This is a genomic window from Gammaproteobacteria bacterium (assembly GCA_009845905.1).
Classification (GTDB): domain Bacteria; phylum Pseudomonadota; class Gammaproteobacteria; order Steroidobacterales; family Foliamicaceae; genus Foliamicus.
On record VXYS01000004.1, the window covers coordinates 634,387 to 690,777 of the forward strand.

The following is a 56,391-nucleotide window of genomic DNA, read 5'->3' on the forward strand; positions in this document are numbered from 1 at the left end:
GCCTATGCCGAGGCCGGTGCCGGCGAACATCTGGGTGATGTCCTTGCGCCGGCAGCGGGAATTGTTCAGAAAGTACTCGGAAATGCCGTCGCGCCGCACCGTACGCCGCACGGTGATTTCGCCGTAGTCCGCAAACCTCGAATTCGCAACGGGATCGGTGTTGTCGAACAGCAGCTCGACGGTCGCCGCTCCGAGCGCCGTGCGCCTTGACGAACCGTTGAAGATGACTTCGGCCATCGCCCCGCTGCGAAGCTGGCGGGCGGAGATTTCGCCCAGCACCCAGCGGACCGCGTCGATGATGTTTGATTTTCCGCAGCCGTTGGGGCCGACTACGGCGAGCGATTTGGTGGGAACCTCGATATTGACCGGGTCCGGGAAGGACTTGAAACCGGCCAGGCGGATCCTCTTAAGGCGCATTGACTGCGGTTCTCAAGGGCGGGTCGAGTGGTGTAAATTCCCCTGCCATGAACCCCATCCTTGAGACTTTTCCGAACCCGCGCACGGGCCGCAATTATACCATCAGGGTGCGCGCGCCCGAGTTCACCTGCCTGTGCCCGAAGACCGGCCAGCCGGACTTCGCGGAGCTGGTGATCGACTACGTGCCGGATGCCCATTGCGTGGAACTCAAGTCGCTGAAACTGTATCTGAACTCGTTCCGCGACCGCGGCGCGTTTCACGAGGCGGTCACGAACGAAATCCTCGATGAACTGGTGTCGCTGACCCGGCCGCGCCATATGCAAATCAGCGCCCGATTCAATGTCCGGGGCGGACTCTACACCACGGTCACGGCAGAGCACCGCTCGCCGGGCTGGGACCCCGATTCGCCGATTGATGAGAACCGCGCCGAAGACACCGCATAACGCTATAATGCCGCGCGCTTGCAAGACCATGAAAGACCAACTCATACACGGCATTGCTCCTTATCGCCCCAAGAAGGGTGAGAAGTACATGAACGACGCCCAATTGGAGCACTTCCGCAAGATCCTGCTTGCCTGGAAGGCGGAATTGATGGGCGAGGTGGAGCGCACGGTGCATCACATGCGCGACGATGCCAGCAACTTCCCCGACCCCAGCGACCGCGCGACGCAGGAATCGGAATTCGGCCTGGAGCTCAGGACGCGCGACCGCGAGCGCAAGCTGCTCAAGAAAATCAATGCGGCCCTGGAGCGGATCAACGACGGCAGCTACGGCTATTGCGAGGAAACCGGCGAGGAAATCGGCCTGGAGCGGCTGCAGGCCCGCCCGGTGGCGACGCTGTCGGTGGAGGCCCAGCAGCACCGCGAAATGGCCGAGCGGCAGTACCGGGACCGCACTACCCGGTGATCGCGCGACTCAGGCGCTAGCGCGGCGCAAAGCGCTCCCGGGGGCATCAATCAGGAGATTGGCGTATTGGCGGGGCCTGGCCGCGCCGGCGGCCGCGCTTGCGATGCTCGTGTCCCTTGCGGCATCGGCGCAACAGCCATGGGCCGGCGACCCGGACGCAATGCTTGCGGAGCCGATTCCCTACATGCCAGAGGCGCTCGGCCCCTTTTCGCACCGGATCTCTTCGGACAATCCCCAAGCGCAGGCCTTCTTTGATCAGGGCTTTCAGTTCATGTACGCATTCGCCAAGTACGAAGCCGTGCGCTCGTTTCGCGAAGCGCAGAAAGCCGACCCGGGGTGCGCGATCTGCTATTGGGGTGAAGCATGGGCCTGGGGTTCGTATCTGAACTTTCACATGCGGGAGCGCGAAGCGCCGTATGCGTATGCGGCAATCGGCAGGGCCCGCGAGCTGCGCGGCACGGCCAGTCCGCGCGAGCAGGCCTATATCGATGCGCTTTCGGTCCGCTATGTGGCCGATTACGATTACGAGACCCGCCGTGTCCAGGACCGGGCCTACGCCGATGCGGCGCGGGCTCTGTCCGAGCAGTATCCGGACGATCCCGATGCGGCGACGCTGTACGCCGAGGCGCTGTTTCTGCTCGAGCCCAGATTCGGCTACCGCGATCTCGAAGACCCGGCCGTGAAGCGGATTCACGCCGTGCTCGAAAGCGTGCTGGCGCGCGACATCCGCCATCCGGGCGCCTGCCACCTCTACATACACGCCACCGAATCGACGGTCCGTCCGGAACTTGCGGAACCCTGCGCCGAGCACCTCGGCAATTCGGTTCCCGGAGCGAGCCACATCAACCACATGCCGTCGCACACCTTCAACGAAGTGGGGCGCTGGGGGGACAGCGTGCGCGCCAGCATCCAGGCCTGGCACACGGACCTCAAGGCAAAAACGTCCCGGGCAGTATCGAGCTACCCCTCGCACAACCTGCACATGCTGTCATTCGCGGCCTCTTACGACGGCCAGGGCGCTGTCGCGATGCGCGCCGCCAAGGACTACGAAAAGCTGATGGGCGACAAGTCCGTGCAACTCCTGACGCTCGTGCGGTTCGGCCGTTTCGACGAGATTCCCGAAGCGGGCGGCCGTCCAGGGGGCGACTACGCCGCCGGGGCGTGGGAGTTCGCGCGGGGTTACGCCGGCGTAAGACTCGGCGAGACGAATATCGGACGCGCGCACCTTGCGCGGCTCCTGGAACTTGCCGAATCCACCGACGCCAGGGTTCGCTTCCAGCCGGCGTCGTTGGTGCTTGGCGTGCTTGCGGAAATCCTGGCCGGCGAGATTCGGCGGGAAGACGGCGACCTGGCCGCGGCCATCGAGACATTCGAGCGCGCCGCCGAACATGAAGATGAATTTGACTTCGCCGAGCCGGAGCCGTTGCCGTTTGCGGCGCGCCACTGGCTGGGCGCTGCGCTGCTCGAGGCCGGCCGCCCTGCCGATGCGGAGCGCGTGTACCGCGACGATCTGGCGGACCATCCCCGTAACGGCTGGTCACTGTTCGGGCTGCGCGAAGCGCTCGCCGCGCAAGGCAAACCGGACGCAGCCGTTCAGCGGGACTTTGAGCGCGCCTGGGCCCGGTCCGACACCTGGATCACCGCATCGCGGTTCTGAAACGCGCACGCACCGGCGGCGCAGGCGCGGCTTGCGGCAGTGTCAGCCCTGGGCGCGGCGGCGGCGGCGTGGCCGGCGGCGGCCGGCGTCATCGCCGGAAGCGGCGCCTCCCTCCTGGAGGCCGCGCATGGTCAGGCGGATGCGCCCGCGTCCGTCCACTTCCATGACCCGCACGCTTACGCTGTCGCCCACCTTCACCACGTCGCTGGTGCGCTCGATGCGCCGGTCGGACATCTGGGATATATGCACCAGACCGTCGGTGCCCGGCAGCACCGTAACGAAGGCGCCGTAATCCATGACGCTGGACACGGTGCCCTCGTAAACCTTGCCGACCTCGATCTCCTGGACCCGGCTGCGCGGAGGGGGCGACGAGGCCGTGTCGTCCGACTCTCCGTCCAGGTTGCGCATGCTCAGGCGTATCCGGCCCTGGCGGTCCACTTCCAGCACCTTCACCCGCACCGCGTCGCCCTCGGAAAGGCGGTCGCTGACCCGGTCCACGCGTTCGTCGGAAATCTGCGAAATGTGCACCAGGCCGTCCTTGCCCGGAACGATCGTGACGAATGCGCCGAAGTCCATCAGCCGCGCCACCTTGCCGTCATAGATCTGGCCAACCTCGACGTCGGAAACGATCATTTCGACTCGTCTGCGCGCTTCCCTGCCGGACTCGCCATCGACCGAGGCGATCTTCACAGTGCCGTCGTCCTCGATATTGATTTCCGCCCCGGTCTCCTCGGTAATCGAGCGTATAACGGCGCCGCCCTTGCCGATCACGTCGCCGATCTTCTCCCTGTCGATCTGCATCGTGAAGATGGACGGCGCCCAGTCGGAAATCTCCTCCCTGGACGTTGCGATCACCTTGTTCATCTCGGACAGTATGTGCAACCGCGCCGTGCGGGCCTGTTCCAGGGCCTCGGCCATGATGTCCCTGGTGATTCCGTCGATCTTGATGTCCATCTGCAAGGCGCTGATTCCCTCTTCGGCGCCGGCCACCTTGAAGTCCATGTCGCCCAGGTGATCCTCGTCGCCCAGAATGTCCGTCAGGACCGCGTAATCGTCACCGTCCTTCACCAGGCCCATCGCAATGCCCGCAACCGGGGCCTTCAATTTCACGCCGGCGTCCATCAGCGCGAGGCTTGAACCGCACACGCTGGCCATGGAACTGGAGCCGTTCGACTCCGTGATCTCCGAGACCACGCGGAGCACGTACGGAAACTCCTCCATGTTGGGAAGCACCGCCGCTATGCCGCGCCGGGCCAGCCGCCCGTGGCCGATTTCGCGCCGCTTGGGGCCGGTCATGAAGCCCGTTTCTCCCACCGAGTAGGGCGGGAAGTTGTAGTGCAGCATGAACCTGTCGCGGCCGGTCCCCTCCAGGCCCTCGACGATCTGCGCGTCGCGGTCGGTTCCAAGCGTTGCGGTGACCAGGGCCTGCGTTTCGCCACGCGTGAACAATGCCGAACCGTGGGTACGGGGCAGTACGCCCACCTCGATGTCCAGACCGCGAACCGTGAAATTGTCGCGGCCGTCGATACGCGGCTCGCCCGAGAGCACCCGCTTGCGCACGATGTCTTTCTCCAGGCTCTTGAGCGCAGCCGAAATCTCCCGCAACTCCGAAGACGCTGCGTCGTCGTCGGCCAGTTCCTCGATTGCCCGCGCACGGACTTCGCGAAGACTCTCATTGCGCTCGGTCTTCTCCGTGACCGTGTACGCCGCGGAAAGATCCTTCCCGGCGATGCGGTCCACGTCTGCGGCCAGATCCTCGTTCTCCGCCTTCGGCTGCCAGTCCCAGGCGGGTTTGCCGGCCTCGGCAGCAAACTCCCCGATCGCCCGGATCGCCGCCTGCATCTGCTCGTGCCCGAACAGCACGGCATTCAGCATGGTTTCCTCCGACAACAGGTCCGCTTCCGATTCCACCATCAGCACGGCGTTCTCGGTGCCGGCCACCACGAGGTTGAGCCTCGAGGTCTCCAGTTCGGTGGCGGTGGGGTTGATGACGAATTCTTCGTCAACCCAGCCCACCCTGGCCGCTCCGATAGGCCCGGCGCAGGGCAGGCCCGACAGGGCCATGGCCGCGAACGCGCCCAGCATGGAGGGGATGTCCGGATCGACTTCCTGGTTGGTGGACAGCACCGTGGCGATAACCTGGACGTCGTGATGAAAGCCCTTGGGGAACATGGGCCTCAGGGGCCGGTCGATGAGCCGGCAGGTCAGGGTTTCCTTTTCCGTCGGCCGTCCTTCGCGGCGGAAAAAACTGCCGGGAATCCGGCCCGCGGAGTAGGTCTTTTCCTGGTAGTTCACCGTCAGAGGCAGGAAGTCCCGGCTGGGATCGGCCTCCCTGGCGCCTACAACGGTCACGAGCACGACGGTTTCCGACATGCTCACCACGACGGCGCCATCGGCCTGGCGCGCGATTTTTCCTGTTTCCAGCGTTACCGTGTGGCTGCCGTACTGGAATTCTTTCGTTACGATTGACACTGCTTCCTCTCTTGCAATGGTTTCGACGCGCCCCTTGTGCGCACGCCATCCTTACTCCATGGGCGGAGTGGTTCGGGCAAACATTCCCCGGTCGCTCAGCGTCGCAGGCCGAGGCGGGAAATCAGCTTGGCATAACGCTCCTGATCCTTGTTCCGCAGATACTTGAGTAGCCGGCGGCGGCGATTGACCATGCGCAGCAGGCCGCTGCGCGAATGATGATCCTGCTTGTGCGTCCGGAAATGGCCGGACAACGCATTGATGCGCGCCGACAGCAGCGCAACCTGCACTTCGGGGGACCCTGTGTCCGCCGAACCGCGCTGATATTCCTGCACGGTCGCGCTGATCTCACTTGTCGTAAGTGGCATGCCTGTATTCTTCAGCCCTTGGTCGAGCGGCGTATTGTACTCCGGTTCGCGTGCAAGGAACGCCCTATTCGCTACCGGGGAGATGTTCCGACCGGGGTTTCAGAAGGCGGCGCGGAGCCACCTGTCCGTCGATTGTGGCTTCCCCGATGCCGATGAAGCCCTGAGCGTTCGCGTACAGGCGTACCGGCCCCGGGCGCGTCCCGCGGGCCGCGGCTACGGGGTTGCCCCGCTGCAGATGGAAACTCTCGCTCGCGGAAAGCCGTACGGCGGGCAAAGACGGAACGGCGGCATCGGCGGGCAGGAGCAGCGCATCCAGCCCGGAAAAGCCCTCCGCCGCAACGGCCTCGACCCGGTCCATGGTCACCATGCCCGATTCTTCGAACGGCGCCACACCCAGCCTCCTCAGCGCGCTCACGTGGGCCAGCGAGCCGGCCGCTTCGGCGACGTCTTCAACCAGGGTGCGGACATACACCCCTCCTCCACAGGCCACCAGGAACACGGCCTCCACCGGCGAATATTCCTCCAGTTCGAACAGGCGAATGCGGATGCGCCGGGGCGCGCGTTCCACGGTCTGTCCGGCGCGCGCCAGCTCGTAAAGCCGCCTGCCCTTGTGCTTGAGCGCCGAATACATGGGCGGAACCTGTTCGGTTTCGCCGACGAACCGGCCCAGGACGGCTTCGAGTTGCGACCGGTCTCGCGGCCGTTGCGCGGTTTCGGCAATGGCCTTTCCGGCGGCGTCTCCGGTGTCGGTCCTGGTCCCGAACCGGGCGGTGACGCGGTACGTCTTTTCCGCCTTGAGGAGAAATGCGGACAACTTCGTGGCCTCGCCCAGGCACAGCGGCAACATTCCGGTGGCGATCGGATCGAGGCTGCCCGTGTGCCCCGCCTTGCGGGCGGCGAACAGGCGCCTGACCCGCTGCAAGGCCGCGTTGGATGTCATTCCGGGCGGCTTGTCGAGCAACAGCAGCCCGCTTACGTCACGCTTCCCGCGGCCGGCCGGCGTCACTTTCGGGCCGCCCGGTCCCTGCGCACGGCATCCTCGATCAGACCCTCCAGCGCCTCGCCCCTGGCGACGCTTTCGTCGAGTACGAACCGCAGTTCCGGCTGCCGGCGAAGGCGAAAGGACTCCCCGAGGCGCTTGCGCATGTAGCCGCTCGCGGCCTTCAGGGAAGCCGCGGTCGTTTCCCCGTCGGCGGACCCGGGCAGGTACCAGACGCGGCAAACGCTCAAGTCCGGCGAAAACGCCACGTGCGTGAACTGGACGCCGCTCAGCCGCGGGTCGCGCAGTTCGGAGTAGGTCATGGTGGCGAAAACGCGCAGAGCCCGCGCGGAAAGTCTTTGCGCGCGTGTAAATTCGCGGGGCACGTCCGTCAGCGGCTGCTGCGCCCGGGGGGGCCGGTCAGGTCCTGGCCTCCTCCACGCTCTCGAAGCACTCGATGATGTCCCCTGCGCGCACGTCCTTGTAGTTGCGCACGCCGATACCACACTCGGTTCCCGCACGCACCTGTTCGACATCGTCCTTGAACCGCCGCAGGGATTCGAGTTCGCCCTCGAAAATCACCACGGCATCCCGAAGGACGCGTATGGGATTGTTGCGCTTGACCAGGCCGTCGGTAACCAGACAGCCCGCAATGTCGCCGAATTTCGGCGAATGGAACACCTCGCGGACTTCGGCGTTGCCCACGATGGACTCGCGCAGCACCGGCGCCAGGCGGCCCTTGATGACCTCCTGCACGTCGTCGAGGACTTCATAGATCACGCTGTAGTAGCGCACCTCCACGCCGGTGGCCTTGCGCGCCTGCTGTCCGCCCGGATCCAGCCTTACGTTGAAGCCGATCACGGAAGCCTCCGACGTGGCCGCCAGGTTGATGTCGGACTCGGTGATGCCGCCGACCCCGGATGACACGAGATCCACCTCCACTTCGTCGCGGCTCAGGCGCGCCAGCGCGTCGCAAAGCGCCTCGACGCTGCCGCGCACGTCGGCTTTCACCAGCAGCCGCACGGTCTGGGTCTCTTCCTCGCCGGGGAATGCGCCGGAGAAAGCCGGCTGACCCTTGCGCTGGGCAAGCTGCCGCTCGCGGGCGGCGCGCGCGCGCCATTCGGCCAGTTCCCTTGCATAGCGCTCCGCCGGGAACACGACCGCGTCCTGGCCCGCTTCCGGGGCGCCGGAGAGACCCTGCACGACGACCGGCACGGAAGGCGTGGCATGGTCGATCTGCTTGCCGCTCTCGTTGCGCAGGGACTGGACCCGTCCGAACTCCGCTCCGGCCAGCAGAATGTTGCCCTTGCGCAGACGGCCCTCCGTCACCAGCAACGTAGTCACCGGCCCACGGCCGGTCTCGATGGTCGACTCGATCACCACGCCGCGGGCGCCGCCCTTGCGCTTCGCCTTGAGCTCCAGCAAATCCGCCTGCAGCAGAACTTTCTCCAGCAGATCGTCGATGCCTTCGCCGGTGACGGCCGAAATCTCGGCGACCTGCGTATCGCCGCCGTACTCCTCCGGCGCCAGGCCCAGCACGTTGAGCTGGTTGCGCACCTGGGTGGGGTCGGCGTCTTCCAGGTCGATCTTGTTGATCGCAACCACAATGGGCACTTCGGCCGCCTGTGCGTGTTTGATCGCCTCCTCGGTCTGCGGCTTGACGCCGTCGTCGGCGGCGATGACCAGGATAACGATGTCGGTCAGGCTGGCGCCACGCGCGCGCATGGCGGTAAAGGCCGCATGGCCGGGCGTGTCCAGGAAGGTGATCGCGCCGTCGCCCGTCCGCACCCGGTAAGCGCCGATGTGCTGGGTGATGCCGCCCGCTTCCGAGGCGGCAACGCTGCTGCTGCGCATGTAATCCAGTAGCGAAGTCTTGCCGTGATCGACGTGGCCCATGATGGTCACGACCGGGTCGCGCGGCTCCTCCTCGCCTGAAACCGTCACTGCCTGCTCGAGCAGGACCGCCTCTTCGTTGGCTTCGGCCTGGGCGACGACCTCGTGGCCCATGGACTCGACGATGATCATCGCTGTCGTCTGGTCCAGGGTGTCGTTGATGCCCGCCATCACGCCTTCCTGCATGAGTTTGGCGATGACCTTCTCCGCGCCGACCGCCATCTGGCGCGCCAACTCCGACACGGTAATGGACTCGGGCACTTCCACCGTATGCACGATCGGCGCGGCGGGCCGCACGAAGGCGTTGACGTTCTCCACCTTGGCCGTCGCGTGCCGGCGCGCCTTGCGGCGCCGGGTGCGGCGCGGGCGCACGTGGGCGGCCACGTGCAACTCTTCTCTCGGCGGCGCTTTCCGCGATCGCGCGGCCTTGGGGGCCCTCGCCGGCTTGCGTGCGGTATCCTCGCGGGCCCGGGCGGCCTGGGCCGCCTCCGCCCTGCGCTTCTCCTCCGCCTGTCGCTCCGCCTGCTCCCGCTCCAGGCGAGCCTGTTCCTGCGCCTTCTCGAGCTCGGCCTCATCCTCCGCCTGCTTCTTGGCGTCTTCCTCGGCCTGCGCCTTCAACGCCTCCTCGCGTTCGGCCTCCTCCTTCTCCTTGCGGGCCTCCTCCTCGGCGAGCTGCCTCTCCTTCTCTTCAGCTTCCTTCGCGGCCTGGCTTTCCTGTTCCAGCCTGCGCGCTTCCTCCTCCTGGCGCCGCGCGAGGGCTTCGCGCTCCAGCGCCGCGCGGTTCACGAATTTCCGCTTGCGCCGAAAATCGACCTGGACGGCCCGGCGGCGCCCCTGGTCAACCTGCACCACCTCCACCGATTCACGGCGGGTAATGCTGATTTCCCGCGGCATCGCGGAGCCCCTGGACACGGACTCGCCGTGCCCGTGACGGCTGCGCAGAAAGGCCAGCAACTCTTCGCGGGCCACGTCCGGCACAGTCTGGCTGGCGTCCTCGAAGCTGTGCCCGGCGCGCTCAAGCTGGTCCATCAGGTGCTCCACCGGCACCTTGAGATTCTCGGCAAGTTTGGCGACAGTCAGGTCAGTCATTTTCCGCCTGCGCCTCCTCCTGCTGCTCCTCCTCGGCAAACCATGGCGCCCGCGCCGCCATGATCAGTTGGCCGGCAAGCTCTTCAGTCAGGTCTTCGATATGCTCTGCCAGGTAGTCGGCTTCCTCCCAGGCCAGGTCCTCGCGGGTGGATACGCCCTGGCCGGCCAGCGAGTACGCCAGCGCGCGGGTCATGCCTTCCACTTCGAACAGATCGTCGGCCGGGGTGGCCTGCTCCATTTCCTCTTCGCGGCTCAGGGCGTCCATCAGCAGCACGTCGCGCGCGCGCCCTCGCAACTGGTCCACCAGCTGTTCGTCGAATTCCTCTATCGCATAAAGCTCGGCGACCGGCGAATAGGCAATGCCCTCAAGATCGGTGATTCCCTCGTCCACCAGCACCTGGGCGACGTCTTCGCCCACCGACAGCTGCTCGCGGAACATTTCGATAAGCTGGCGGTTCTCCCCTTCGATCTTCGACTCGATCTCGGTGGGCGTCATGGCGTTCAGCTCCCAGCCGGTCAGGCGGCTGGCCAGGCGTATGTTCTGTCCGCCGCGGCCGATCGCCTGGGAAACCATGGATTCGGAAACGGCGATGTCCATGCGGCGGTGGTCCTCATCCACCATGATCTGCACGACGTCGGCCGGCGACATCGCGTTGACCACGAACTGCGCCGGGTTCTCGTCCCACAGGATGATGTCCACCCGCTCGCCCGCAATCTCGTTGGTGACCGCCTGCACACGCGATCCGCGCATGCCGACGCAGGCCCCAACCGGGTCGATCCTGGGCTCCCTGGAACGCACGGCGATCTTGGCCCGCGCGCCCGGATCGCGGGCCGCGCCCAGTATCTCGATCAGGTCCTGCCCGACTTCCGGAACCTCCACCCTGAAAAGGGCCATCAGGAATTCCGGGCTGGTGCGGGTAAGCTTCAACTGCGGTCCGCGGGTTTCGGTCGCCACTTCGTAGAGCAGGCCCTTGACGCGGTCCTGGGGGCGAATCGGCTCCCTCGGGATCATGTGCTCGCGCGGAACAAAGCCTTCGACGCCGCCGCCCAGGTCCACGTAAACGCCGTTTCGGTCCACGCGCTTGACCACGCCGCTCAGCAACTCGCCGATCCGGCCCTGGTAGCGTTCCCGGATCAGCGCGCGCTCGGCTTCGCGCACTTTCTGGTTGATGACGTGCTTGGCCGTATAGGCGCCGATATGGCCCAGGTCCATGCCGTCCATGGGCTTCTCCACGACGCCGCCGGGTTCCGCCCCGGGATCGATCTGGCGGGCCTCGGCGAGGCGCAACTGGCGGGTGGGCGCCTCGATTTCCTCGGCCTCGTCCTCCATGACCTCCCATTGCCGGAAGTATTCCTGCTCGCCGGTATGCCGATCGATGGCCACCCGGATCTCGACGTCCTCGGCGAGCAGCCGCCGCCGTGCGGCCGCCAGGCCCGCTTCCACGGCGGAAAAGACCACGTCCTTGCCGATGGCCTTCTCGTTGGACAGAAGCTCCACGGCTTCCAGTATTTCCTTGCTGCCAAACACCCGTCAGTCCTCGAAGTGAATTTCCGGAGCCAGTCTCGCCACCACGACGTCCTGGAGGTCCAGCTCTACCCGCCCGGTGCCGTCGGGAACGTCCAGCACGATGACCTCGCCTTCGCGCGCCAGCAGCGTGCCGCCGAAATTCCTGCGGCCGAGATGCGGGCCGCGCATTCTCACCTGCACCCGGCGCCCCGCAAAGCGGTCAAAATGCTCGGGTTTCGCCAGCTTTCGGTCGAGACCGGGCGATGACACCTCCAGGTTGTAGTGCCCCGGAATCGGATCCTCGACGTCGAGCAGTGCGCTGACCTGGCCGCTCACCCGCTCGCAGTCTTCAAGACCGATGCCCGAATCCTGGTCGATGAACAGGCGCAGCACCTGGCCGCGCCGCTCGCGCTTCAGTTCCAGGTCCGCCAGCTCGTACCCCATCGCTTCGACGCAGGGCTCCAGCAGTCCGTTCAGCCTGTCCAGAATCAAGTCCGCCATGCACAAAAAAGCCCCTCGCGGGGCCATCGCAAAACCAATATTGGTAGCGGGGACAGGATTTGAACCTGTGACCTTCGGGTTATGAGCCCGACGAGCTGCCTGACTGCTCCACCCCGCAACCGCGAGTCGGACGATTATACAGGAAAACGCCGCTGAAATCGCCAATCGGGGGAAGCGGCGGGCCTCCGGATACTGTAAACTCCCGCCCCCCAACTACCTGCAACCCCATTGAGGAATATCCAGCATGGGCACCGACACATTCGCCGACTTCTGCGTCGAAAACAACAGGCGCTACGCCGAGAGCTTTGACAAGGCCGAAGTACCGCTCCCGCCGGGGCGCAAGGCCGCCGTCGTGGCCTGTATGGATGCCCGCATCGAGACCGGGAGGCTGCTCGGCCTTTCCGAGGGCGACGCGCACGTGATCCGCAACGCGGGAGGCGTCGTGACCGACGACGTGCTCCGCTCGTTGATGATCTCGCAACGCCTGCTCGGCACCGTGGAGATCATCCTGGTCCAGCACACCGACTGCGGCATGCTTACTTTCCGCGATGACGACGTGAAGGACCAGATCGAAGCGGACACCGGTCTTCGGCCCTCGTTCGCGCTGGAGTCGTTTCCGCACCTCGAGGAGAACGTGCGCCAGTCGATTCGCCGTATCGAGGCCTGCCCGTTCATCCCCGTAAAGGACAAGATCCGCGGCTTCGTCTATAACGTCAGGACCGGCCTGCTGGACGAAGTTGTCTGACGGGGACCGGACAGCCCTTCAACCCGCCACCCGCCAAGCCGCGCGCGCGTGGCGGGTGATACCATTCGGCTCTGCCGCGGCAGCCGGGCCCAATGCGACGCCAGAGAGTTCGGCGCCAAGGCAAACGGGAAACGATTTGCAAGCTGCCAAACGAAGGGGAAAGCATCATGGCGCAAGCTGCCGATAAAAACTACGCGGGCGTCTGGGACAATCGTCTCGGCTTCGGCAAGACACCGGTCGTCATCGTCATCGACCTGCTCAAGGGCTATACGACCGAAGGTTCGCCGCTGTATGCACCGGGCGTCGTAGCCTGCTTGAAGGAGGTGCCGGACGTCATCGAGGCGGCCCGCGCCGGCGGCGTGCCGGTGATCCACACCCGGGTGCTCTACAACCCGACCAATTACGAAGACGGCGGCGTGTGGACGCTCAAGGCGCCGGTGCTCAAGGACCTGGTGCCCGGCAACCTGTATGCCGAGTTCTGCGACGAGGTCGCCCCGCCCGACGGAGAAACGGTTCTGACCAAGAACTACGCAAGCTGTTTCTTCGGCACCAGCCTCTCGTCCATCCTGGCCGCCAGGGGCGCGGACACGCTCATCATTCTGGGCTGCACCACCTCGGGCTGCATCCGCGCCTCCGCGGTTGACGCCGTGCAGCACGGTTACCGGCCGATCGTGGTCCGCGAATGCGTCGGCGACCGGCACGACGGGCCGCACGAAGCCAACCTTTTCGACATCCACGCCAAGTACGGCGACGTGGTGTCCAAGGCGGAAGCCCTCGAATACCTCCAGAGTCTGTAGCGCACGCAGTCGCTCAAGGCCGCAATCCAAAAAAGGAGACCTCCATGTCGAATCTGACTCAATCCAGGCATTACGACTTCGTGCCCATCATCGACCGCGAGCCGTTCACGCTGCCCGACGGCGCCCGCGTAGCGGTCATGCCGTATCTGAACATCGAGCATTTCCCGGCCGACATCCCCGGCACCGCGCTGGTCCCGGGCACCCAGCAATTCAATCCCGATCCGCTGAACTACGGCTGGCGGGACTACGGCAACCGCGTCGGACTCTGGCGCATGGCCGACCTGCTCGACGAGTGCAATTCCCGCGCGACCGTGTGCCTGAATTCCGAAATCATCCGCGAGTATCCGCGCATCCTCGAAGAAGGCATGGCGCGCAACTGGGCCTGGATCGGGCACGGCGTCAACAACGCGCCAGCCAACTTCATCAGCAATATCGACGAGGACCGCGAGCGCGAGATCCTGAGTTCGGTGCTGACGTCGATGGAGGAAACGATCGGGCGGCCCACCAAGGGCTGGCTGAGCCCGTTCCTGACCCACACGGACAACACGCCGCGCCTGCTGGAGGAATTCGGAGTGGAGTACCTGTGCGACTACACCGCCGACGACCACCCGTTCCGCTTCAACACGCCGAAGAACAACCTGATCGCCGTGCCCTACACGGTGGAACTGAACGATATTCCGGCGTTCGGCAACGTGGGCGTGTCTTCCGAGGCGTTCGGCGACATGATCATCGACCAGTTCGACGTTCTCTACGAGGAAGGCGCGACCAACGCCCGATGCATGCCCATCTGCCTGCACACCTTCTGGGTGGGCCAGCCGAACAAGTTCAAGCACCTGGCGCGCGCGTTCCGCTACATGGCGAAGCACGAAGGCGTGTGGTTCACGACCGGCGACGACGTCAACGACTGGTACCGCGCGAACTTCATGTAGGGAGGGTGGGCTTCCACCCGGAAGCAGCCCGGGCGCCTCGACAATGAAATCCCGCCGGCTGATCCCTGCACTGGCCGCACTGGCCCTTGCAGGCTGCATGCAGCCTGGCGAGGACGCCGGACAAGCGGGCGACCCGAATCGCTATACGATCGCCGGCGACCTGTCGGCGGTCTGCGAAAGCGGCGAGTTCGCCTTGTGGACGGCGGACGGACGGAACATCGTCGAAGGGGCGCGGATCGTCGACGGCAGGATCTTTCTTGAAGGCGTCGTGGACGCGCCCGCCAACGCGTTTCTCGAAATACTGAATGCCACGAGCAGGGAAGGATATCGACTGGCATCGATCAAAGGGCATGCATTCGTGCTGGAGCCGGGTGAATTGACGCTGACCATGGACAGCCGGACGGAATTTGTCGTGCAGGGCGGACGCTACAACGACATCGTGGTCAATTCGTGGCGTCTGTCGCCGGAGTATCTGCGCGTGCGGGACGACTATCTCCGCGCGGACCGGCCGGTGGACGGCGAGACCAGCGCGGACCGCCTGGCGCGGGAAACCGCGGCGGCGGAATTGTTCGATGAAATGCTGAGGCTCGAGAGCCAGGGTCGCCGCCGGGTGGCTTTGGGGCACGCGGACCCCCTCGCGCGCAAGCTCACGATCCAGTCCACCTGGCTGCGGAGTCCGTGGATCACGGATGCGCTTCGGCAACTGGCGGAAATGATCCCGCACGATCCGTGGGTGGCGGAGAGCCTTGCCCTTGAGGAGGCGTATGCCGCCGAGCAGGCGCGGGCCGCAAGTTTCGGCGTAGGCTCCGAGATCAGGGAATTCGAGGCCGAGACGCTGGACGGGGAAATCGTGAGCGTGTCCGGCGCCCGTGAAGGCAAGGACGTCGTTCTCCTGGAGTTCTGGGCGTCCTGGTGCGGCCCCTGCCGCGTGGAAATCCCGCACATGAAGGAGGCCTATGCGCGCTACGGGCCCCTGGGATTCGAGATCCTCTCGTTCACGGTCGACGACCTGCGCGAGGATTGGGTGGAGGCGTCCGAGGAAGAGGACCTGCCCTGGATCAATGCCGGGATGGGCATCGACCATCCGGCAACCGAAGCCTACGGCGTTACCGGTGTGCCGGCCAATTTCCTGGTGGAAGCCGCCTCCGGCCGTATCCTGGCGAGGAACCTGAGGGGCCGCAAACTGGACGAGGCGCTTGCGGAGCGCTTCGACACGCCGGAGGGCGAGAGCTAGGTCCGACTCCGTCGAACGCCCTTGAGATCAGGCGTTTTCGATCGCGTCGATCACCAGGTCCGGCGTGAGGATCTGCGGCAGGACCAACGCTTCGGCGGAACCGGGCTTGAAATAGAGATACAGCGGCACGCCCGCTCGGCCATGGCGCTGCAGGACCTCGGTAATCTCGGGATCCTCGTTGGTCCAGTCGCCCACCAGCACCTGCACGCCTTCGCGCAAAAGGAACTGCCGGACCGCATCGCTCTTCAACGCCACGCGCTCGTTCACCTTGCAGGTAATGCACCAGTCGGCGGTGAAGTAGGCGAACACCGGCTCCCGCTGTGCGCGAAGCTCTTCCAGGACGGTTTCCGAATAGGCGATCTCGTCCGACGTCCCCGGTGGGCCGTCGGCCTCCACGACGGCCCGCGGGAGCGTCCAGAGGCTGAGCAGCACGACCGCCAGTCCCGCCATGCTGGCCGCTCGCCAGGGGCGCGAATAGCCGGCGCCGGCACCGCGACGCCACCCGAAGGCGCCCAGCGCCAGGGCGAGGGCGGAAATCAGGGCCAGCGTGAGCGCATCGACGCCGGCCTGGTTGCCCAGCACCCAGTAGAGCCAGATCGCCGTCGCCAGCATCGGAAACGCCAGCGCCTGGCGGAAACTGACCATCCAGGCCCCGGGCCGCGGCAGCAGCCGCTGAGCGCCGGGTAGAAAAGCGACCACGAAATACGGCAGCGCAAAGCCCAGTCCCAGCGCAAGGAACACGCTGACCGTGACCGTGGCCGGCTGCAGGATTGCATAACCCAGCGCCGGCGCCATGAAGGGCGCGGTGCAGGGCGTGGCCACCAGCACCGCCAGGACCCCGGTGAAGAACTCGCCGGCCTTGCCCTGCGTGGCCTTGCCGCCCAATGCCCCCGCCCCCACGTTGACTTCGAACACACCGAGCAGGTTCAGGCCCACCGCCACCATGACCAGCGCGAGAATCGCCACGATCAGCGGGTTTTGCATGTGAAACGCCCAGCCAACCGCTTCGCCGCCCGCGCGCAATCCGATGATCAGCGCCGCAAGGATCAGGAAACTCACCAGCACCCCGGCGAGAAACTGCAGGCCCGCGCCGCGGGCCACGGCCGGGTCCTCCCCGGCCATCCGCGCCACTCCCAGCGCCTTGAGGCTCAGTATCGGCAGCACGCAGGGCATCAGGTTGAGGATCAGGCCGCCGAGGATGGCAAAAACGATCGCCTGCAGCAGGCCCGCGCCGAACGTTGCGCCGCCGCCGGACCCGGCCGCTCCGCCGGATTCCATCGGAGCATCGCCTGCGACGGCATGCCCGCCGCCGTCCCAGGGACTTGAGCTGAATCCCACCGGCGCCGCATCCATGCTCCCGTCGCCCCCGACGGCACGCCTTGCCGTCAGGCTGAACGCCTGGCGCGGCGCGTTCTCCATGTCCACCGACAGCACCAGGCCGGTCGTTTCATAGCGCGCCACGCGTGGACCCGTGGGCACGGCTATCCGGACGCGGTCGCTCCACAGACCCACCTGCTGCTCCGCGGTATGGTCAATCATTCCCTCCGCTTCGGGGAACAGGTACAGGCCGGACGCCTGTTGAAGCGATAGCGGCGTGGAAATATCGAATACCAGTTCCTCGCCGCGCTGGACGAATGCCGCCGGCCAGTCCATCGCCTGCGGCAGCAGCGCCCGGGCCTGAGCAAATTCGGCAACCCGCCAGTCTTCCTGGTCAGCGTCCGCGGCATCGCCGCCGGCAATGGGAATCTCCAGTTCCAGGTCCGCCCGCTCCGGTATGCAAAGCTTGTCGTCGCAAACCAGCCACGACGCCCGGGCCCTGAGCGACAGCCGGTCGCCGGAAAGTGGCTCTTTCTGGGCGACCTCCAGCAGCAGCAGGGTAGGCTCGTTGTAGCCGTAGCTCATCAGGTCCATGAAGGGCACGAATCCCGGCGCCGGGAATCCGAGTTCGCCGAATTCAAGTCCTTCCGGCGCGTCCCAGCGGAGGCTGGCCGCCTTGCCGGCGTCACCCGGATTGATCCAGTACGTGTGCCAGCCCGGGTCGGGAGTGAGCTTCAGACCCAGGGTAAAGGTCTCGCCGGATCGGATGCTGGACGTTTCCGCCAGCAGTTCAACCTGCGTATGGTCGGTCTTTACCGGGACTGCCTGGGCAAGCGGGAGGCACAGAACGGCGCCCAGGACCGGGAGCCACTTTCTGCGCTGCCGGATTTTCCCTGTCCGCGAGTTCGCGCCGCGCATGATCATTGGCCGTAAGGATAACGCAGCGGGCGCTGGTTCGAACCCCGGCGCAACGGGCCCCGGGCAGAAGGTTCAGGCGCCTTGCGCCGGCAATTCCCCGCTTTTCGTGTCGGCCTGCGTTGCGATGACCTCGAGAAACGCACTGCCGTAGCGCTCAAGCTTGGCCTGCCCCACGCCATGCAATTCAAGCATGGCCTCGCGGCTGCGCGGGCGGGTGCGCACGAACTCCCGGAGCGTGGCGTCGTGAAAGATCACGTACGGCGGCACGCGCGCCTCGTCGGCCAGCGCCATCCGGCAGGCCTTGAGCGCCTGCCACAGCGGCTCGTCTTCGGCCGGGATTTCCCAGGCCGCCGGACGTTCCTTGCGGGCCCGCGCGGGCCGCGCCAGGCGCACTTCTTCGCGCAACTCGATGGATTGCTCGCCGCGCAACAGCGGCCGCGCCCGGGGAGTGAGCACCAGCGCGCCGTGGCGTTCGGCGTCCACTCGCGCGAAGCCCAGCGCAACCACCTGCCGGACCACGGCGTGCCACTGGCGCGCCGACAGATCGCTGCCGATGCCGAAGGTGGAGAGGTTCTGGTGGCGATGCCTGAGGACCTTGTCGGTTTCCTTGCCGCGCAGCACGTCAATCAGGTGGGCGGCCCCGAAACGTTGCCGGGCGCGCACCGCGCAGGAGAGGAACTTCTGCGCTTCTTCGGTGCCGTCGAAGGTTTTGGGCGGATGCAGGCAGTTGTCGCAGTTGCCGCAGGGACCCGGGTAGTCCTCTCCGAAGTAGGCCAGCAGGGCCGTGCGCCGGCAGCGGGTGATCTCGCACCAGGCGACCAGCGACTGCAGGCGGGTTCGCTGCACCCTTTTGTGGTCCTCGGAGGCTTCCGACTCGTCGACCATCCGGCGCAGCCGAACGACGTCCTGCAGGCCGTAGGTCATCCAGGCCTCCGCGGGCTCGCCGTCGCGTCCGGCCCGCCCGGTTTCCTGGTAATAGGCCTCGATGCTCTTGGGCAGGTCGCAATGAGCGACGAAGCGCACGTCGGGCTTGTCGATTCCCATTCCGAAGGCGATGGTGGCCACGACGATCACGCCGTCGGTTCGCTGAAACCGCTCCTGGCAACGCCGCCGCGCCCGGGCGGACAGTCCGGCATGGTACGGCAGGGCGTCGAACCCCGCCTGCCTGAGCCGCTCGGCCGTGGCCTCGACCTTGCGCCGCGACAGGCAATAGACGATGCCCGCCTGGCCCTCGCGTTCACGCAAAAAGGCCAATAAGTCCGCCCCGGGGCCGTTCTTCATGCGCACCGTGTAGCGGATATTCGGCCGGTCGAAACCGCTGATGAACCGCTCGGCGCCGTTCAGCTTCAACCGCGCGACGATCTCCTCGCGAGTGGCCTCGTCCGCCGTCGCGGTCAGCGCCAGGCGCGGCGTCCCCGGAAAGTGTTCCTTGAGTACGTCCAGCCCCAGGTAGTCCTGGCGGAAGTCATGTCCCCACTGCGATACGCAATGCGCCTCGTCGATGGCGATCAACGCGATCTCGATCCCGCGCAACAGGGCCAGCGTTCCGCCCTCTTCGCTGAGCAGCCTTTCCGGCGCCAGGTACAGCAAGTCCAGCTCGCCTCTGCACAGCGCCGCCATGATGCGCTGCTGCTCTTCATAGGGAAGACTGGAGTTCAGGAAGGCGGCGGCAACGCCATGCTGGCGCAGGGCGGACACCTGGTCCTGCATCAGTGCGATCAGCGGCGAAATCACGACGCCGGTCCCGGGGCGCAGGATCGCCGGAATCTGGTAGCAGAGCGACTTGCCCCCGCCGGTGGGCATCAGCACCAGCGCATCGCGGCCGCGCAGGACCGCGCGGATGATCTCTTCCTGGTCCGGCCGAAAGGCCGGATACCCGAATACCGTGCGGAGAAGGTTTTGGGCTGGGTCCAGTGCCGTGTCCGACGGGTTCACCACGGCACCGGCACGCCCGTCAGCCGATGGCGATGGGCCGCACGGGCGAACCCGACGCGCCCACGGAGCGCAGCGGCAGGATGATCGTGCAGGACTCCCAGACCTGGTCCGCAGCGAGTTCCGCCAGGTTCGCGTTCTGGATGTTGTGCACGCCCGACTGCGTGAGGTTGTGGTGGTGGATCGCGAAGGGCAGGCCCTCGGGCGTCCCCTCGGGCGGGCCCGCCTGGCCCATCAGCTGGCCGTCGTTGGCCGGGTCGGTGAACGGATTGTCCAGCGCCACCAGCACCACGCCCTTTTCGCCCAGCATCTGTGCCGCGTCGTAACCCAGGCCCGGCCCCATCGCGTAGTACGGCGGCTGGTTCCAGTTGTCGCTCCACCCGGTGTAGATATAGACCACGTCGCCGGGAAGAATGCCGCGTTCGGCAAGGCCCTGGGCCGCCAGCATCGCGTCGATATCCGCCGCCGTGATCGTCTGCCCCGGCTGCAGGGGCTCGCCGCCGCCCATCTGGCTGCGGGCGTCCAGCAGGACGGCGCTGGTCACCAGCGGCGGCGCATGCTCGATGCCCAGCTTAAGCAGGGGAGAATCGGGCGTCGGCTTTACGTCGCCCTGCGTATAGCCGCCGTAATACACAGCCGTGTCCGCGGGCAGATCGCTCTCGCCCAGCCAGGGCTCGGGAAGATAAGCGAAGTGTCCCAGCGCATCCATCTGGGTGCCCTGCGCCCCCGGCTCGCCGCCGGTCAGGTGCTCGCCGTTGAAGGCGTGGGCGGTGTAGGGAATGCCTACGGTGGGCCGGTAAACGTATTCGAGCGGAGGCGAGAACGGAGACTGCGGCATGGACATCGAGCGCGGGTGCGACAGCTCATAGACCTTCGCGCCGGGTTTGCCCATGTGAAAGGCGCAGCGCATCCAGGTGCCCGGGCCCTGGGTATTGCCGTTGCCGCGCTGATCACCGTCCGCCCAGGGAGCGGCCGGCGTCAACTCGACGGACTGCGCCCAGACAGCCGCCCGCGGATCGGCCGCCTCCTCCACTTCACCCTGCGGCGCTTCGCAAGCCCAGATCAGCGTAAGCAGCGCAACACAGGCGCCCGTCGTGCGATAAATCGAAGTCATTTGCTATCTCCCTTGGCGCGGTCATCGCCGCGTCCCCTGCCCCGGTAGCTTGCCACAAACATCGCCGCAATCACGATCGCCGGCAGCACGATTTGCACCACGAAACTCTCCAACGGAAGTCCGAGAATCATGGTCCGCGCTCCTCCCGGCCGGCCGCCGCGACTCCGCCGATGGCGACGGCCGGCGGCGTAAAGGTATTGACCAGCGCCATCGTTACGCCGGCCACCAGCAGCCCGGGGATGCCCGGATGCAGGACTTGCGCCCAGCCCTGGCCGCTCAGCGTCCCGCCAATCCAGATCAGCGTGGTCACGACGCCGCACACCGAAGATGCCAGTGCGGCCTCGGCGCTCACCCGCGTGCTCACCATCCCCGCGATCAGCGGGAAGAAGAAGGCCGCGCCGATGATCGCCACGGCGAAGGACACGATGCGCAGGATCAGCGCCACGTCGGGTATCGCCAGCACGAAGGCCACGGCGCCTACGGCCACGATGGCCCCGCGCGATATCCAGACGTAGCTGCGCTCTTCGCGTTCGATTCCCCGCGGCTCGTCCACGCACTTGCGCACCAGGTCATGGGCCAGCGCCGAACCCGCCATCAGCAGCAGCGAGTCCGTCGTGGACATGGCGGCCGCGGCGATCCCGGTCAGCGCGAACGCGGCCAGGACCGGAGCCAGGTACTGGCTGACCAGCGCCACGTAGGCCTGATCAGGCGAGGCCAGACCCTCCCATACCGTGATCCGGGCCACGGCGCCGAGGTACATGTTGCCGTAAAGCAGGAACACCATCACGATCAGGATGGTCCAGGGCAACGATACCCGCGCGACCCACGAGTCGCGCGCGGCGTACATCTTGGTGACCAGCTCGAGGCGCGTGCAGTAGGCCAGCATCCAGATGACCTGCCAGGAAATAAAGTACCCCCACCCCCAGGACACCCCGCGCAGGCTGGTCCAGCCGGGCGCGGCCTGCTCTACCTCAAGCATGACCCCGGTCCACCCGCCGACTTCCTGCAGCAGGACCGGCGCGATCAGCAGCAGCCCGGCCCACATGAAGAAGAACTGGGCGATGTTCGTCCACACCACCGCCAGCAGGCCGCCGAGGGCGACATAGGCCACGAATATCAGGCTGCCCAGCGCCAGCCCCCATAGGAAGGGAATCTCGAGCAGGCGCTCCAGTATGAAGGCCATGCCCCGCAACTGGGCCACCAGGTAGACGACGCTGGACACGGCCACGACGATCGCGCTCCAGGCCCGCATTTTCCGGCTTGCATAACGGTCGCCCAGGTAGTCCGGCAGGGTAAAGCCGCCGGACTGGCGCAATTTGCGGGCGAAGAAAAAGAAAACGATGGCGATGCCGACGGCGAATGCCAGAAACGGCAGCCCGGCCACGCCCCCAAACGCCCCGATGAAGGCGACGCCGCTCAGTATCGAGCCCCCGTGCATGATGGCCGCCACGTTGGCGAGAACCAGGACGGGAACGCCGAAACGTCGCCCGGCGACCCAGAAGTCCTCGCTGGCCCGCTGTCCGCGGGAAGCCACCAGGCCCAGCGCCACCACCAGCACCAGGTAGGCGGCGAAAATCGTCAGGCCCATGCCGTCGGCGCCAAGTCAGCGCGGCCGCTTGCTGCCCGCCAGCCGCGCAATCATGCTGCGCAGCATCTGCTTGAAGTCCTGCTGCTCCAGTTCCGGAAAATCCGCCAGCACGTCCGCCTCGCGGGCCTTGGCCACGGCCAGCAGCCTGACAACCCGCCGGCTGCCCCGCTGGGTGCAGACCAGGCGCGGCAATCCGCCTTCCACCCGGGGTTCGGCCTCCGCGATCATTTCCTGGTCGAACAAGGCCTTGAGCGTGCGGTCGAGAATTTCTTCCGGCATGCGGATGATCCACGCGAGTTCGTCGCGGGTGCAACGCTGGTCGCTCAATGTGGCCAGCACCCGCCATTCGTCGCGGGGGATTTTCTGCTCGGTCAGGTGCTCGTAGAACGGCAGGCCGAAAAGCCGGTAGGCCCGCGCCAGCAGGGGCAGCAGGAAGTCATCGACATAGCCGCCGGCGATTTCCGACCCGTCCGGGCCCTCCGCCGGGCGCGGCATCGTGACCGTGTAATCGCCGCGGTGGAAGACCAGCGGGGTGCGTTCGTGGACCTCGAACTGGAGCACCTCGCCCACGAAGATCGCATGATCGCCGCCGCTGTAACGGTGCACGTTGCGGCACTGGAAGGTGGCAGCGCATCCGGCGATGACGGGCGCACCGCCGATGCCCTCGATGCAGTCCAGCCCCGCAAACCGGTCCTCCACGTCGCGCGAGAAACGCCTTGAGACATCGACCTGGTCGGCCGCCAGCACGTTGACCGCAAAGTGGTCCGCATTCGCGAACACTTCGAAGTTCAGGGAATCGTTCCTGAGGCTCCACAGCACCATCGGCGGATCCAGCGAGGCGGAATTGAAGCTGTTGGCGGTCAGCCCGATGCGGTCTCCGTTTTCCGCCTTCGTCGTGACCACCGTTACGCCGGTTGCGAACTGCCCAAGCGCATTGCGGAAGCCCCCGGAGTCCAACTGCGCGCCCCGTGCTCTGCTAGCCGTCGTCTTCCGAAGAAGAGCGAAGGAACTCGCGCACGCGCTCCATGTACGGAGTTCGGTCCTTGGAGTGGAAGATCGCGCCGGCCATCCGGACGGGATCGCCGAAGAAATACGTCTCGTACTGCACCTGCCGCGCCGCGAAGGCCGAAAGCGCCGTGTCCCAGGCCAGGCGATAGAGCGGAATCCGGTCTTTCGCCTCCAGCCGCGCCGCCTGGTAGTAGCGATGCACCTCCTCGCTGAGCGGCCCCTTGAGGTCGGCTTCGGTGGGCATGGCCACGAGGCCGCTGGCGCCCAGCAGGCGGACGATCTCCACCATGCGGGGGTAGAGGCGCGGATACAGGTTGCGGGCGGCGTCAAGCGGATCGAAAGCCGGCGTCATCATGCCGTGGCCGTTGAGGGCCGCGTCGGCCTCCGCGGCCCGCCGGAACGCCTTCATGGTTTCGAGGTTGACCCAGATTTCGGCCACCTTTTCCTGCACGTGCTGGAAGATCTCGATGCCCACCGCGTCGATCATCAGCGACACCAGGCCCAGCAGGAACTCGGTCTTGGCGATGTTCTTGCAAATGACCTGGTGCGACATGTGCACCACCGCGGAGGTGGCCGCGTAGGCTTCATTGCAGGCCTTGACGTCGCGGTACAGAAACACGTTCTCCCAGGGCACGAACACGTCGTCGAACACCACCAGCGCATCCAGCTCCTCGAACCGCGAGCCCAGCGGGTGGTCGAAGTGGTTGCGCCCGTAGTCCACCGTTTCCCGGCAGATGAACTTCAACCCTTCGGTCGCGTTGGGCAGGCAGAAGGCAAACGAATACGGCGCGTCCTCTTCGGGATTCTTCAGAAGCGTGGAAGGAAACACCATGATCGAGTCGGAGATCGGCAGCGTGGCCAGCATCCGGGCGCCCTTGATCACCAGGCCCGCGTCGGTCTCCTCCTTGACCCGCGCCGCCAGAAACGGGTCCGCCTGCTTCGCGGCGCTGACCGCGCGGTTGATCTGCGGGTTGATCAGCGTATGCGTTAAGGCCAGGTCGCGTTCGCGCATGTCACGGTGCCAGGAGGCGGCGTTGGCCCCGCCGCCCGCGTGCGCCGAATCCAGCCAGCCGGCAGCGGCCGCGTACGCGCTCATCGCGCGGTTCAGGTAGCTGGGGTCGCGGCCCGCCATCCCGAAGCTGAAATCGGCAAGCCGGTGCATCGCGTCCCCAATGCGAACGAGGTCCTCCCGAGTCTCGGGAATCATGAAGCTCATGCCCACCGGGTCGCCCGTCTCCGGCGAGGGAAAAAGCAAGGTTTCCGGTTCGTCGTGCTGAAGGTCGTAGCGGGCCGCCAGGCTGCGCACACCGCCGGCTATGCCGTCTTCGGCGGTGATGTCTTCAACCTTTCGTCCCCGATGCCACAACTCCATCGGAGATTCCCTGAGTGCCCGTATGAGCTCGTCGCCTGTTCTTGCTGGCAAGACCTGTTTCCTTTGCGCGTACTTCCGGTCGGGCGGCCATTCTAGCCCGAACGCCGTTCCGCAATTGGGCAGGCATAATTCCGCCCATGAACACCGAATCGAACCTGCAGGAGGCCGTCGCGGCCGTCCTGCGCAAGTTGCGGAAAAACTGGAACCGCATGGACCTGAAGGCGATGGTCGACTTGTGGGACACGTCCGACCCCGATCCCTTCTACCTGCCCGAGGAAGTCGAGCAGCCGCTGCGGGACTGGGACGCGATCCATGCCTACTGGGACAACACCATGAAGATGATCCCGCGCCTGGAGATGCGGATCTGGGACATCCAGGCCGTCCCGCTGAGCGAAAGCCTGGCATGGGTTTCCTGGCAGTTTCACTGGGACGCGGTGGCCGAGGGCTACGACAAACCGGTCGGCGCCGACAACCGCGCCGTCGCGCTGTTTCGCAAGCTCCCGGAAGGCTGGCGGATCTGCCGCTACGTCGAGGCGCCGCTTGCGCCCATCCTCTACATGCGCAAGCTCTACGAGAACTCGGTGGAGGCCGATTTCAGCTGACCGATCACCCAGTGATCTGGCTACACTTATTGGCGGCCCTAATTGCCCTTGTACTAGGGGCGGCGAACCTCTTGCTGACAAAAGGCACGCCGCGCCACAAGGCGTTCGGTTGGGTCTGGATCATTGCAATGTTGGGAGTGACGCTCCCGTCTTTCCTGATTCGGGAGGCCAATGCGGGAGAATTCAGTTGGCTTCACTTACTGACGGTCTGGACCCTTTTCTGCATGCTGACCGCCATTATTTCGATCCGCAAAGGCAGGGTCCGCACTCACGCCGGTTTCATGATCGGAACGATGGTCGGCGCCATCATCGCCGGAGCCTTCGCCCTCGCACCGGGGCGCTTTATCTCCGATATTCTGGGCTATTGAGATAGGTCGGCGCGGTTCATTCCAGCCTTGATACGTTGGTAACAGAATTTCCGTAATCCGGAAAATCGTAAAATATGTTAGTCTGTGAAACACGCGAAACAATTCCGGGTGGCAGCCATGACTGAAACTACTGTTGTTTCCAGCCGGGGGCAGATAACCCTGCCCGCGCGCATGAGGAAAAAACTGGGGATCCGGGGTGGAGACGTGCTGGTCCTGGAAGATCGCGGACACGAGATCGCGCTCACGCCGGGGGCTGTAGTGCAAATCGACTACTACAGCGATGAACAGGTTGCGGAGTGGGACCGGGAAGATCAGCTCACGGATGAGGATCGGCAGCGCATCATTCAAGCTGTCACGCGGGGCGCGTGACACGGGTTTTTCTCGACGCGAATGTGCTGTTTACAGCCGCACACAACCCTGGCGGGAAAGCCGCGCTGGTTATTGAATTGGGCGTGCAAGGCCAATGGCAGTTGTTCACCAGCGCGTATGCGATCGAAGAGGCTCGCCGAAACCTGCAACGGAAATTTCCCCAGGCGACCGAAACCCTGGAACAATCCTTGCCCGCGTTGCGCCTGTCATCTCACCGCCAGGGCATGCCGCAACTGCCCCGGCTGCCCGACAAGGATCAGCCGATCTTCCAGGCCGCTTTGGCCTGCGGCGCCACGCACTTGCTGACCGGCGACTTGCGGGATTTCGGAGCCTTTATGAATCGCCCCGACGAAACGCACGGTGTGCTCATTCAGACCGTGGGGCAGTTCCTGGCCGAATAGGGTCTATCGCCCAAGCCAGCGGCTCACAACGAATGTCTTATCAGCTGAGCAGCCAGTAGGTGATCGTTGAGATCACGAGCGCGCCCAGGAAGTTGAGCACCAGGCCTTCGCGGGCCATCTGCGGCACGGTCAATCGCCCCGAGCTGAAGATCACGGCGTTGGGTCCGGTGGCGACCGGCAGCATGAAGGCGAAACTGGCGCTGATCGCCGCGGGCACCATGATCAGGCGCGGTTCCATGCCGGCGGCGACGGCCGCGGCGGCCAGTATCGGCATCAGCAGCGAAGTCGTGGCCGTGTTGCTGGTGATTTCGGTCAGGAAGGTGACCGCCAGGCAGATGAGCAGGATCAACAGCAAGGGTGTCCAGTCCGCCTGAGCGGCAAGCGCCGAGCCCAGGGTGGCGCTCAGGCCCGTGCTGGCGAAGGCGCCGGCAAGGCAGATGCCGCCGGCGAACAGCAGCAAGACGCCCCAGGGAATGCCGGCGGCCGTCTTCCAGTCCAGCAATCGCCCGCCGGCGCCGTTCGGAATGACGAACATCGCGACTACCGCAAGCAGCGCCACGCTGCCGTCATGGGCCTGGTCCAGGCCCAACAGTCCCGACCAGCCGCCGAAAGGTTCGCGACGGGTCACCCACAGCAACGCGGTAATCGCAAATACCACGAGAGTCCGCACTTCCTCGGTGCGCCACGTTCCTACCGCGGGCAGTTGCACGGGCGCACGCAGCTTGAGCCCGCGGGTCAGCCAGAATCCGGCAATCGGCAGCATGACAATAACCACCGGCAAGGCCCAGCTCATCCACTGCGTGAACCCCAGCTGATTCCCCGTGCTCTCCTCGTATACGCGCATGAAGATCAGGTTCGGCGGCGTGCCCACCGGCGTGCCGGTTCCGCCGATGCTGGCCGCATAGCACATTCCGAGCAAAAGCGGCAGGGCCAGCCTCTTGTCGTCGCAGCCCTGGATGACGGCCAGCGCGATCGGCAGCAGCATCAGGGCCGTGGCCGTGTTGGAAATCCACATGCTCAGAACCGCGGCCGCGGCCATGAAACCGAACACGAGCCGCCGTCCGTCGCTGGCGCCGAACAGGTTGATCATCCCCAGCGCGATCCTGCGGTGCGCGCCGCTCTTTTCCATGGCCGTGGACAGCATGAATCCGCCCATCAGCAGCATGATCAGCGGATCGCCCACCGCGCGCGCCGCCTGCGATGGCGGAATCGCGCCTACCAGGGGCAGCAGCCCTATGGGCATCAGCGCGGTGACCGGAATCGGCACCGCCTCGGTGATCCACCAGGCCGCGCACAGCGTGGTCACAGCCACGGTCCAGGCCACGGCCGGCCCGGAATCCCGCATCAGCAGCCCCGCCGCCAGGGCCGCCAGGGGCCCCGCGAACAGCATGATTTTCTTCAGCATGCGGCGCTTACCCCGGACCGAATGCGGCCCGGCACAATTCCAGCAGCGGATTGGGCCAGACACCGATCACGACCAGCGCCAGCCCATTGGCGCCCAGCATCAAGCTGGCGCCCCAACCGGGCTTCAATTGTTCCCGCTCCTGCTCGAGCGGGGCCTCCATGAACATCAGCCGGATGATCCGCAGGTAGTAGTAGGCCCCGACCACGGCGAATATGACCGCGACGACCGCAAGGGCCGTGAAACCCTGGTCCACCAGCACCATCAGCACCTGCCACTTGGCCAGAAAGCCCGCCAGCGGCGGTATCCCGATCATGCTCAGCATGATGAGCAGCATGATGAACGCCATCCCCGGGTGGCGGCGGTACAGTCCCCGCAGGCTGTCCAGCGGAGCGGCCTGTTTCTCCAGCGCGATGACCACGCCGAAGGCGCCGGCCGCCATGAGCACGTAAACCAGGGTGTAGAACAGTGCGGCGCTCAAGCCTTCGCCGCCGCCCGCGACCACGCCGAGGAGCAGGAATCCGACATGCGCGATCGCGGCCCATGCCAGCAGCCGCGCGGCCTGGGTCTGGGCCATGGCCACGATGGTGCCGAGGGACAGAGACGCGAGCGCCATCACGATCAGCAGCAGGTTCCACTGCTCCTGCGAAGCGGAAATCCCGTCAACCAGCAGCCGCACGATCAGGGCGAACGAGGCGAGCTTCGGGACCGTGGCAAGCAGCACGGCCACCCCCAGCGGCGGCCCGTCATAGGCGTCGGCCACCCACTGGTGGAAGGGCACGGCGCCGAGCTTGAACGCCACTCCGGTCAACACCAAAGCCGCGGCGACATACGCCCCCACGCTGTCGGGCGCCAGGGTCGCCGTTTCGCTCAGGAGCAGCGAACCCGACAGTCCGTAAAGCAGCGACATGCCATACAGCATCGCGCCGGAGCCGATCGCTCCCAGCACGAAGTACTTCATCGCCGCCTCGGCCGCGCGCGCGGAATCGCGCTGCAGCGCCACCAGCGTGTACAAGGCCAGCGCCAGCAGTTCCAGGCCGAGATACAGGGTCAGCAGGCTGCCGGCGGACGCGGTCACGAAAACGCCCAGCAGCGCAAACAGGCCCAGGAGGTAATACTCGCCGCGCAGCGCCCCGGCTTCGCGCAGATCGCGCGGCGCATACACGAATGCCACGACGCTCAACAGCACGCCGGCAAACTTCAACAGGCGCGCCAGCCTGTCCATCACGAAGGCGCCGCCGAACATTGCGCCGTCCGCCGCCGCGAAGCAGGTCCACCCCACAAGGACCAGTCCTGCCAGGCAGACCGCCTGAATGACGACCGGGCGTTTCCTGCCCACCGCCAGGTCCACCAGCAGCAGGACCGGAATCAGCAGCGCAAGCGCCAGTTCCGGGTACAGCGGCGCCCAGAAGGCCAGGTCGATCACCATCCCGCCACCTTCCCGGCCAGGACGTGCCGGGCCAGCCCGTCCAGCGAGGGCTCCATCATTTCCACCAGGGGATCCGGATACAGGCCAAGGACAATCACCGCAAGGCCGATGCCGCCCAGCGCGATCAGTTCCCGTGCATCCAGGTCCTCAAGGCCCGCCACCCGGTCGTTCGCCACTTCGCCGAACACGACCCGCTTGAGCATGTACAGGCTGTATGCCGCGCCCAGCACCAGGATCGTGCCCGCGCCCAGCGCGACCAGCGGTTCGGCGCGGAACGACGCCAGGATGACGAGGAATTCACCGACAAAGCCGGAAGTGCCGGGCAGTCCCGCGTTGGCCAGCGCGAAAAGCACCAGCAGGACGGCGAAAATCGGCATGGTATTGGCTACGCCGCCGAAATCGTCGATGCGGCGCGTATGGACGCGGTCGTAGAGCACCCCGACGCACATGAAAAGGGCCGCTGAAATGAAGCCGTGGGAAATCATCTGCACCATGCCCCCGCCCATGCCGAGCGCCAGGAGCTCATCCTTGCCGGCGCCCGCGTAGGCCAGCGGTATGAACAAGCCCAGGGTCACGAACCCCATGTGGGCCACCGACGAATAGGCGATCAGCTTCTTGAGATCGCGCTGGGCCAGCGCCACGACGGCGATATAGACGATCGCGACCAGCGACAGGCCCACGATCAGCGGCGCGAACTGGTAGGCGGCATCGGGCGTGACCGGCAGGCTGAACCGCAGCATGCCGAATCCGCCCATCTTCAGCAGGATCGCCGCCAGAATGACCGAACCGCCGGTGGGCGCTTCCACGTGCGCATCGGGCAGCCAGGTATGCACCGGCCACATCGGCACCTTCACCGCAAACGCGGCCAGAAAACCGAAGAACAGGAGCTGCTGCTCGGCCGGCGTTAGAGGCACTGCGTGCAGATCGGGTATCGCGTAGCTGCCTGCCTTCAGATACAGATAGACCAGCGCGACCAGCATGAACACCGAGCCCAGGAAGGTGAAGAGAAAGAACTTGACCGTCGCGTAGATCCGCCGCTCGCCGCCCCAGATGCCGATGATCAGGAACATCGGGGCGAGCATGAACTCCCAGAACACGTAGAACAGCAGGCTGTCCAGCGCACAGAAAACACCCAGCATCAGCCCCTGCTGAATCAGCAATGCCCCGTAATACAGCCCCGTGCGCCGGTCTATCGCCCGCCAGCCGGCCACGATCGCCGCCGGCGTGAGCAGCAACGTCAGCAGAATCAGCGCCAGCGCGATTCCGTCGATGCCGAGGTAGTACTGCACGTCGAAACGCTCGATCCAGTCGTGGCGCTCGACGAACTGGAAGCCGCCGCCGGGATCGAAGTTGCGCCACAGGATCGCGCCCGGTATCCATTCGAGCAGCGCCACGACCAGGCACGACCAGCGCGCCACCGCGGCATTGCGGGCAAGGCCCATGATCAGCAGGCCCGCGGCCACCGGCAGCCAGACGATCACGCTCAACAGGCCTGAGTCGGGCATCAGTCCAGCACCAGGACGACCCAGGCGATCAGCAGGCAGATGGCCGTCACCATCACGAAGGCGTAGTGATAAAGGAGTCCGGTCTGCAGGCGCCGCATGACGCCCGATCCCCAGCGAACCGTCCGCGCCAGCCCGTTGACCAGCAGTCCGTCGATAAAGCGCGCGTCGGCCTGGTCGGCGGCGCCCCTGGCCAGCCCCTTTGTGCCGGGTATAACGGCCCGCTCAAGCAGCGGATCGAAGCCATAACCCAGTTCCAGCAGACGCTTCGGAACGCGCAGCACCGGTCCGGCACGGCTACGCCAGCGAGGTTTCCATTCGTACAGCGCCCAGGCCGAAAGTCCGCCCAGTACCGCCAGCAGGAAGACCGGCGAGTACAGGCCGTGGACGAAGAAGTCGAGCGTGCCCGCGCCCAGGTCCGGGGCGCCGGAACCGCTTTCCGCGAGGTTGACCAGAGACCCGGCGAAATACCCGCCCAGGACCACCGGTTGAAACGTGAACCAGCCGATCAAAAGCGACGGAACCGCCAGGAACACCAGCGGCCCCAGCATCCACCGGCCGCGCGGCTCCCGTTCCGTCATGTGGCTAGCGGCTTCGGTCTCGCGGCCGTGAAACACCACCAGCAGGAATCGGGCGCTGTAAAACGCGGTGACCGCCACCCCGGCCAGCAGGCACCAGCCGGCGTATGCGCCCACCGGACCGGAGGACTGGGTCACGGTCGATATCAGCGCATCCTTGGAAAAGAAACCGGCGGTTCCCGGTATGCCGGCCAGCGCCAGCGTCCCGATCAGGGCGGTTGCGTAGGTGATCGGCATCCGACGATAGAGGCCGCCCATGCGCCGGATGTCCTGCTCGTGATGCAGGGCGACGATGACCGCGCCCGCGGCCAGGAACAGCAGCGCCTTGAAGAAAGCGTGGGTGAACAGGTGGTAGATGGCCACCGAATAGGCCGAAACGCCGATACCGGCCATCATGTAGCCGAGCTGAGACAGCGTGGACCAGGCGACGATGCGCTTGATGTCCTGTTGCACGATCGCCACCAGGCCCGTGGCCAGGGCGGTGGTCGCGCCTACCGCCAGCACCACGGAAAGCGCGAGCGGGCTGAATTCGAACAGGGGCGACATGCGGGCCACCATGAACACGCCCGCCGTGACCATGGTCGCGGCGTGGATCAGAGCCGATATGGGGGTGGGGCCTTCCATCGAGTCCGGCAGCCAGATGTGCAGCGGCATCTGCGCCGATTTGCCCATCGCGCCCACGAACAGAAGCACACAGCCCAGGTCCAGCGCCGGCAGGCTCACTCCGGGCCAGACGGTGATTTGCTGTTGGGCCAGGCCGGGGGCGCCGGAAAAAACCACGGCGTAGTCCAGCGAGCCCGCGGCCCCGCCGATCAGGGCGATGCCCAGCAGCAGTCCCAGGTCGCCGATGCGGTTCACCAAAAAGGCCTTCAGGCTGGCGAAATTCGCCGACGGCCGCTTGAACCAGAAGCCGATCAACAGGTACGAGGCCAGCCCGACGGCTTCCCAGCCCACGAACAGCTGCATGAAGTTGTCGGCCATCACCAGCAGCAGCATGGCCGAGGTAAAGAAGGCGATCAGCGCGAAGAAGCGCGCGTAGCCGGGATCGTCCCGCATGTAGCCGACCGTGTACACATGCACCGCCAGCGAGACCCAGGTGACGACGCAGGCCATCAGGGCGGTCAGGCGGTCGATCAGCAGGCCGAAGCTCAGTTCGAACCCGCCGATGCTGAGCCAGTCGAGCAGCTTTACCGTAACCGGTTCGCCGCCGAGCTGCTCCAGCAGCGCAAGGATCGACAGGACGGCGGACAGCCCCACGGCGAGGATGGGCAGGCCGTGAACCACGTTGCGCGGCAGGACCCTGGCGCCCAGCGCCACCAGCGCCGCCGCGCACAGCGGCGCAAACAGGATGGCTTCGTACATCATCCCTTGAGCAGGCTGAACTCTTCCACGTTTACGCTGAGCCGGTTGCGGAACAGCACCACGAGGATCGCCAGGCCTATCGCCGCCTCCGCCGCAGCCACGGTCAGGATGAAGAACACGAACACCTGCCCGGCCAGGTCGCCGAGGAAGTACGCAAACGCGATGAAATTGAAATTGACCGCGAGCAGCAACAGTTCCACGCACATCAGGAGCAGGATCACGCTGCGGCGGTTGATGAAAATGCCGCACACGGCGATCGCGAACAGGATCGTGCTCAGGGTCAGCAGGTGGGCAATCCCGATCATTCGTCCCGCTCGGCTTTCATTTTCACCAGCCGGACCCGGCTTTCCGGCCGGACGGCGACCTGTTCGGACACCTGCTGCACGCGCAGGCCCTTGCGGCGGCGCAGCGTGAGCGTAATCGCGCCGATGATGGCCAGCAGGAGGATATAGCCGGCTATCTCGAAGGCATACAGGTGCTCGGTATACAGCAGCGTGCCCAGCGCCTGCGTATTGCCCTCCTCGAAAACCAGCGTATCGGCGGGCGCCGCGGCTTCCAGTCCGGAGCGCCGCAACCACCAGACCGAGGAAAGCTGCGCGGCCAGCAGCAGACCGACCAGCACGCCCAGGGGAGCATAGCGCGTGAGCCCTTCACGCATGCGCTCGACGTTGATGTCCAGCATCATCACGACGAACAGCAGCAGCACCATGACCGCGCCGACGTAAACCAGCACCAGGGCCACGGCCAGGAACTCGGCGCGCAGCAGCAGCCAGATGGCGGCCGAGATGACGAAGCACAGCACCAGAAGCAGCACCGAATGAACCGGATTGCGCGCCGTGATCACGCCCACGGCGGCCGCGATCAGCATGCCCGACCAGCCGTAGAAGAGTATGAGCGGGAAAATTTCCGGAATCTGCTGCATGGAGATGCGGTTCAGCGGTAGGAAGCGTCGGCGCTGCGATCGGCGGCAATCTGTTCCTCGTATCGATCGCCGATCTCGAGCAGCCGTTCCCGGGTCAGGATGTTCTCGCCCCTGTTCTCCATGTGGTACTCGTGAATCCGGGTCTCCACGATCGCGTCCACCGGACAGGCTTCCTCGCAGAACCCGCAGTACACGCACTTGAACAGGTCGATGTCGTAGCGGCTCGCCCGGCGGGTGCCGTCCTCGCGCACTTCGGACTCGATGGTGATCGCCAGCGCCGGACAGACTGCCTCGCACAGCTTGCAGGCGATGCAGCGCTCCTCGCCGTTGGCGTAGCGGCGCAAGGCGTGCAGCCCCCGAAATCGCGGCGACTGCGGGGCCTTCTCTTCCGGATACCTGAGCGTGACCTTGCGCCTGAAGAAGTTGGTGAGGGTTACGCGCAGTCCCCGCAACAGCTCCCAGAGAGCGAAAGTGCGGAAAACCGCCCGGACGCGATCGCCGGGGCCGGGCTTGCCGGCCGCGGGCCTTTTTTCGGAATCACTCATTTGAACGGCCCCACATCAAGCACGGACAGCACGGCCTCCACGCCGATCCACACCAGCGTCACCGGAATGAACACTTTCCAGCCCAGACGCATGATCTGGTCGTAGCGGTAGCGGGGAAAGGTCGCGCGCAACCACAGGAAGACGAACAGGAACAGAAACGTCTTGGCGGCCAGCCAGAACAGGCCGGGGGCCGCGAGTATGCCCACCACCGGCCATTGCCTGTCGATCAGGCCCGCGAACGGCGAGTCCCAGCCGCCGAGGAACAGCACCGCGGTGAGCGTGGCGATCAGAATCATGTTGGCGTATTCCGCGAGGAAGAACATGGCGAAGGTGGCGCCGCCGTATTCCACGTGGAATCCGGCCACGATCTCCGACTCGCCCTCGGCCACGTCGAACGGCGCCCGGTTGGTCTCGGCTATGCCGGAGATGAAATACACGAGGAACAGGGGCAGGAGGGGAAGAATGAACCAGTTGCCCACTCCCCCTGCCTGTTTCTCGACAATCACGCCCAGGTTCAGGCTGCCGGCGGCCATCAGCACGCCCACCAGTGCGAACCCCATGGCGATTTCGTAGGCGACCATCTGCGCCGCCGAGCGCATCGCGCCCAGCAGCGCGTACTTGGAGTTGCTTGCCCAGCCGGCCAGGATGATTCCGTAGATGCCCAGCGAGGTCATGGCCAGCAGGTAGAGCAGGCCGGCGTTCAGGTCCGCCACGGCGAAGCCGGGGAACAGGGGAACCACGGCCCAGGCCGCGAGCGCCGGGACCAGCGCCAGCACCGGAGCAGTGAGGAACAGCCAGCGGTTGGCGCGGCCGGGAATCACGATTTCCTTCACCAGCAGCTTCAGCACGTCGGCGAACGGTTGCAGGAGTCCGCGGAAGCCCACCCGGTTCGGGCCCTGCCGAAGTTGCATGAAGCCGATCACCTTGCGTTCCAGGTAGGTGGCGTAGGCCACGCAGAGAATCACCACTATCGTGACCGCGAGAATCGCCACCAGGTCGATCAGCGCACCGGCCGCCTCGGGGGGCAGGAAATCCAGCCAGTTGGCGAGCAGTTCGGACATCGGTCGGCTTCAGGCGGCCCTTTGCACCGCCGCCGCCTGCTGCAGGGGCTCGGACCGCCGCACCATTCCGTCGACTGAATACATGGGCAGTTCCAGGGCCGCGAAATCCTCATCGTCGACAGACCGTGAGTCGATCGCGACACCGTGGGAAGACGACGCCGGGGAGGCGGCGGGGCTTTCGATACGCCGCCTGATTTCCGCCAGGACCTGGTCCGTGTCGGCATATCCGAAGCCGTCCAGACCCAAGCGGTCCGCCAGCGCCCTCAGCACTTTCCAGGCCGGCCGGGCCAGGCCCGGAGGCGGTGCGGCGGCTTCAAAACTCTGCCAGTCCATCTGCCCGTTCACCAGGGTCCCCGACGTCTCCAGGCTGGTCGCCGTGGGCAGCAATACATCCGCGTGGCGGAGCAGCCAGGGCGAAACCCAGGGATTCAGCGCAAGCAGGAATCCCGCCCCGCGAATCGCCTCGTGGGCGCCCGCAGCGCAATCAAGTTCAGGCTCAACGCCCATCAGGACCATTCCCGGAAGGGACGTGCGGCTCATCCGGCCCGCATCGAGGCCGGCGGCACCCCGTCCATTGGCCTGGGCGGGAAGAACGCCGGCCAGGTGCAAACCGGCAGCGTTGCCGCCCTGCGTCACGTGTCCGAGCGCGGCGCCGCCGGCCGCCCCGACGGCCGCTTCCAGCAATTCGGCGTAGGCCGGATGGCGAAGCGCGAGTCCGCCCAGCCACAACGCACGACGCTCGCCCTCAAGCGCGCGATCGGCCAACGGACCCAGAGCCCGGGCCCAATCCCGGGGCGCCTCCACGCTGCCGCCGCTGATCGGGTGCAGGTATTCGCGCTCGGCCAGGTCCAGGTAGCTGACCCGGGCGCCGGCCATGGCCGCCTTGCGAACCCGATGGGCGAGGATCGGCGCTTCGCTTCGCAGGTCGCAGCCCACAAGCAGCAGGGAATCCAGCGACTCCACGTCGGCGAACCGGGTTCCCAGCCACGGCGCCTCGCCGGCGGGCGCATCGCTTCGAAAATCGCGCTGCCTGAGCCTGTGATCGACGTTGGCCGACCCCAGTGCGCTCATCAGTATCCCGAGAAGGTGGCCTTCCTCGGCCGTCGCAGACGGAGAAACCAGCGCCCCAAGACCTTCGCCGCCCTGCTCGTCCGCCGCGCGCATCAGGCCCGCGGTGGCCGCGGCCAGCGCTTCCTCCCAGCCGGCCTCGATCAGCCGCCCATCGCGGCGCACCAGCGGCTTGCGAAGCCGGTCTTCCACGTACAGGCCCTCGCAACTGAAGCGGTCCCGGTCCGAAATCCAGGTCTCGTTCACCGCCTCGTTCTCGCGCGGCACGATGCGCCGCACGCGCCCGCGCAGGACATGCGCGCAAAGCGCCGAGCCCACGCAGTCGTGCGGCGCCACCGTCGCATGGGCGCTCATTTCCCAGGCGCGGGCGGTAAAGCGGTACGGCTTGTTGTTCAGGGCCCCGACCGGACACACGTCGATGACGTTGCCGGACAGTTCGTGCTTCAGGGACCGCTCGACGTGGGTGGTGATCTCCATGTGCTCGCTGCGGCCGGTCGCACCGAGCTCCTGCACGCCGGCAACCTCCTCGCCGAAACGTATGCAGCGCGTGCAATGGATGCAGCGGGTCATGTCGGTGGACACCAGCGGCCCCAGATCCGGATCGGGCACTGCCCGCTTTCCTTCCGAAAAGCGCGAGATATCGCGGCCGAATCCCATTGCCAGGTCCTGAAGCTCGCATTCGCCTCCCTGGTCGCAAACCGGACAATCGAGCGGATGGTTGATCAGCAGGAACTCCATCGTTGCCCGTTGGGCCGCTATCGCCCGGCCGGACCGGGTCTCGACCTCCAGGCCGTCGGTGACCGGCAGGGCGCAGGCGGGCATGGGCTTGGGTGCGCCCGCCACGTCCACCAGGCACATGCGGCAATTGGCCGCGACGCTCAGCTTGGGGTGATAGCAGAAGCGGGGCACGTAAATGCCGGCCCGGTCGGTTACCGCGATCAGCATCTCGCCGGCCGCGGCCTCGAGCTCCCGGCCGTTTACAGTAAGGCGAACACTCTGGTCAGGCATAGGCCGCCTCCCGCTGACGGGCGTTGGCACGGGAACTCCGGATCTTCGCCTCGAATTCACCGCGGAAGTGCTTGAGGAAACTCTGTACGGGCCACGCCGCCGCATCTCCCAGGGCGCAGATCGTGTGGCCCTCGATGTTGTTGGCGACGCTCAGCAGCAGGTCCAGGTCCGACACCTTGGCCCGGCCTTCAAGCATGCGCGTCAGCATCCGGTAGAGCCAGCCGGTGCCTTCGCGGCAGGGCGTGCACTGGCCGCAGGACTCGGCGTAGTAGAAGCGTGCGATGCGCCTGAGCACGCTCACCATGCAGGTTCGATCGTCCATTACGATCATCGCCCCGGTCCCCAGCGCCGAACCCGCCTCGCTGAGCGAGTCGTAATCCATCGTGCATTCCCTGATGATTGCCGCCGGCAGCACCGGGACCGAAGACCCGCCGGGTATCACCGCCTTTAGCCTGCGGCCCTTCCATACCCCGCCGGCATGGTCCAGCAGTTCGTTGAAGGAAACGCCAAGCGGCGCCTCGTAGTTGCCGGGCCGCTCCACGTGGCCGGAAACCGAATAGATCATGGTGCCGGCCGAATTGGGCGGGCCCAGCGACTTGAACCAATCCGCGCCATTTTCCATGATGGCCGGCACGCAGGCCAGGGTCTGGGTATTGTTGACCGTGGTGGGACGGCCGTATAAGCCGCTCTGCGCGGGGAACGGCGGCTTGAAGCGGGGCTTGCCGGGTTTGCCTTCGAGTGACTCCAGAAGGCCCGTCTCCTCGCCGCAGATATACGCGCCCGCGCCCACGAAGGGATGCAGCTCGAAGTCGATCCCCGCGGCGCCCAGGCCACGGCCGATCAGCCCCGCCGCCCGGGCTTCGTCCAGCGCGTCGAGAAACCGCGGCACCGGCTCGCCCAGGAACTCGCCGCGAATGTAGTTGTAGCTCACCGTGGCGCCCATCGCATAAGCGGCCAGGGCCATGCCCTCGATCAGCACGTGCGGGTTGTAGCGCAGGATGTCCCGGTCGTGGCAGGTTCCGGGCTCGCTCTCGTCGGAGTTGCAGACCAGGTAGGTGGGCTGCTCGCAGTCTCCGGGCATGAAGCTCCATTTCAGCCCGGTGGGAAAGCCGGCCCCGCCACGGCCGCGCAGCCCGGATGCCTTGACCGTTTCCAGGATCTGTCCCGCGTCGAGTTCGCCGGCCAGCACTTTCCGCCAGGCCCGATAGCCGCCGCGGCCCTCGTAGGACTTGAGCCGCCAGGGCCGTTCCGCATCGGGCGGCGGCATGCATACGTGAACCAGGTCCATGCCCGTCAGCTCAGCCTCTCGACAATGCGGTCGGCCTCGTCGGGCGTCACGTTCTCGTGGTAGCAATGGCCCACCATCATCATCGGCGCACCCGTGCAGGCCGCCAGGCACTCTTCCTCTTCCTTGAGATAAATCCGGCCGTCGACGGTGCTCTCGCCTGCGGAAATCCCCAGCCGGTTCTCCAAGTGCCTGAGCAACTCCCGGCCGCCGCGAAGCCAGCAGGAAATATTGGTGCACACCGATACGCAATGCCGCCCGACCGGGCGCACCTCGAACATCGAGTAGAAAGTTGCGACCTCATAGACCTGGATCGGCGGCAGCGCCAGCTCGCCGGCCACCGCGTCCATCAGTTCCACCGACAACCAGCCGCCGTTCCCGTCCTGGGCGACGCGAAGCGCGTCCAGGACCGCGGAGCGCCTGCGCCCGCTCGGGAACCGGGCCGCCGACTCCCGGATGGCGGCGCGCGCCGCGTCGGGAAGCAGGGAGTTGTCGCTCATCGCCGCTCCTGCCGTGCTAGCGGTCAATCTCGCCGAACACCACGTCCATGGTGCCGATGGTCGCCACGACGTCGGCCAGCATGTGCCCCCGCACCATCTCGTCCATGGCCGCCATGTGGGCGAAACCCGGCGCCCGTATCTTGACCCGGAACGGTTTGTTGGCGCCGTCGGACACCAGGTAGACGCCGAACTCGCCCTTGGGGTGTTCCACGGCGGCGTAGGCCTCGCCTTCCGGCACGCAATAGCCCTCGGTGAAGAGCTTGAAGTGATGGATCAGCGATTCCATCTTCTCCTTCATCTCTTCGCGCTTCGGCGGCGCCAGCTTGTAGTCGTCCACCATGACCGGGCCCGGGTTCGCGCGCAGCCAGTCCACGCATTGCCGGATAATCCGGTTGGACTGCCGCAACTCCTCGACCCGCACCAGATAGCGGTCGTAGCAATCGCCGTTGACTCCCACCGGAATGTCGAAGTCCACGTCCGCGTACGCCGCGTACGGCTGCTTCTTGCGCAGGTCCCACTCCACGCCCGAGCCGCGCAGCATGGGTCCGGTAAAGCCCAGGTTCAGGGCCCTTTCGGGGGAAACCACGGAGATGCCCACCGTGCGCTGCTTCCAGATCCGGTTCTCGGTCAGCAGCGTTTCGTATTCGTCCACATGGCCGGGAAAGCGCCGGGTGAAATGTTCGATGAAATCGAGCAGCGAGCCGTCCCGCCCCTCGTCCATGGCCTTGTCGCGGGCGGAAACCCTTTTCGCATCCGGTTGCGCCAGGTGCCTGGGCATCCGTTCCGGCAGGTCGCGGTATACGCCGCCCGGCCGATAGTAGGTTGCGTGCATGCGCGTGCCCGATACCGCCTCGTAGCAGTCCATCAGGTTCTCGCGCTCGCGGAAACAGTAGAGGAAGATGGTCATGGCGCCCACGTCGAGGCCATGGCAGCCCAGCCACAGGAGGTGATTCAGTATCCGGGTGATCTCGTCGAACATCACGCGGATGTAGAGGGCCCGGGGCGGCGGTTCGATCCCCAGCAGCTTCTCGATCGCCAGCACATAGCCATGCTCGTTGGCCATCATCGACACGTAGTCAAGACGGTCCATGTAACCGATGCTCTGGTTGTAGGGCTTGGACTCCGCCAGTTTCTCGGTGGCGCGGTGAAGCAGCCCGATGTGCGGGTCGGCGCGCATCACGACCTCGCCGTCCATCTCCAGAACCAGCCGCAGCACGCCGTGCGCGGCCGGGTGCTGGGGGCCGAAGTTCATCGTGTAGCTCTGAAATTCAGCCATCGCCCGCCTGCCCGCCGTCGTCGCCGGGCTCGACCCTGAGCGCCGGCCGGTACCGGTTGTCGTCCCGGATCACACGCGGAACCAGCGTTCGCGGCTCTATGCTGACCGGCTCGTACACGACGCGGCGCTTGTCCTCGTCGTAGCGGACTTCCACTTTCCCGCTCAACGGAAAATCCTTGCGGAAGGGATGTCCGATAAAGCCGTAATCGGTCAGGATACGCCGCAGGTCCCCATGGCCCTCAAACACGATGCCGAACAGGTCGAAGGCCTCGCGCTCGAACCAGTCGGCCGCCTGCCAGACGCCCGTCACCGAAGGCAGCACGGGCGGGTTCTCTCCCACGGCGAAGGCCCGCAGCCTTACGCGAAGGTTATGGCGCAGCGACAGCAGGTGATAGACGGCGGCGAACCGCGCCGGCTGCTCTTGTGCCCGGCGTTCGCTTTCGGACGCCGAGCGGGTCGTGCTGGCGCCCGGCTCGACCGCCCGGCTGAAGCCGGATTCAGTCGCCGCCTCGGTCCTCCACTGCGCCTGGCCGTAGCCCAGGTAATCGACGCCGCAGACGTCGATCAGAGTCGTGAAGGAAAAATCCTCTTCGTCGCGCAATGCAGCGGCGGTCGCCGGCAGGTCGGAAGCGTCGAGGTCGTAGCTCAATTCGCCGCAGGAGGATTCGCGCCGGTGCAGCACGCCGTCGAAGCGCGCATGCAAGGCTTCGGCCATGGACTCAAGACGAGAAGCCATGAAGCGCCTCGTTCAGGCTGTGGGCTGCGGACGCGCCAGCGCCTTGCTGTGGCGAATCTTGTTGCGCAACTGCAGGATGCCGTAAAACAGCGCCTCGGCCGTCGGAGGACAGCCGGGAACATAGACGTCCACCGGCACGATGCGGTCGCAACCGCGCACCACCGAATAGGCGTAGTGGTAATAGCCGCCGCCGTTGGCGCAGGAACCCATCGAGATCACCCAGCGCGGCTCCGGCATCTGGTCGTAGACGCGGCGCAGGGCAGGCGCCATCTTGTTGCACAGGGTTCCGGCCACGATCATCACGTCCGATTGCCGGGGACTGGGCCGGAACATCACGCCGAAGCGGTCGAGATCGTAACGCGCGGCGCCCGCATGCATCATCTCGACGGCGCAGCAGGCCAGCCCGAAAGTCATCGGCCACATGGACCCGGTACGCGCCCAGTTCAGCAGCTTGTCCAGCGAAGTCACGACGAAGCCCTGCTCGCGGGCCTCGGTAAGCGTATCGGCCATCCCGTCAATCCGTGGGCCGGCGGCTTCTAGTCCCATTCCAGAGCCCCCTTGCGCCACTCGTACACGAAGCCCACGACGAGCACCAGAAGGAATATGCCCATCGCGATCAGACCCTGGTAGCCGATGGCGTCCAGCGCCACCGCCCAGGGAAACAGGAAGGCGATCTCAAGATCGAAGATGATGAACAGTATCGCGACCAGGTAGTAGCGCACGTCGAAGCGCATGCGCGAGTCCTCGAACGCGTCGAATCCGCATTCGTACGGCTCCAGCTTGCGCTCGTCCCGCTGACCGCGGCCGAGCAGCAGGCCCAGGCCGAGCAGCGCCAGCGCTATGCCAAATGCCACGCAAAGGTAAATCAGCACCGGAAGGTAATCACCCGGCATGACTACGCCGCACTTCGCTGGATATGCCGATGGCCGGACTCGAACCGGCACGGCTTGCGCCACTGCCCCCTCAAGACAGCGTGTCTACCAATTCCACCACATCGGCACGGAAAGAAAAGCTGGATCATTCCTGCGGGACGTCGGGTTGCTCCGCGGGCTGAAGCGAGGGCAGCTGCGGCAGGTCTTCGTCTTCCTCCTCGGGGACGGCCTCCTCCTGGGCCGGCGCCGCCTGCTCGATGGTATCGAGAAGGCTTTCCTCGGGCCGGGGCTTGCCGACCCCGGTGAGGATGAGGCTGGTGGCGAAGAACAGCGTGGCGAGCACCGCCGTGACGCGCGAAAGGAAATTCGCCGACCCGCGCGCGCCGAACACCGTGCCGGATGCGCCCGAACCGAAAGCGGCGCCCGTTTCCGCGCCCTTTCCGCGCTGAAGCAGCACAAAGACAATAATCAGGGCAGCGACGAGAACATGCGCTGCCAGGAACAATTGCTGTAACAGAACCCTACTCCGCTATACCGCCGAAATGATCCGCAAAAACTCCTTCGCATCCAGGGAAGCGCCGCCCACCAGGCCGCCGTCAATGTCCGGCTGGGCAAAAAGCGCGGCCGCGTTGGCGCCGTTCACGCTGCCCCCGTACAGAATGCGAAGGCCCGCGCCAATTTTAGCATCGGTGCGGGCGATTTCGCCGCGCAGCAGAGCATGTACCTGCTGCGCCTGCCCCGGCGTTGCGGTGTGGCCGGTACCGATGGCCCAGACGGGTTCATAGGCCAGGACCGCGCGCTCGAACACATCGGCGCCGCACAGTTCCAACACCGCACCGAGTTGCCGCAGCACGACCTCTCCGGTGCGTTCCGCCCGGCGTTCGGGAAGCGTTTCTCCAACGCAAAGCACCGGAACCAGCCCGTGATCCGCCGCCCGCTGAAATTTCTTCGCCACCAACTCGTCGCTTTCGCGCAAGCCGGCGCGTCTTTCCGAGTGACCGACCAGAACGTGGCTGCAGCCGCAGTCGGTGAGCATGTCCGCGGACACTTCGCCGGTGTGCGCGCCTTGTTCATGGATAGAGAGGTCCTGCGCTCCCAGTCGAACGGCGAGGGTTCCGGCCGACTCCGCGTTTTCCAGAATCCGGCGCACGGCGTCCAGGTGCGGGAACGACGGAAACACGATCACCTCCGGAAGGCCGCGGCCAGGTTCATGCGCCGTTGCGGCCAGCGCCCCGGCCAGTTCGCTTGCCGAGACCAGGCTGCCGTGCATCTTCCAGTTGCCGGCCACGATCCGGCGCCGATCGGTCATGCGGCGTCGCCTCAGCGCACTGTGCTAACTGGCCCGGAGCGCCTGGGCCACGCCTTCGGCGGCCCTGTGCACGCGCGTACGGTCGGGACCCTCCGCCATGATCCGGAAAACCGGCTCGGTACCCGACGGCCGCACCACGATGCGGCCTTCGTCGCCGAGCAGGCGGCGGGCCGCGCGCAAGGCCTTTTCGACAGCGGGGTCTCCCAGGTTGCCGTCGCCGTTCGACGGCACGCTCAGGTTCGCCTGTTCCATATGCGGCATGTCCTCGGCCAGTTCCGCCAGCGAACAGCTTCTCGCCTGCATTACGGCCAGAACTTCCAGGGCCACCAGCAGGCCGTCGCCTGTGGTGGACTTGTCCAGGCACAGAATATGCCCGGAACTCTCACCGCCCAGGACCCCGCCTTTCTCGCGAAGCATTGCGACCACCTGCCGGTCGCCCACCTCCGCGCGGCAGAAAGCAATTCCTTCCGCCTGCAGGGCCCGTTCCAGCGCCATGCTGCTGATCTGGGTCCCGACGACCGGACCGGCCAGCCGGCCGGCTTCCTTGCGCGCCAAGGCGAGAACCAGTAACAGCGTGTCGCCGTTCAGGGTCGCGCCGGCCGAATCCACCATGATCACCCGGTCGCCGTCGCCGTCCAGGGCGATTCCGACATCGGCCTCGACCGCCTTGACGGTGCGCCGCAGCAGGTCGGGATCGGTGGCGCCGCAGCGGTCGTTGATATTGCGGCCGTTCGGAGAACAGCCCAGTGGAACGAGTTCGGCGCCGAGCGCCGTCAGCGTCGACGGGGCCACCCGGTAGGAAGCGCCGTGCGCGCAGTCCACGACGATCTTGACTCCATCCAGCGACATGTCCCCGGGAACCGTATCCAGGCAGTGCTGCTCGTAGCGCTCCAGCGCGTCGTCGACCCGCCGCACCTGGCCCAGCGCGGTGGAATCCAGCGTAACCGCCGCGTCCTCGATATGGCTCTCGATCAACGCCTCTTGCGCGGCCGCCAGCTTGAAGCCGTCGTGCCTGAAAAACTTGATTCCGTTGTCGCCGTAAGCGTTGTGTGACGCGCTGATGACGACTCCAAGATCCGCGTCCAGCTCCTGTGTCAGCAGGGCCACGCCGGGCGTCGGCAATGGGCCGGACAAGCGAACGTCGGCGCCTGCGGCGACGAAGCCCGCCTCCAGCGCCGATTCGAACATGTAGCCGGAAACCCGCGTGTCCTTGCCGATCACAACCTTGCCGCCGCGGGGCAGCAGGGCGCGGGTGGCGGCGCCGGCCAGCCGCAATGCGAACTCGGCCGTCATGGGATGCTGACCCACCGTGCCGCGGACGCCATCGGTGCCGAAATACCTCATCTCACGCTCCGCTTTGAACTCGCCCTTTCATGCCCCCTTCTTCCCGGAGACGCATGAATCCATCCATGGAGCTTGCTCCGGCATCCCTGCCTCCAATACTCCTGGAAGAAGGGGGCATGAAAGGGCTTCCGCTGGCGGTATAGCGGTACTTCATGCGTTCAGTCGGCGAAATAATCGTCCCAGCGCTCGTCGACCAGCTTGAACGAGTCCGCGGCGCGCTCTTCCATGACGGTGCGGTTGTCCTCGGCGAACACGTTGGGGCCGCCTTCCGCAGGCAGTTGCCGCGTCGCGTCGATCAGTATCTTGCTCGACAGCGCGTTTCGCTGGGTGCTGGGGTCGATCATGAAGGAGAAGGTCTGCCGTACGGTCAGGCTGGCCGGCCAGGGCTGCCAGCGCGTGGTCACCGCGTGCAGGACGCGCGTGATGTCGGTGGGGTCCACGTCCTTGTCGAGAATGATGATCATCTTCTTGCTGAACCCGATCATCCGGTAGCCCATGATCAGGAGCCCGGCCTCGATACCCTCGCCCGGCAGGCGCTTGTTGATGCAGGCGATCACCATGCTGGGAATTTCGGGCGGCATGTGCAGCTTCACCAGGTTGGGCATGATCCGCTTCAGCCGCGCGAAATGCCCGACCTGCCAGGGCCAGGTGAGATAGGCGCCGCCGATTCCCGGCCAGATGTTGTAGACCCAGGGCTTCTCGCGGTGGGTGATGGCCTTGACCGTCATGAAATGGTTGGGCGCCGGTTCTCCGATGTAGCCCAGCATCTCGCCGTACGGACCCTCCATCTCCTTGTCGGTGCTGATTTCCCCCTCGATGACGATCTCGGCATGCGCCGGCGCCATCAGCGCGTTCGTTTCGGCACGGACCAGTTCCACCGGCTCGCCGCGGAACCCGCCGGAAAACGCGAATTCGTCGTCACCCAGTTCGCCGACGCGGGTGCTGCTCATCATCCAGGTGATCGGGTCCAGGCCGGTGGCCACGACGCAGGGCACGCTCTTCTTGCCCTGTGCGATGGCCTTGCGCATCATCTGAGCGCCGTGGTTCTGGCCGGTAAAGCAGATGCCCAGCTTCTGCGGGCCCTTGACCTGCAACCGGTAGGTGCCGACGTTGCGGCCGATGTCGGGGTCCTCCATGATCACCGAACCGGTACTGATGAACCGGCCCCCGTCGGCGGGATTGTTCATGATCCAGGGAAACCGGTCGAGGTCGGCGTCCTCGCCGAACAGCTTGACTTCCTTGCACGGAGCATCCGCCCCGTCCACTTCCACGGGAGGGATCTGCTCGAAACGATAGTCCTCGTTCATGTGCTTGAGAAGTTCCTTCTCCACCACCTGGTTCATTTCGCGCTCGTCGTCGCTGAGATCCTTCACTCCGAGGCACATCGCGACCGTCTTGAAACTGTTGAGCACGTTGCAGATGACCGGCGTGTCGTACCAGCGGCCGTTCATCTTCGTGCGTTCCACCAGGAAAGCCGGGGCCGAGGTGCGCATCCGGTCCTCCAGGCGGTAGGAGAAAGCCGTCATCTCGAACTGGTCCTGGTCCATGTCCGGGATGCGCAGCAGCTTGCCCTGCCGCTCCATGGCCTGTGCATATTCTCTTAAGGAATTGAATACCGACATGCTGGAAGTCCTCGATGGGCGACGGGCTGCCCTGTGATGGCGGAGAACCCGGGCCTAGTAGCGGTACCGGTCGGGCTTGAACGGACCGGTCTCCGGGATGCCGAGATACTCGGCCTGCTCCGGGGTAAGACGGCTGAGCGAGGCGCCCAGCTTGGGAAGGTGCAGGCGCGCGACTTTCTCGTCGAGCCGGCGCGGCAGCGTGTATACGCGGTTTTCGTAGTCCCTGCGCGTGAGCAGTTCGATCTGGGCAAGGACCTGGTTGGTGAAGCTGGTCGACATGACGAAACTGGGGTGCCCGGTGGCGCAACTCAGGTTCACCAGCCGGCCGCGGGCCAGCAGGATCAGCCGCTTGCCGTCCGGAAAGATCACGTGATCCACCTGCGGCTTGATTTCCTCCCACTCGCAGTCCTTCAGGCTTGCGACGTCGATTTCCACGTCGAAATGGCCGATGTTGCAGAGTATGGCCTGGTCCTTCATGCGCGCCATGTGGTCGTAGGTGATGACGCTCCTGTTGCCGGTCGCGGTGACGAAGATGTCGGCCTGCCCGCAGGCCTCGTCCATCGTGACCACCGGGTAGCCTTCCATCGCCGCCTGCAAGGCGCAGATCGGATCGATTTCGGTGATCCACACCTGCGCCCCCAGGCCCTTGAGCGATTGGGCACAGCCTTTGCCCACGTCGCCGTAACCGCACACCACCGCAATCTTGCCCGCCACCATCACGTCGGTGGCCCGCTTGATGCCATCGACCAGCGATTCGCGGCAGCCGTACAGGTTGTCGAACTTGGACTTGGTCACCGAGGCGTTGACGTCCATGGCCGGGCAGCGCAGCGTGCCCTGCTCATGCATCCGGTAGAGCTGATGAACGCCGGTCGTCGTCTCCTCGCTGAGTCCCAGCAGCTCGCCGGCGAGCTCCGGGTGCTCCTCGTGGACGATGCGGGTCAGGTCGCCGCCGTCGTCCAGCAGCAGGTTGGGTACCCAGCCGCCGGGGCCGTTGATGGTACGGGCGATACAGGCGATGTATTCCTCTTCCGTTTCGCCCTTCCAGGCGAATACCGGCACGCCCCGGCGCGCCATCGCGGCGGCGGCGTGGTCCTGGGTGGACAGCCGGTTGCAGGACGACCAGCGCACCTCCGCGCCGAGTTCCAGCAGCGTTTCGATCAATACGGCGGTCTGCACCGTCATGTGCAGGCAGCCGGCAATCCGCGCCCCTTCGAGCGGCCGCCGATTGCGGTACTCCGCTCTCAGCGCCATCAGCCCGGGCATTTCGCTGCGGGCGATCGCAATTTCGCGCTCGCCGAAGTCGGCCAGCGACAGGTCGGCGACCCGGTAGTCCTCGTGCAGGCGGGTTACGGCTGTCCGGGACATCAGGCAACCTTCGCCGCGCGGGCGTCGTCGGCAAGTTGCGCAGCCAGGCCGGTTTCTTCCCAGCTGAAGCCGCAATCCTCCCGGCCGAAATGGCCGAAGGCGGCGGCCGGGCGGTACGACATGCGCTTCAGGTCCAGGTTGCGGATAATGCCCTCGACCGACAAATCGAAATGGGCCCGCACCAGCGCCTTGAGGCGTTCGTCGCTGACCGTCGCGGTGCCGAAGCTTTCGACATCGACCGCTACCGGCTCCGGCTCGCCGATCGCGTAACAGACCTGCACTTCGCAGCGCTCCGCCAGGCCGGCCGCGACGACGTTCTTGGCCGCGTGCCGGACCGCGTAGGCGGCGGACCGATCCACCTTGGACGGGTCCTTGCCGGAGAACGCGCCGCCCCCGTGCCGGGCCATTCCGCCGTAGGTGTCGACAATGATCTTGCGCCCGGTCAGGCCGCAGTCCGCTTGCGGTCCGCCTTCGACAAACCGTCCGGCGGGATTGATCAGGTAGTTGATCGGGCCCGCCAGCCACTGGGGACCCAGCACCGGCTTGATCAGCAGTTCGATGATCGCTTCCCTGAAGTCCGGCGGGCAAACGCCCCGCGCGTAGTCATCCGGCCAGATATGCGGGGCATGCTGGGTGGACAGAACGACATCGGTAACGGCCACCGGCCTGCCGTCCTCGTAGCGCACCGTGACCTGCGACTTGCCGTCGGGCCGCAGCCAGTCCAGTTTGCCCGACGCCCGCAATTCGGCATGCCTGAGCATGAGCCGGTGCGCCAGGTCGATCGGCGCCGGCATGAGGGTGGGCGTTTCCCTGCAGGCATAGCCGAACATCATTCCCTGGTCGCCGGCGCCCAGCGGCTTGCCCTCGCCGGCGTTCACTCCCCTTCGGATATCGGGCGACTGCTTGCCGATCGCGTTCAGGACACCGCAGGTCGCGCCGTCGAAGCCCAGTTCCGAGTTGTTGTAGCCGACGTCCTTGATCAGTCCCCGAACCAGCGATTCGAGGTCCACCCAGGTCGATGTGGTGATCTCGCCGGCGACCAGCACGAAGCCGGTCTTGACCAGCACCTCCGCCGCCACTCGCGCGTCCTCGTCCCGCGACAGGATGGCGTCCAGCACGGCGTCGGAAACCTGGTCCGCCAGCTTGTCCGGATGGCCGTCGGAAACCGACTCGGAAGTAAAAAGAGAGGTCTTGGGCATACGCTCAACCGTACGATGAAGCAGCCGGTCATTATATGCACAAGGCGCCTGGCGGCGCCTCTACGGGACCGGCTGCCCGGACGGCCTCAGGGCCAGGGCCCGCCGGTACGCGAGGCGGCGCGAACACCCCGCGATCGAAGCCGCAAGCCGGGCCGCCTGACGGGTCGGCAGTTCCTCCAGCAAGGGGCGCAGCACGGCGTCCAGCGCCTTCTCGTCCTGTTCCTGCGCAACGCTGCCGGCCACGACCAGCGTGAACTCGCCCCGGGCGACGATCCCGCCCGCCACGGCCGCCTCGCACAGCTCCGCCAGGCTGTCGCCGTAGGCGCTCTCGTGGATCTTGGTCAGTTCGCGGGCCAGAAATGCCCTGCGCTCGCTGCCGAAAACCTGCTGCATGTCCTCAAGCGCCGCTGTCAGCCGATGCACCGCTTCATAGAAGACCAGGGTCTCGGGTACCGCCTCGAGTTGTCTCAGCCGCGCGCGCCTCGCCGCCCGCCGTGCGGGCAGGAAGCCCTCGAAGTGAAAACGGTCGGCGGGAAAGCCGGCCACCGACAGGGCCGCCACCGCGGCGCAGGGTCCGGGCAGCGGACTCACGCGTATGCCCGACCGCCTTGCTTCGCGGACCAGCCGCATTCCCGGGTCGCTGATGCCGGGCGTTCCCGCATCGCTCATCAGGACCAGCTCCTCTCCCGACAACAGCCTCTCCAGAAGTTCGGGAATTCTGGAACGCTCGTTGTGGGCGTGCAGGGAAACCATCGCGACGCGTAGGCCCAGGCTGTGCAGCAGCTTGCGGGTTCGGCGCGTATCCTCCGCCGCCACGCCGGAAGCGCGTTCGAGAACCGCCTTCAGCCGCGTGCTAACATCGTCCAGGTTGCCAATTGGAGTGGCGGCGACAAACAAGGCCCCCGCTTCTTCAGGCGCGCCTGCCCCCGCCGAGTTCGCAACCGCCATATGATCACCTCCATGCCAAGTGTCGTGGCTTGCCGCTCAGCCAGGCGTTCCGCTACGCTGCGGCCTGGACGCCATGCCCGGTTTGCGGCGCTCGCAGGCCTGGCGCTTGTCGCCCTGGCCGCCTGCACTCCCGCGGATCTGATGCGGGCTTCCAGCGAGGAACTGGCGGCCCTTGGCGACCAGGCGCGCACTCTTTCCACTGCCGGAGATCACGGCGCCGCCCGCCAAGTCTACCTGTCCATGGTTCGCCGGGCACCTCCGCAGGCGCGGCAGCGATACCGGATCCTGGCGGCGCGTGAAGCGGGGCGCGAGGGCCGTAACAGGCGGGCTCTCAGCGAACTCCAGGCGATCGACCCCGACGCCGAATGGATCGGGCTATGGTCGCTCGCGGCCGCCGAGAGCGAACGGGTGGTCGGCGGCCCCGATGTCGCGTACGAAAGGCTGGCGGCAATCGATCCCAACCGGTATACCGACCTTGCCGGGGATCTGCTCCGGACCCGGTCGGAACTGCTGTTTGCGCTGCACAGGCCGACCGACGCCTTGCAGGACCTGACGCTGCTCGGCGCGGGGTTCGCCGAGGGCGATGTCGAAAGCGCCGGGTTCACCTGGTCGCTGCTGCGCGATTACCGCGCCCAACTGACAACCGACGGCGTGGAAGGGGTTCAATTGGGTTGGATAGAACTCGCCATGCTGACCAGCGAACTGGAGTCCGACCCGACCGAAGCCCGCGCCGCCCTGCAGGGCTGGCGGGAAAGGTATCCGCAGCATCCCGCCGCCGTTCTGCTGGCCGACACGATCACGCCCGAGATTTGCCGGTCCGCCTCGCATCCCGCCCGCATTGCAATGCTGTTGCCCGGGTCGGAACGATACGCCGCGGCCCGGCGATCGTTGCGCGACGGGTTCCTGGCCGCGCGTTACGCCCTGAAGTCGTCCTGCGCCAGCCCCGAGGTCGCGTTCTACGAAGTCGGCGATCCCCCCGATGCGGCGCGGGAATGGAGCCGCGCGGTGGAGGAAGGCGCGGAAATCATTGTCGGGCCGCTGCTGCCCGAATCGGTCGAGAGGGTCGCGGAAATAGCCGGCGAGCGCCCCACGCTCGCCCTGAACCGTTTGCGGGCCGGTTCTCCGCCCCCCCGCTTCGAGGAGTTCGCCCTCGCGCCCGAGCACGAGAGCCGCCAGGCGGCGCGCCATGCCCTCGGCCGGGGCCTTGAGCGCGCATTGGTGCTGTACCCCGGCAACGAGTGGGGACGGCGCATCTACCGCAGTTTTGCTCAGGAGTACCAGGATGGCGGCGGCGAAATCATTGCACGGGAGCAGTACAGCCTGGCGGCCGTGGATTACTCCGACCAGATCACACGGCTGCTGAAGATCGGCGCAAGCAACCGCCGGCACCAGGAGTTGCAAAGGCGCCTCGGCAGAAGCCTGAACTTCGAGCCTCGCCGCCGTCAGGATGCGGACCTGGTTTTTGTGGTGGCGCGCGCGGCCCAGGGCCAATTACTGGTCCCCCAGCTTCGCTACAACTATTCGGGCGATCTGCCGATTTACGCCATACAGAACATCTTCGATCCCGAGCATCTCGACAATCGCGACCTGAACGGGGTGGAAATGCCCGCGCTGCCCGTGCTGGCGGACCGGCATGTGCAGGTCGTGCATGGCGAGTTTTCGCCCGACTGGCTTGCCTCTTCGGAATTCAACATCTCGCTCTTCGCAATGGGTTATGACAGCTTCAAACTGGCGCTGGCCCTGTTTGACGGATCGAAGGGGCTGGGCAAGGGGATAGGCGGTCTCACAGGCATTGTCTCCCGTGCTCCGGACGGGCGGCTGCAACGGGAACTGGCATGGACGCGGGTCGAAGACGGCGCTTTGACGGCCGCCCCGGCAACCCCGTAGGCCGCCCCGGCCCGCCCAAGGGATCCGAGGCCGAAAAGCTGGCCTGCGGATATCTTGAAGCCCGCGGCCTGACGCGGCTTGCCTCCAACTTCCGCTGCCGCTACGGTGAGCTTGATCTCGTCATGCGTGATGGCGCTCAGCTGGTGGTGGTCGAGGTGCGCTCGCGGCGCAGCGACCGCCATGGCGCGCCCGAGGCTTCCATTAACCACAGGAAAAGACGCTCACTGATGCGCGCGGCGCAGTGTTTCATTCGCGACAACCCGCAATTCAACGGTATGATGCTGCGCTTTGACGTTGTGGGCGTTCTGACCGAAGCCACCCGCGCCAGGTTCCGCTGGATCCGCAACGCATTGCAATTTGATGGACGCTGATGCGCCGATACAAGCCTGACACGGCACTAGTCGAACGCGAATTTGCCGAAAGCCTTGAGGTCAACAGGCGTTCGGCCGCTGTGCTGGCGGTCCCGATAAGCGAAGCGGCGGCGCTGATGCTTGAATCCTTAAGCGCCGGCGGCAAGATCCTGAGCTGCGGCAATGGAGGTTCGGCGGCGGACGCGCAGCATTTCGCCTCGGAACTGCTGAACCGGTTCGAGACCGAACGCGCCAGCCTTCCCGCGATCGCCCTGACGACCGACAGCTCCACGCTCACCTCGATCGCAAACGACCGCAGCTACGAAGAGATCTTTTCGCGCCAGGTAAGTGGACTGGGCAGACCCGGCGACGTTCTGCTGGCGATCAGCACCTCCGGCGCATCGCCCAACGTCACGAACGCGGTGCGCGCCGCTCAACAGGCGGGCATGCGCGTTGTGGCGCTGACCGGCCGCGACGGAGGGGCGGTCTCAAGGACCCTGGGCGAGGCCGATATCGAACTGCGGGCGCCGCATAAGCGAACGGCGAGGATCCAGGAGATTCACCTTCTCGCCATCCATTGCCTTTGCAGGCTGCTGGACGACGCGTACGGGGCCGGCGGCCCTACTTGACCAGCCTGAGCTTCGGCGTACCGCGGGGCGGCGGGGTCGGCGACGGGCCGGCAACTTCCCCGATGGCGGCGCCCAGTTGATCCGTCAGCACGACCCCCTGGCCGGATTCCCGCGAAAAAATACAGAGCACCGCGTCCACCGGCACCGAGACCCGCCGCGCGGCGCCGGAGAAACGCGCCTCGAAACTGAGTGTTTCGCCGCCCAGTTCAAGATTGCGCGTGGCCTGATAGCTGATGTTGAGAACGATTCGCCCGTCCTTGATTCCGTCCCTGGGCACCGCAACGTCCTGGCGGTCCGCGTTTACCACCACCTGCGGAGTATCGCCGCGATCGGTAATCCACTCATGCACGGCGCGCAGGAGGTACGGCTTCAGTGAAAGGGTTCCGTCGCTCATGCCATGCAGATCGGTGGCAGGCAGCCCGTGGTTGACAACATGCCGCCCGCGCGTGTTCCCCGCGCCCTCAGGCGGCCAGCGGGCGCATGTCCCGCTCCAGTTCGGACAGGCCTTCCATGAAGGATGGGCGGCCGAAGACTCTCCGCATATAGCCGTAAAGGGCCTCGGCGCGCGGGCCGGGATCGATGCCGTAGCTGCGCAGGCGCCACAGGACCGGCGCCAGGCTGCAGTCCACAAGGGAGAATTCGTCGCCCAAAAAAAAGCGGCTGGACTCCACCGCTTCGGAAACTTCGATCATCGCCTCCCTGAGCTGTCGTTTCTCGCCTTCCCCGTCCTGCCCGTCCAGTCGCGCCGCGAGGTTGTAGAAATCGTTCTCGATCCGGTGCAGCGCCAGCCGGAAATGCGCCCGCCGCTTGGGGTCGACCGGCATCAGCGGCGGTTGCGGAAAGCGTTCGTCGAGGTAGTTGATGATGATTCGCGAGTGATAGACCGCCAACTCCCGGTCCACGAGCGTGGGCAGCGTGTTGTAAGGGTTCAGCAACTGAATATCGGGCGGTAGATTGCCGTCTCGCACCTGAACTATTCGCACACCGATGTTCTTTTCCGCTACAACTATTCGAACCCGGTGACTATGAAGATTGATGGGACTGGAATACAGGATCATGGGCCGGATTATACGCGGCGGATATCCGCGCCCAGATCGTTCAGTTTTTCCTCAATTCGCTCGTATCCGCGGTCCACGTGATAGACGCGATGAATCACGGTTTCGCCCTCGGCGACCAGCGCGGCGAGTACCAGGCTGGCGGAAGCGCGCAGGTCGGTGGCCATTACCGGAGCGGCCTGCAACTTCCGAACGCCACGTATCAGAACCTCCCGGCCCAGGGGTTCGATGTCCGCGCCCATGCGCTTGAGCTCCGCCACGTGCATGAACCTTTGTTCGAATACGCTTTCCCGCACCAGCGCGTGTTCGCTGGCGATCGCGTTCAGGGCCGTGAACTGCGCCTGCATGTCGGTGGGAAAGCCGGGCCAGGGCGCGGTAACCAGATTGACGGAATGCGGACGGCGTCCCTGCATGTCCAGCTCCACGAAACCATCGCCGCGGCGGACCTTGGCGCCCGTGTTCCGGAGCGCCCCAACGACCTCGCCCAGGGACAGTTCGCCACTGAACCGGGCGACGACGCGCCCTCCGGTCATGGCGCCGGCAACCAGGTAGGTGCCGGCCTCGATGCGGTCGGGGAGAATCGCGCGGCTGGCGCCATGCAGCCGCTTCACGCCCCTGACGGCGATGCGCGAACCGCCGGCCCCGGAAATCCTTGCGCCCATCGCGTTGAGGCAGTCGGCCAGGTCGCGCACTTCCGGTTCCCGGGCGGCATTCTCGATGACCGTCTCGCCTTCGGCCAGGACACCGGCCATCAGGATATTCTCGGTCCCGGTTACCGTGGGCAGGGGCAGATCGATGCGAGCCCCCTTGAGCCCGGAACAGCGTGCGGAAATATAGCCGCCACGAATCTCCACTTCGGCTCCCATGGTGCGGAGGGCATTGACATGGATATCCACCGGTCGGGCGCCGATGGCGCAGCCTCCAGGCAGTGAAACGTCGGCCCGCCCGAAGCGCCCCAGCAGGGGGCCGAGGACAAGCAGCGACGCGCGCATCGTGCGCACCAGTTCGTATGGCGCGGAAAACGACTCCGGATCCTCGAGGGACACGCTGGTCCTGCCGGGCGCCGAGCCATTGACCCGGGCGCCCAGGATCCTGAGCAGGCGCAGCATCGTGTGCACGTCGCGCAGATCGGGCAGGTTGGCCAGTTGCAGCGGTTCCGGGCTGAGCAGCGAGGCCGCCAGTATCGGCAGGGCCGCGTTCTTGGCGCCGGAAATGGGAACTTCGCCGTCCAGCGTCGCGCCGCCGGAGACAACAAATTTATCCACGCAGCGTCTCTGTTTCCGGCCCCGGCAGCCGCGCCCACTCGCCGGGCGTGTAGGCCTCAATCGAAAGGGCATGAATTTCCCTGCCCACTCGCGAACCCAGCGCCTCGTAGACGATCCGATGACGCCCCAGCGGACGCAGACCCTCGAAGGCGCTGCTGACCACGGTGGCGTTGAAGTGCGTGTTATCCTCGCTCGCGACGCTGACTTCGCTGCCTGGCAGGTGCGCCGAAATCAGAGCGGAAATTTCCCCCGGTGTCATCGCCGGAATTTTACTTTCAATTCGAGCGCACACACGTGAATATTCTTGTCCTATGGTTGGTGGCCGCGGCAATCGGCCTTGCGCTTCTGGCTTACGGCGCCCGACTGTTCATCGACGGGGCAGCCGACGGGGCCAGGCGCCTGCGAATCTCCCCGATGCTGGTGGGCGTGTTCCTTGCCGGCTTCGCAACCTCCATGCCCGAGGCCGTGGTGGCGGCGGTCGCCGCGTACAGGGACAGCGTGGAGCTGGCGCTGGGTAACGCCGTCGGCTCCAACATCGCCAACATCGGCCTGGTTCTGGGCGTGGCCGTGCTGCTCATGGGCATGCGCCCCGAACGAGGCGCCGGCGGCATGGAACTCGGCGTGATGTCGGCCGTCACCGGACTGGCCTGCCTGCTGGTTTTAAATCAGTATCTCTCGCGTACGGACGGACTGCTGCTGCTGGCGGCAATGCCTCTGGTGGCCTGGCTGCTGGTGCGAAACGCCGGCCTCCGGGGCACCGTGGAAATTGCGGAAGACCAGGCGCAGGCGGCGGAACGCAGCCTGCCGCGCAACGCTGCGTACGCCGCCCTCGGGCTGCTCCTGCTGCTGGTGGGCGCGGAACTGCTGGTGCGCGCCGCCCAGCAGGTCGCCATGATCGCCGGCGTGGGAGAGCTGGTGATCGGCGCAACGATAGTCGCCATCGGCACCAGCCTGCCGGAACTGGCCATCACGATCGCCGGCGCCATCAGGCGCGAAGCGGAACTCGCGCTGGGCAACGTTATCGGGTCCAACATATTCAACCTGCTGGTGGTCATCGGCGTGGCGGGCGCGATCGCGCCTTCCGGGTTCTCGCCGCAGTTGCTGACCCTGCACGTGCCCATGCTTCTGGGCTTTACATTGTGGTTTGTCGCCCTGGCCGCACTGTGCCGGGCGCGGGGACGCCTTGGCCCTGCCTGGAGCGCCAGCCTGCTCCTGCCCTTTGCGCTGTATCTGGTCGTGGTGATAGCGTTGGCGGCGTAAGTCGGCAGTGTTGCGTCTTACGACACCGGCGTCCCCGATTATCATGCCCGCCCATGCCTGAGAAGACACGTTTCATCGAGGAGGCGCGACGGGTCCTGAGAATGGAAGCCAGGGCCGTGGCGGACCTCGAAG

At 65.9% G+C, this 56,391-nt stretch carries 56 protein-coding genes and 2 tRNA genes (2 of these 58 cut by a window edge); 16 read left to right on the forward strand and 42 right to left on the reverse strand.

The window, feature by feature from the left end:
• Window positions 1-417: the start of an AAA family ATPase gene (locus F4036_04290; GenBank protein ID MYK36963.1), read on the reverse strand. Its footprint begins 2,610 nt before the window's first position; the window shows 417 of its 3,027 coding nt (coding positions 1-417); its start codon is at window positions 415-417; the stop codon falls past the left edge of the window.
• A 47-nt stretch (window positions 418-464) separates the two neighbouring features.
• On the opposite strand from F4036_04290, the gene queF reads away from it, so the two are divergent.
• From queF to F4036_04305, 3 genes are read left to right on the forward strand one after another with little or no spacing between them, the layout of a single operon-like run.
• Window positions 465-860: an NADPH-dependent 7-cyano-7-deazaguanine reductase QueF gene (gene queF, locus F4036_04295; GenBank protein ID MYK36964.1), complete on the forward strand. Its 396-nt coding sequence runs from the start codon at window positions 465-467 to the stop codon at window positions 858-860.
• A gap of 28 nt (window positions 861-888) precedes the next feature.
• The gene (dksA, locus tag F4036_04300) at window positions 889-1,323 is read left to right on the forward strand and encodes an RNA polymerase-binding protein DksA (GenBank protein MYK36965.1); all 435 of its coding nucleotides are present in this window, start codon (window positions 889-891) and stop codon (window positions 1,321-1,323) included.
• 58 nt (window positions 1,324-1,381) lie between these two features.
• Window positions 1,382-2,980 (forward strand): hypothetical protein, encoded by a 1,599-nt coding sequence (locus F4036_04305; protein MYK36966.1) that lies wholly within the window; start codon window positions 1,382-1,384, stop codon window positions 2,978-2,980.
• Between the two features lie 42 nt (window positions 2,981-3,022).
• Here F4036_04305 and pnp read toward each other — a convergent pair whose 3' ends face one another.
• The 8 genes from pnp to F4036_04345 all read right to left on the reverse strand — a co-directional run bounded on the left by pnp (window position 3,023) and on the right by F4036_04345 (window position 11,904).
• On the reverse strand, window positions 3,023-5,452 hold the full coding sequence (pnp, locus tag F4036_04310; protein MYK36967.1) for a polyribonucleotide nucleotidyltransferase: 2,430 nt from the start codon (window positions 5,450-5,452) through the stop codon (window positions 3,023-3,025).
• A 95-nt stretch (window positions 5,453-5,547) separates the two neighbouring features.
• Window positions 5,548-5,817, reverse strand: coding sequence for a 30S ribosomal protein S15 (rpsO, locus tag F4036_04315; protein ID MYK36968.1), 270 nt, complete (start codon window positions 5,815-5,817; stop codon window positions 5,548-5,550).
• Window positions 5,818-5,881: 64 nt separating this feature from the next.
• Window positions 5,882-6,823: a tRNA pseudouridine(55) synthase TruB gene (gene truB, locus F4036_04320; protein MYK36969.1), complete on the reverse strand. Its 942-nt coding sequence runs from the start codon at window positions 6,821-6,823 to the stop codon at window positions 5,882-5,884.
• Window positions 6,820-7,332: a 30S ribosome-binding factor RbfA gene (gene rbfA, locus F4036_04325; GenBank protein ID MYK36970.1), complete on the reverse strand. Its 513-nt coding sequence runs from the start codon at window positions 7,330-7,332 to the stop codon at window positions 6,820-6,822. Before rbfA ends, truB begins: the two co-directional genes overlap by 4 nt.
• Window positions 7,217-9,778, reverse strand: a complete 2,562-nt coding sequence (infB, locus tag F4036_04330) for a translation initiation factor IF-2 (GenBank protein ID MYK36971.1) — start codon at window positions 9,776-9,778, stop codon at window positions 7,217-7,219. Before infB ends, rbfA begins: the two co-directional genes overlap by 116 nt.
• Window positions 9,771-11,306: a transcription termination/antitermination protein NusA gene (gene nusA, locus F4036_04335; GenBank protein MYK36972.1), complete on the reverse strand. Its 1,536-nt coding sequence runs from the start codon at window positions 11,304-11,306 to the stop codon at window positions 9,771-9,773. The genes infB and nusA overlap by 8 nt, the downstream gene beginning before the upstream one ends.
• 3 nt (window positions 11,307-11,309) lie before the next feature.
• Complete coding sequence (locus F4036_04340; GenBank protein MYK36973.1) at window positions 11,310-11,813, reverse strand: ribosome maturation factor RimP; 504 nt, start codon at window positions 11,811-11,813, stop codon at window positions 11,310-11,312.
• Window positions 11,814-11,827: 14 nt separating this feature from the next.
• Window positions 11,828-11,904: transfer RNA gene (locus F4036_04345), tRNA-Met, on the reverse strand.
• Window positions 11,905-12,030: 126 nt separating this feature from the next.
• Here F4036_04345 and F4036_04350 point away from each other — a divergent pair.
• The 4 genes from F4036_04350 (at window position 12,031) to F4036_04365 (ending at window position 15,491) form a co-directional block, all read left to right on the forward strand.
• Window positions 12,031-12,531, forward strand: coding sequence for a carbonic anhydrase (locus F4036_04350; protein ID MYK36974.1), 501 nt, complete (start codon window positions 12,031-12,033; stop codon window positions 12,529-12,531).
• A 167-nt stretch (window positions 12,532-12,698) separates the two neighbouring features.
• Window positions 12,699-13,328, forward strand: coding sequence for an isochorismatase family protein (locus F4036_04355; GenBank protein MYK36975.1), 630 nt, complete (start codon window positions 12,699-12,701; stop codon window positions 13,326-13,328).
• Entirely contained in the window at window positions 13,214-14,257 is a 1,044-nt protein-coding gene (locus tag F4036_04360) for a polysaccharide deacetylase family protein (protein MYK36976.1), read from the forward strand. The genes F4036_04355 and F4036_04360 overlap by 115 nt, the downstream gene beginning before the upstream one ends.
• A gap of 43 nt (window positions 14,258-14,300) precedes the next feature.
• Window positions 14,301-15,491 (forward strand): AhpC/TSA family protein, encoded by a 1,191-nt coding sequence (locus tag F4036_04365; GenBank protein MYK36977.1) that lies wholly within the window; start codon window positions 14,301-14,303, stop codon window positions 15,489-15,491.
• A 27-nt stretch (window positions 15,492-15,518) separates the two neighbouring features.
• On the opposite strand, the gene F4036_04370 is transcribed toward F4036_04365, so the two are convergent.
• From F4036_04370 to hpaB, 6 genes are all read right to left on the reverse strand, one after another.
• Window positions 15,519-17,732, reverse strand: a complete 2,214-nt coding sequence (locus F4036_04370; GenBank protein ID MYK36978.1) for a hypothetical protein — start codon at window positions 17,730-17,732, stop codon at window positions 15,519-15,521.
• Window positions 17,733-17,798: 66 nt separating this feature from the next.
• A complete protein-coding gene (gene recQ / locus F4036_04375; GenBank protein ID MYK36979.1) occupies window positions 17,799-19,664 on the reverse strand; it encodes a DNA helicase RecQ in 1,866 nt (621 codons plus the stop codon).
• Between the two features lie 16 nt (window positions 19,665-19,680).
• Complete coding sequence (locus tag F4036_04380) at window positions 19,681-20,772, reverse strand: cyclase family protein (protein ID MYK36980.1); 1,092 nt, start codon at window positions 20,770-20,772, stop codon at window positions 19,681-19,683.
• Window positions 20,773-20,899: 127 nt separating this feature from the next.
• Window positions 20,900-22,360, reverse strand: a complete 1,461-nt coding sequence (locus F4036_04385; protein MYK36981.1) for a sodium:solute symporter family protein — start codon at window positions 22,358-22,360, stop codon at window positions 20,900-20,902.
• 15 nt (window positions 22,361-22,375) lie between these two features.
• Complete coding sequence (locus F4036_04390) at window positions 22,376-23,698, reverse strand: flavin reductase family protein (GenBank protein ID MYK36982.1); 1,323 nt, start codon at window positions 23,696-23,698, stop codon at window positions 22,376-22,378.
• The gene (hpaB, locus tag F4036_04395) at window positions 23,337-24,791 is read right to left on the reverse strand and encodes a 4-hydroxyphenylacetate 3-monooxygenase, oxygenase component (GenBank protein ID MYK36983.1); all 1,455 of its coding nucleotides are present in this window, start codon (window positions 24,789-24,791) and stop codon (window positions 23,337-23,339) included. Before hpaB ends, F4036_04390 begins: the two co-directional genes overlap by 362 nt.
• Window positions 24,792-24,877: 86 nt before the next feature.
• Between hpaB and F4036_04400 the strand changes: the two genes are divergently transcribed.
• The 4 genes from F4036_04400 (at window position 24,878) to F4036_04415 (ending at window position 26,480) form a co-directional block, all read left to right on the forward strand.
• Window positions 24,878-25,342 carry a nuclear transport factor 2 family protein gene (locus tag F4036_04400; GenBank protein ID MYK36984.1) on the forward strand — a complete coding sequence of 155 codons (465 nt, stop codon included), beginning with the start codon at window positions 24,878-24,880 and terminating at the stop codon, window positions 25,340-25,342.
• Between the two features lie 11 nt (window positions 25,343-25,353).
• Entirely contained in the window at window positions 25,354-25,710 is a 357-nt protein-coding gene (locus tag F4036_04405) for a DUF2306 domain-containing protein (protein ID MYK36985.1), read from the forward strand.
• A gap of 117 nt (window positions 25,711-25,827) precedes the next feature.
• Window positions 25,828-26,079, forward strand: coding sequence for an AbrB/MazE/SpoVT family DNA-binding domain-containing protein (locus F4036_04410; GenBank protein MYK36986.1), 252 nt, complete (start codon window positions 25,828-25,830; stop codon window positions 26,077-26,079).
• On the forward strand, window positions 26,076-26,480 hold the full coding sequence (locus tag F4036_04415) for a PIN domain-containing protein (protein MYK36987.1): 405 nt from the start codon (window positions 26,076-26,078) through the stop codon (window positions 26,478-26,480). The genes F4036_04410 and F4036_04415 overlap by 4 nt, the downstream gene beginning before the upstream one ends.
• Before the next feature lie 40 nt (window positions 26,481-26,520).
• On the opposite strand, the gene F4036_04420 is transcribed toward F4036_04415, so the two are convergent.
• From F4036_04420 to rsmI, 23 genes are all read right to left on the reverse strand, one after another.
• Window positions 26,521-27,885 (reverse strand): SLC13/DASS family transporter, encoded by a 1,365-nt coding sequence (locus F4036_04420; GenBank protein ID MYK36988.1) that lies wholly within the window; start codon window positions 27,883-27,885, stop codon window positions 26,521-26,523.
• Between the two features lie 7 nt (window positions 27,886-27,892).
• Window positions 27,893-29,311: an NADH-quinone oxidoreductase subunit N gene (locus F4036_04425; GenBank protein MYK36989.1), complete on the reverse strand. Its 1,419-nt coding sequence runs from the start codon at window positions 29,309-29,311 to the stop codon at window positions 27,893-27,895.
• A complete protein-coding gene (locus F4036_04430) occupies window positions 29,305-30,816 on the reverse strand; it encodes an NADH-quinone oxidoreductase subunit M (GenBank protein ID MYK36990.1) in 1,512 nt (503 codons plus the stop codon). Before F4036_04430 ends, F4036_04425 begins: the two co-directional genes overlap by 7 nt.
• Entirely contained in the window at window positions 30,816-32,756 is a 1,941-nt protein-coding gene (gene nuoL, locus F4036_04435) for an NADH-quinone oxidoreductase subunit L (protein MYK36991.1), read from the reverse strand. The genes F4036_04430 and nuoL overlap by 1 nt, the downstream gene beginning before the upstream one ends.
• Window positions 32,753-33,058, reverse strand: a complete 306-nt coding sequence (nuoK, locus tag F4036_04440; protein ID MYK36992.1) for an NADH-quinone oxidoreductase subunit NuoK — start codon at window positions 33,056-33,058, stop codon at window positions 32,753-32,755. The genes nuoL and nuoK overlap by 4 nt, the downstream gene beginning before the upstream one ends.
• On the reverse strand, window positions 33,055-33,675 hold the full coding sequence (locus F4036_04445; protein ID MYK36993.1) for an NADH-quinone oxidoreductase subunit J: 621 nt from the start codon (window positions 33,673-33,675) through the stop codon (window positions 33,055-33,057). Before F4036_04445 ends, nuoK begins: the two co-directional genes overlap by 4 nt.
• Window positions 33,676-33,686: 11 nt before the next feature.
• Window positions 33,687-34,220 (reverse strand): NADH-quinone oxidoreductase subunit NuoI, encoded by a 534-nt coding sequence (nuoI, locus tag F4036_04450; protein MYK36994.1) that lies wholly within the window; start codon window positions 34,218-34,220, stop codon window positions 33,687-33,689.
• The gene (gene nuoH, locus F4036_04455; GenBank protein MYK36995.1) at window positions 34,217-35,281 is read right to left on the reverse strand and encodes an NADH-quinone oxidoreductase subunit NuoH; all 1,065 of its coding nucleotides are present in this window, start codon (window positions 35,279-35,281) and stop codon (window positions 34,217-34,219) included. The genes nuoI and nuoH overlap by 4 nt, the downstream gene beginning before the upstream one ends.
• Window positions 35,282-35,290: 9 nt before the next feature.
• On the reverse strand, window positions 35,291-37,462 hold the full coding sequence (gene nuoG, locus F4036_04460) for an NADH-quinone oxidoreductase subunit NuoG (GenBank protein ID MYK36996.1): 2,172 nt from the start codon (window positions 37,460-37,462) through the stop codon (window positions 35,291-35,293).
• Window positions 37,350-38,624 carry an NADH-quinone oxidoreductase subunit NuoF gene (gene nuoF, locus F4036_04465; GenBank protein MYK36997.1) on the reverse strand — a complete coding sequence of 425 codons (1,275 nt, stop codon included), beginning with the start codon at window positions 38,622-38,624 and terminating at the stop codon, window positions 37,350-37,352. The genes nuoG and nuoF overlap by 113 nt, the downstream gene beginning before the upstream one ends.
• 26 nt (window positions 38,625-38,650) lie before the next feature.
• Window positions 38,651-39,142 (reverse strand): NAD(P)H-dependent oxidoreductase subunit E, encoded by a 492-nt coding sequence (locus tag F4036_04470; protein MYK36998.1) that lies wholly within the window; start codon window positions 39,140-39,142, stop codon window positions 38,651-38,653.
• A gap of 16 nt (window positions 39,143-39,158) precedes the next feature.
• Entirely contained in the window at window positions 39,159-40,418 is a 1,260-nt protein-coding gene (locus F4036_04475) for an NADH-quinone oxidoreductase subunit D (protein MYK36999.1), read from the reverse strand.
• The gene (locus F4036_04480; GenBank protein ID MYK37000.1) at window positions 40,411-41,154 is read right to left on the reverse strand and encodes an NADH-quinone oxidoreductase subunit C; all 744 of its coding nucleotides are present in this window, start codon (window positions 41,152-41,154) and stop codon (window positions 40,411-40,413) included. Before F4036_04480 ends, F4036_04475 begins: the two co-directional genes overlap by 8 nt.
• Before the next feature lie 12 nt (window positions 41,155-41,166).
• Window positions 41,167-41,700: an NADH-quinone oxidoreductase subunit B gene (locus tag F4036_04485; protein MYK37001.1), complete on the reverse strand. Its 534-nt coding sequence runs from the start codon at window positions 41,698-41,700 to the stop codon at window positions 41,167-41,169.
• Complete coding sequence (locus F4036_04490) at window positions 41,691-42,047, reverse strand: NADH-quinone oxidoreductase subunit A (GenBank protein MYK37002.1); 357 nt, start codon at window positions 42,045-42,047, stop codon at window positions 41,691-41,693. Before F4036_04490 ends, F4036_04485 begins: the two co-directional genes overlap by 10 nt.
• A gap of 24 nt (window positions 42,048-42,071) precedes the next feature.
• Window positions 42,072-42,153 (reverse strand) — tRNA-Leu (locus F4036_04495).
• A gap of 18 nt (window positions 42,154-42,171) precedes the next feature.
• Window positions 42,172-42,543, reverse strand: coding sequence for a preprotein translocase subunit SecG (gene secG / locus F4036_04500; GenBank protein ID MYK37003.1), 372 nt, complete (start codon window positions 42,541-42,543; stop codon window positions 42,172-42,174).
• A gap of 12 nt (window positions 42,544-42,555) precedes the next feature.
• Window positions 42,556-43,335 (reverse strand): triose-phosphate isomerase, encoded by a 780-nt coding sequence (locus F4036_04505; GenBank protein MYK37004.1) that lies wholly within the window; start codon window positions 43,333-43,335, stop codon window positions 42,556-42,558.
• A 24-nt stretch (window positions 43,336-43,359) separates the two neighbouring features.
• On the reverse strand, window positions 43,360-44,679 hold the full coding sequence (gene glmM, locus F4036_04510) for a phosphoglucosamine mutase (protein MYK37005.1): 1,320 nt from the start codon (window positions 44,677-44,679) through the stop codon (window positions 43,360-43,362).
• A gap of 158 nt (window positions 44,680-44,837) precedes the next feature.
• Window positions 44,838-46,301 carry a UbiD family decarboxylase gene (locus F4036_04515; protein MYK37006.1) on the reverse strand — a complete coding sequence of 488 codons (1,464 nt, stop codon included), beginning with the start codon at window positions 46,299-46,301 and terminating at the stop codon, window positions 44,838-44,840.
• 54 nt (window positions 46,302-46,355) lie between these two features.
• Window positions 46,356-47,666, reverse strand: coding sequence for an adenosylhomocysteinase (locus F4036_04520; protein ID MYK37007.1), 1,311 nt, complete (start codon window positions 47,664-47,666; stop codon window positions 46,356-46,358).
• The gene (locus F4036_04525; protein MYK37008.1) at window positions 47,666-48,865 is read right to left on the reverse strand and encodes a methionine adenosyltransferase; all 1,200 of its coding nucleotides are present in this window, start codon (window positions 48,863-48,865) and stop codon (window positions 47,666-47,668) included. The genes F4036_04520 and F4036_04525 overlap by 1 nt, the downstream gene beginning before the upstream one ends.
• Before the next feature lie 60 nt (window positions 48,866-48,925).
• The gene (gene rsmI / locus F4036_04530) at window positions 48,926-49,813 is read right to left on the reverse strand and encodes a 16S rRNA (cytidine(1402)-2'-O)-methyltransferase (GenBank protein MYK37009.1); all 888 of its coding nucleotides are present in this window, start codon (window positions 49,811-49,813) and stop codon (window positions 48,926-48,928) included.
• On the opposite strand from rsmI, the gene F4036_04535 reads away from it, so the two are divergent.
• From F4036_04535 to F4036_04545, 3 genes are read left to right on the forward strand one after another with little or no spacing between them, the layout of a single operon-like run.
• Window positions 49,814-51,700: an ABC transporter substrate-binding protein gene (locus tag F4036_04535; GenBank protein ID MYK37010.1), complete on the forward strand. Its 1,887-nt coding sequence runs from the start codon at window positions 49,814-49,816 to the stop codon at window positions 51,698-51,700.
• Window positions 51,649-52,071, forward strand: coding sequence for a YraN family protein (locus tag F4036_04540; GenBank protein MYK37011.1), 423 nt, complete (start codon window positions 51,649-51,651; stop codon window positions 52,069-52,071). Before F4036_04535 ends, F4036_04540 begins: the two co-directional genes overlap by 52 nt.
• On the forward strand, window positions 52,071-52,679 hold the full coding sequence (locus tag F4036_04545) for a phosphoheptose isomerase (protein ID MYK37012.1): 609 nt from the start codon (window positions 52,071-52,073) through the stop codon (window positions 52,677-52,679). The genes F4036_04540 and F4036_04545 overlap by 1 nt, the downstream gene beginning before the upstream one ends.
• Here the strand turns inward: F4036_04545 and F4036_04550 are convergent.
• The 4 genes from F4036_04550 to F4036_04565 form a co-directional block, all read right to left on the reverse strand.
• The gene (locus F4036_04550) at window positions 52,672-53,073 is read right to left on the reverse strand and encodes a ClpXP protease specificity-enhancing factor (protein MYK37013.1); all 402 of its coding nucleotides are present in this window, start codon (window positions 53,071-53,073) and stop codon (window positions 52,672-52,674) included. The two genes, F4036_04545 and F4036_04550, sit on opposite strands and share 8 nt — an antisense overlap.
• Window positions 53,074-53,140: 67 nt before the next feature.
• On the reverse strand, window positions 53,141-53,737 hold the full coding sequence (gene sspA / locus F4036_04555) for a stringent starvation protein A (GenBank protein MYK37014.1): 597 nt from the start codon (window positions 53,735-53,737) through the stop codon (window positions 53,141-53,143).
• Window positions 53,738-53,745: 8 nt separating this feature from the next.
• Window positions 53,746-54,999, reverse strand: coding sequence for a UDP-N-acetylglucosamine 1-carboxyvinyltransferase (gene murA / locus F4036_04560; GenBank protein ID MYK37015.1), 1,254 nt, complete (start codon window positions 54,997-54,999; stop codon window positions 53,746-53,748).
• Entirely contained in the window at window positions 54,992-55,258 is a 267-nt protein-coding gene (locus F4036_04565) for a BolA/IbaG family iron-sulfur metabolism protein (GenBank protein MYK37016.1), read from the reverse strand. Before F4036_04565 ends, murA begins: the two co-directional genes overlap by 8 nt.
• Between F4036_04565 and F4036_04570 the strand changes: the two genes are divergently transcribed.
• Entirely contained in the window at window positions 55,213-56,259 is a 1,047-nt protein-coding gene (locus F4036_04570; protein ID MYK37017.1) for a calcium/sodium antiporter, read from the forward strand. The two genes, F4036_04565 and F4036_04570, sit on opposite strands and share 46 nt — an antisense overlap.
• Before the next feature lie 53 nt (window positions 56,260-56,312).
• Window positions 56,313-56,391 carry the start of a KpsF/GutQ family sugar-phosphate isomerase gene (locus tag F4036_04575; GenBank protein MYK37018.1) on the forward strand. The gene runs 893 nt beyond the window's last position, so only the first 79 of its 972 coding nucleotides appear in the window; it begins with the start codon at window positions 56,313-56,315; the stop codon falls past the right edge of the window.

What these genes read in the sequence shown, in the direction of transcription:
- queF (MYK36964.1), top strand. Translation starts at nt 465, where the DNA reads ATGAACCCCATCCTTGAGACTTTTCCGAACCCGCGCACGGGCCGCAAT.
- dksA (MYK36965.1), top strand. Translation starts at nt 889, where the DNA reads ATGAAAGACCAACTCATACACGGCATTGCTCCTTATCGCCCCAAGAAG.
- rpsO (MYK36968.1), bottom strand. Translation starts at nt 5,817, where the DNA reads ATGCCACTTACGACAAGTGAGATCAGCGCGACCGTGCAGGAATATCAG.
- rbfA (MYK36970.1), bottom strand. Translation starts at nt 7,332, where the DNA reads ATGTCGAACAGGTGCGTGCGGGAACCGAGTGTGGTATCGGCGTGCGCA.
- infB (MYK36971.1), bottom strand. Translation starts at nt 9,778, where the DNA reads ATGACTGACCTGACTGTCGCCAAACTTGCCGAGAATCTCAAGGTGCCG.
- F4036_04340 (MYK36973.1), bottom strand. Translation starts at nt 11,813, where the DNA reads ATGGCCCCGCGAGGGGCTTTTTTGTGCATGGCGGACTTGATTCTGGAC.
- F4036_04350 (MYK36974.1), top strand. Translation starts at nt 12,031, where the DNA reads ATGGGCACCGACACATTCGCCGACTTCTGCGTCGAAAACAACAGGCGC.
- F4036_04355 (MYK36975.1), top strand. Translation starts at nt 12,699, where the DNA reads ATGGCGCAAGCTGCCGATAAAAACTACGCGGGCGTCTGGGACAATCGT.
- F4036_04360 (MYK36976.1), top strand. Translation starts at nt 13,214, where the DNA reads ATGCGTCGGCGACCGGCACGACGGGCCGCACGAAGCCAACCTTTTCGA.
- F4036_04365 (MYK36977.1), top strand. Translation starts at nt 14,301, where the DNA reads ATGAAATCCCGCCGGCTGATCCCTGCACTGGCCGCACTGGCCCTTGCA.
- F4036_04370 (MYK36978.1), bottom strand. Translation starts at nt 17,732, where the DNA reads ATGATCATGCGCGGCGCGAACTCGCGGACAGGGAAAATCCGGCAGCGC.
- F4036_04380 (MYK36980.1), bottom strand. Translation starts at nt 20,772, where the DNA reads ATGACTTCGATTTATCGCACGACGGGCGCCTGTGTTGCGCTGCTTACG.
- F4036_04385 (MYK36981.1), bottom strand. Translation starts at nt 22,360, where the DNA reads ATGGGCCTGACGATTTTCGCCGCCTACCTGGTGCTGGTGGTGGCGCTG.
- F4036_04400 (MYK36984.1), top strand. Translation starts at nt 24,878, where the DNA reads ATGAACACCGAATCGAACCTGCAGGAGGCCGTCGCGGCCGTCCTGCGC.
- F4036_04410 (MYK36986.1), top strand. Translation starts at nt 25,828, where the DNA reads ATGACTGAAACTACTGTTGTTTCCAGCCGGGGGCAGATAACCCTGCCC.
- F4036_04420 (MYK36988.1), bottom strand. Translation starts at nt 27,885, where the DNA reads ATGCTGAAGAAAATCATGCTGTTCGCGGGGCCCCTGGCGGCCCTGGCG.
- F4036_04425 (MYK36989.1), bottom strand. Translation starts at nt 29,311, where the DNA reads ATGGTGATCGACCTGGCCTTCTGGGCGCCGCTGTACCCGGAACTGGCG.
- F4036_04430 (MYK36990.1), bottom strand. Translation starts at nt 30,816, where the DNA reads ATGCCCGACTCAGGCCTGTTGAGCGTGATCGTCTGGCTGCCGGTGGCC.
- nuoL (MYK36991.1), bottom strand. Translation starts at nt 32,756, where the DNA reads ATGATGTACGAAGCCATCCTGTTTGCGCCGCTGTGCGCGGCGGCGCTG.
- nuoK (MYK36992.1), bottom strand. Translation starts at nt 33,058, where the DNA reads ATGATCGGGATTGCCCACCTGCTGACCCTGAGCACGATCCTGTTCGCG.
- F4036_04445 (MYK36993.1), bottom strand. Translation starts at nt 33,675, where the DNA reads ATGCAGCAGATTCCGGAAATTTTCCCGCTCATACTCTTCTACGGCTGG.
- nuoI (MYK36994.1), bottom strand. Translation starts at nt 34,220, where the DNA reads ATGAGTGATTCCGAAAAAAGGCCCGCGGCCGGCAAGCCCGGCCCCGGC.
- nuoH (MYK36995.1), bottom strand. Translation starts at nt 35,281, where the DNA reads ATGTCCGAACTGCTCGCCAACTGGCTGGATTTCCTGCCCCCCGAGGCG.
- nuoG (MYK36996.1), bottom strand. Translation starts at nt 37,462, where the DNA reads ATGCGGCGGCGTGGCCCGTACAGAGTTTCCTCAAGCACTTCCGCGGTG.
- nuoF (MYK36997.1), bottom strand. Translation starts at nt 38,624, where the DNA reads ATGCCGCCGCCCGATGCGGAACGGCCCTGGCGGCTCAAGTCCTACGAG.
- F4036_04470 (MYK36998.1), bottom strand. Translation starts at nt 39,142, where the DNA reads ATGAGCGACAACTCCCTGCTTCCCGACGCGGCGCGCGCCGCCATCCGG.
- F4036_04475 (MYK36999.1), bottom strand. Translation starts at nt 40,418, where the DNA reads ATGGCTGAATTTCAGAGCTACACGATGAACTTCGGCCCCCAGCACCCG.
- F4036_04480 (MYK37000.1), bottom strand. Translation starts at nt 41,154, where the DNA reads ATGGCTTCTCGTCTTGAGTCCATGGCCGAAGCCTTGCATGCGCGCTTC.
- F4036_04485 (MYK37001.1), bottom strand. Translation starts at nt 41,700, where the DNA reads ATGGGACTAGAAGCCGCCGGCCCACGGATTGACGGGATGGCCGATACG.
- F4036_04490 (MYK37002.1), bottom strand. Translation starts at nt 42,047, where the DNA reads ATGCCGGGTGATTACCTTCCGGTGCTGATTTACCTTTGCGTGGCATTT.
- F4036_04505 (MYK37004.1), bottom strand. Translation starts at nt 43,335, where the DNA reads ATGACCGATCGGCGCCGGATCGTGGCCGGCAACTGGAAGATGCACGGC.
- glmM (MYK37005.1), bottom strand. Translation starts at nt 44,679, where the DNA reads ATGAGGTATTTCGGCACCGATGGCGTCCGCGGCACGGTGGGTCAGCAT.
- F4036_04515 (MYK37006.1), bottom strand. Translation starts at nt 46,301, where the DNA reads ATGTCGGTATTCAATTCCTTAAGAGAATATGCACAGGCCATGGAGCGG.
- F4036_04520 (MYK37007.1), bottom strand. Translation starts at nt 47,666, where the DNA reads ATGTCCCGGACAGCCGTAACCCGCCTGCACGAGGACTACCGGGTCGCC.
- F4036_04525 (MYK37008.1), bottom strand. Translation starts at nt 48,865, where the DNA reads ATGCCCAAGACCTCTCTTTTTACTTCCGAGTCGGTTTCCGACGGCCAT.
- rsmI (MYK37009.1), bottom strand. Translation starts at nt 49,813, where the DNA reads ATGGCGGTTGCGAACTCGGCGGGGGCAGGCGCGCCTGAAGAAGCGGGG.
- F4036_04535 (MYK37010.1), top strand. Translation starts at nt 49,814, where the DNA reads ATGATCACCTCCATGCCAAGTGTCGTGGCTTGCCGCTCAGCCAGGCGT.
- F4036_04540 (MYK37011.1), top strand. Translation starts at nt 51,649, where the DNA reads ATGGACGCGGGTCGAAGACGGCGCTTTGACGGCCGCCCCGGCAACCCC.
- F4036_04545 (MYK37012.1), top strand. Translation starts at nt 52,071, where the DNA reads ATGCGCCGATACAAGCCTGACACGGCACTAGTCGAACGCGAATTTGCC.
- F4036_04550 (MYK37013.1), bottom strand. Translation starts at nt 53,073, where the DNA reads ATGAGCGACGGAACCCTTTCACTGAAGCCGTACCTCCTGCGCGCCGTG.
- sspA (MYK37014.1), bottom strand. Translation starts at nt 53,737, where the DNA reads ATGATCCTGTATTCCAGTCCCATCAATCTTCATAGTCACCGGGTTCGA.
- F4036_04565 (MYK37016.1), bottom strand. Translation starts at nt 55,258, where the DNA reads ATGACACCGGGGGAAATTTCCGCTCTGATTTCGGCGCACCTGCCAGGC.